The 45,182-nt window shown below is 53.3% G+C and carries 43 protein-coding genes, 2 tRNA genes and 2 pseudogenes; 18 read left to right on the top strand and 29 right to left on the bottom strand.

Annotation, left to right across the window (positions count from 1 at the left end):
* Positions 1-120: 120 nt before the first annotated feature.
* Both ACTHSL_RS06335 and ACTHSL_RS06330 read left to right on the top strand, forming a co-directional pair.
* Positions 121-402, top strand: coding sequence for a hypothetical protein (locus ACTHSL_RS06335; RefSeq protein ID WP_440380765.1), 282 nt, complete (start codon positions 121-123; stop codon positions 400-402).
* Between the two features lie 33 nt (positions 403-435).
* The gene (locus ACTHSL_RS06330) at positions 436-615 is read left to right on the top strand and encodes a hypothetical protein (RefSeq protein ID WP_440380764.1); all 180 of its coding nucleotides are present in this window, start codon (positions 436-438) and stop codon (positions 613-615) included.
* Positions 616-773: 158 nt separating this feature from the next.
* Here ACTHSL_RS06330 and rpsJ read toward each other — a convergent pair whose 3' ends face one another.
* The 24 genes from rpsJ to ACTHSL_RS06210 all read right to left on the bottom strand — a co-directional run bounded on the left by rpsJ (position 774) and on the right by ACTHSL_RS06210 (position 25,245).
* Positions 774-1,085 (bottom strand): 30S ribosomal protein S10, encoded by a 312-nt coding sequence (rpsJ, locus tag ACTHSL_RS06325; RefSeq protein WP_002642322.1) that lies wholly within the window; start codon positions 1,083-1,085, stop codon positions 774-776.
* A gap of 17 nt (positions 1,086-1,102) precedes the next feature.
* The gene (tuf, locus tag ACTHSL_RS06320) at positions 1,103-2,287 is read right to left on the bottom strand and encodes an elongation factor Tu (protein WP_041961236.1); all 1,185 of its coding nucleotides are present in this window, start codon (positions 2,285-2,287) and stop codon (positions 1,103-1,105) included.
* A gap of 88 nt (positions 2,288-2,375) precedes the next feature.
* Complete coding sequence (gene fusA, locus ACTHSL_RS06315; protein ID WP_440380763.1) at positions 2,376-4,481, bottom strand: elongation factor G; 2,106 nt, start codon at positions 4,479-4,481, stop codon at positions 2,376-2,378.
* An 18-nt stretch (positions 4,482-4,499) separates the two neighbouring features.
* Entirely contained in the window at positions 4,500-4,970 is a 471-nt protein-coding gene (rpsG, locus tag ACTHSL_RS06310; RefSeq protein ID WP_003745196.1) for a 30S ribosomal protein S7, read from the bottom strand.
* A 117-nt stretch (positions 4,971-5,087) separates the two neighbouring features.
* Positions 5,088-5,459 carry a 30S ribosomal protein S12 gene (gene rpsL, locus ACTHSL_RS06305; RefSeq protein ID WP_002218431.1) on the bottom strand — a complete coding sequence of 124 codons (372 nt, stop codon included), beginning with the start codon at positions 5,457-5,459 and terminating at the stop codon, positions 5,088-5,090.
* Between the two features lie 197 nt (positions 5,460-5,656).
* Positions 5,657-6,904, bottom strand: coding sequence for a cell division protein FtsZ (ftsZ, locus tag ACTHSL_RS06300; protein ID WP_440380762.1), 1,248 nt, complete (start codon positions 6,902-6,904; stop codon positions 5,657-5,659).
* 125 nt (positions 6,905-7,029) lie between these two features.
* Entirely contained in the window at positions 7,030-8,277 is a 1,248-nt protein-coding gene (ftsA, locus tag ACTHSL_RS06295; RefSeq protein ID WP_440380761.1) for a cell division protein FtsA, read from the bottom strand.
* 24 nt (positions 8,278-8,301) lie between these two features.
* Entirely contained in the window at positions 8,302-9,051 is a 750-nt protein-coding gene (locus tag ACTHSL_RS06290) for a cell division protein FtsQ/DivIB (protein ID WP_440380760.1), read from the bottom strand.
* Positions 9,041-9,952 (bottom strand): D-alanine--D-alanine ligase, encoded by a 912-nt coding sequence (locus ACTHSL_RS06285; protein ID WP_440380759.1) that lies wholly within the window; start codon positions 9,950-9,952, stop codon positions 9,041-9,043. Before ACTHSL_RS06285 ends, ACTHSL_RS06290 begins: the two co-directional genes overlap by 11 nt.
* Positions 9,953-10,073: 121 nt before the next feature.
* Positions 10,074-11,486: a UDP-N-acetylmuramate--L-alanine ligase gene (murC, locus tag ACTHSL_RS06280; protein ID WP_440380767.1), complete on the bottom strand. Its 1,413-nt coding sequence runs from the start codon at positions 11,484-11,486 to the stop codon at positions 10,074-10,076.
* A 239-nt stretch (positions 11,487-11,725) separates the two neighbouring features.
* Positions 11,726-12,799 carry an undecaprenyldiphospho-muramoylpentapeptide beta-N-acetylglucosaminyltransferase gene (gene murG, locus ACTHSL_RS06275; protein WP_440380758.1) on the bottom strand — a complete coding sequence of 358 codons (1,074 nt, stop codon included), beginning with the start codon at positions 12,797-12,799 and terminating at the stop codon, positions 11,726-11,728.
* Between the two features lie 3 nt (positions 12,800-12,802).
* On the bottom strand, positions 12,803-13,969 hold the full coding sequence (gene ftsW / locus ACTHSL_RS06270; RefSeq protein ID WP_440380757.1) for a putative lipid II flippase FtsW: 1,167 nt from the start codon (positions 13,967-13,969) through the stop codon (positions 12,803-12,805).
* 28 nt (positions 13,970-13,997) lie between these two features.
* On the bottom strand, positions 13,998-15,335 hold the full coding sequence (gene murD, locus ACTHSL_RS06265; protein ID WP_440380756.1) for a UDP-N-acetylmuramoyl-L-alanine--D-glutamate ligase: 1,338 nt from the start codon (positions 15,333-15,335) through the stop codon (positions 13,998-14,000).
* A gap of 211 nt (positions 15,336-15,546) precedes the next feature.
* Positions 15,547-16,026: a group II truncated hemoglobin gene (locus ACTHSL_RS06260; RefSeq protein WP_440380755.1), complete on the bottom strand. Its 480-nt coding sequence runs from the start codon at positions 16,024-16,026 to the stop codon at positions 15,547-15,549.
* Between the two features lie 30 nt (positions 16,027-16,056).
* On the bottom strand, positions 16,057-17,139 hold the full coding sequence (gene mraY / locus ACTHSL_RS06255) for a phospho-N-acetylmuramoyl-pentapeptide-transferase (RefSeq protein ID WP_440380754.1): 1,083 nt from the start codon (positions 17,137-17,139) through the stop codon (positions 16,057-16,059).
* A 91-nt stretch (positions 17,140-17,230) separates the two neighbouring features.
* On the bottom strand, positions 17,231-17,656 hold the full coding sequence (locus tag ACTHSL_RS06250) for a DUF2127 domain-containing protein (RefSeq protein WP_107992952.1): 426 nt from the start codon (positions 17,654-17,656) through the stop codon (positions 17,231-17,233).
* Between the two features lie 14 nt (positions 17,657-17,670).
* On the bottom strand, positions 17,671-17,835 hold the full coding sequence (locus ACTHSL_RS06245; RefSeq protein WP_440380753.1) for a hypothetical protein: 165 nt from the start codon (positions 17,833-17,835) through the stop codon (positions 17,671-17,673).
* Between the two features lie 2 nt (positions 17,836-17,837).
* Entirely contained in the window at positions 17,838-19,205 is a 1,368-nt protein-coding gene (locus ACTHSL_RS06240; protein ID WP_440380752.1) for a UDP-N-acetylmuramoyl-tripeptide--D-alanyl-D-alanine ligase, read from the bottom strand.
* A 216-nt stretch (positions 19,206-19,421) separates the two neighbouring features.
* Complete coding sequence (locus tag ACTHSL_RS06235; RefSeq protein ID WP_440380766.1) at positions 19,422-19,943, bottom strand: M23 family metallopeptidase; 522 nt, start codon at positions 19,941-19,943, stop codon at positions 19,422-19,424.
* A 77-nt stretch (positions 19,944-20,020) separates the two neighbouring features.
* The gene (locus ACTHSL_RS06230) at positions 20,021-21,499 is read right to left on the bottom strand and encodes a UDP-N-acetylmuramoyl-L-alanyl-D-glutamate--2,6-diaminopimelate ligase (protein ID WP_440380751.1); all 1,479 of its coding nucleotides are present in this window, start codon (positions 21,497-21,499) and stop codon (positions 20,021-20,023) included.
* A gap of 30 nt (positions 21,500-21,529) precedes the next feature.
* Complete coding sequence (locus ACTHSL_RS06225) at positions 21,530-23,527, bottom strand: peptidoglycan D,D-transpeptidase FtsI family protein (RefSeq protein WP_440380750.1); 1,998 nt, start codon at positions 23,525-23,527, stop codon at positions 21,530-21,532.
* Positions 23,528-23,548: 21 nt separating this feature from the next.
* Positions 23,549-23,809: a cell division protein FtsL gene (gene ftsL / locus ACTHSL_RS06220; RefSeq protein ID WP_440380749.1), complete on the bottom strand. Its 261-nt coding sequence runs from the start codon at positions 23,807-23,809 to the stop codon at positions 23,549-23,551.
* Positions 23,810-23,824: 15 nt separating this feature from the next.
* A complete protein-coding gene (gene rsmH, locus ACTHSL_RS06215) occupies positions 23,825-24,793 on the bottom strand; it encodes a 16S rRNA (cytosine(1402)-N(4))-methyltransferase RsmH (RefSeq protein WP_440380748.1) in 969 nt (322 codons plus the stop codon).
* Positions 24,790-25,245 (bottom strand): division/cell wall cluster transcriptional repressor MraZ, encoded by a 456-nt coding sequence (locus ACTHSL_RS06210; RefSeq protein WP_003774032.1) that lies wholly within the window; start codon positions 25,243-25,245, stop codon positions 24,790-24,792. Before ACTHSL_RS06210 ends, rsmH begins: the two co-directional genes overlap by 4 nt.
* A gap of 321 nt (positions 25,246-25,566) precedes the next feature.
* Here ACTHSL_RS06210 and ACTHSL_RS06205 point away from each other — a divergent pair, with 321 nt between their 5' ends.
* The 5 genes and pseudogenes from ACTHSL_RS06205 to ACTHSL_RS06185 all read left to right on the top strand — a co-directional run.
* On the top strand, positions 25,567-26,721 hold the full coding sequence (locus ACTHSL_RS06205; protein ID WP_440380747.1) for a class I SAM-dependent methyltransferase: 1,155 nt from the start codon (positions 25,567-25,569) through the stop codon (positions 26,719-26,721).
* A gap of 97 nt (positions 26,722-26,818) precedes the next feature.
* Positions 26,819-26,895: transfer RNA gene (locus ACTHSL_RS06200), tRNA-Met, on the top strand.
* 6 nt (positions 26,896-26,901) lie between these two features.
* Positions 26,902-26,977, top strand: a tRNA-Ala gene (locus tag ACTHSL_RS06195).
* 137 nt (positions 26,978-27,114) lie between these two features.
* Positions 27,115-27,951 (top strand): alpha/beta hydrolase, encoded by an 837-nt coding sequence (locus ACTHSL_RS06190; protein ID WP_440380746.1) that lies wholly within the window; start codon positions 27,115-27,117, stop codon positions 27,949-27,951.
* Positions 27,952-28,198: 247 nt separating this feature from the next.
* Positions 28,199-28,600 (top strand): annotated as a pseudogene (locus tag ACTHSL_RS06185) (integrase core domain-containing protein); the annotation flags it as partial.
* 172 nt (positions 28,601-28,772) lie between these two features.
* Here the strand turns inward: ACTHSL_RS06185 and folB are convergent.
* Entirely contained in the window at positions 28,773-29,129 is a 357-nt protein-coding gene (gene folB / locus ACTHSL_RS06180) for a dihydroneopterin aldolase (RefSeq protein ID WP_107918990.1), read from the bottom strand.
* A 60-nt stretch (positions 29,130-29,189) separates the two neighbouring features.
* Here folB and plsY point away from each other — a divergent pair, with 60 nt between their 5' ends.
* From plsY to ACTHSL_RS06160, 4 genes are all read left to right on the top strand, one after another.
* Positions 29,190-29,795 carry a glycerol-3-phosphate 1-O-acyltransferase PlsY gene (plsY, locus tag ACTHSL_RS06175; protein ID WP_074895350.1) on the top strand — a complete coding sequence of 202 codons (606 nt, stop codon included), beginning with the start codon at positions 29,190-29,192 and terminating at the stop codon, positions 29,793-29,795.
* A 91-nt stretch (positions 29,796-29,886) separates the two neighbouring features.
* Positions 29,887-31,371, top strand: coding sequence for a patatin-like phospholipase family protein (locus ACTHSL_RS06170; RefSeq protein WP_440380745.1), 1,485 nt, complete (start codon positions 29,887-29,889; stop codon positions 31,369-31,371).
* A gap of 125 nt (positions 31,372-31,496) precedes the next feature.
* Positions 31,497-32,015, top strand: coding sequence for a thioredoxin domain-containing protein (locus tag ACTHSL_RS06165; RefSeq protein ID WP_440380744.1), 519 nt, complete (start codon positions 31,497-31,499; stop codon positions 32,013-32,015).
* 38 nt (positions 32,016-32,053) lie between these two features.
* Positions 32,054-32,482 carry an EamA family transporter gene (locus tag ACTHSL_RS06160; protein WP_107971235.1) on the top strand — a complete coding sequence of 143 codons (429 nt, stop codon included), beginning with the start codon at positions 32,054-32,056 and terminating at the stop codon, positions 32,480-32,482.
* A 79-nt stretch (positions 32,483-32,561) separates the two neighbouring features.
* Here the strand turns inward: ACTHSL_RS06160 and ACTHSL_RS06155 are convergent, their stop codons facing one another.
* Entirely contained in the window at positions 32,562-33,785 is a 1,224-nt protein-coding gene (locus ACTHSL_RS06155) for an aspartate kinase (protein ID WP_440380743.1), read from the bottom strand.
* Positions 33,786-34,016: 231 nt separating this feature from the next.
* On the opposite strand from ACTHSL_RS06155, the gene ACTHSL_RS06150 reads away from it, so the two are divergent.
* Together ACTHSL_RS06150 and ACTHSL_RS06145 are read left to right on the top strand one after the other, a co-directional pair.
* A complete protein-coding gene (locus ACTHSL_RS06150) occupies positions 34,017-34,709 on the top strand; it encodes a hypothetical protein (protein WP_440380742.1) in 693 nt (230 codons plus the stop codon).
* Positions 34,710-34,879: 170 nt separating this feature from the next.
* Positions 34,880-35,533: a hypothetical protein gene (locus tag ACTHSL_RS06145; protein ID WP_440380741.1), complete on the top strand. Its 654-nt coding sequence runs from the start codon at positions 34,880-34,882 to the stop codon at positions 35,531-35,533.
* Between the two features lie 226 nt (positions 35,534-35,759).
* On the opposite strand, the gene ACTHSL_RS06140 is transcribed toward ACTHSL_RS06145, so the two are convergent.
* Positions 35,760-36,458 carry a thiol:disulfide interchange protein DsbA/DsbL gene (locus ACTHSL_RS06140; RefSeq protein ID WP_440380740.1) on the bottom strand — a complete coding sequence of 233 codons (699 nt, stop codon included), beginning with the start codon at positions 36,456-36,458 and terminating at the stop codon, positions 35,760-35,762.
* A gap of 27 nt (positions 36,459-36,485) precedes the next feature.
* On the bottom strand, positions 36,486-37,253 hold the full coding sequence (locus ACTHSL_RS06135) for an SPOR domain-containing protein (RefSeq protein ID WP_440380739.1): 768 nt from the start codon (positions 37,251-37,253) through the stop codon (positions 36,486-36,488).
* 230 nt (positions 37,254-37,483) lie between these two features.
* On the opposite strand from ACTHSL_RS06135, the gene ACTHSL_RS06130 reads away from it, so the two are divergent.
* Positions 37,484-38,986 (top strand): YifB family Mg chelatase-like AAA ATPase, encoded by a 1,503-nt coding sequence (locus tag ACTHSL_RS06130; protein ID WP_214037836.1) that lies wholly within the window; start codon positions 37,484-37,486, stop codon positions 38,984-38,986.
* Positions 38,987-39,153: 167 nt separating this feature from the next.
* Here the strand turns inward: ACTHSL_RS06130 and ACTHSL_RS06125 are convergent, their stop codons facing one another.
* On the bottom strand, positions 39,154-39,729 hold the full coding sequence (locus ACTHSL_RS06125; RefSeq protein WP_440380738.1) for a TetR/AcrR family transcriptional regulator: 576 nt from the start codon (positions 39,727-39,729) through the stop codon (positions 39,154-39,156).
* Between the two features lie 174 nt (positions 39,730-39,903).
* On the opposite strand from ACTHSL_RS06125, the gene ACTHSL_RS06120 reads away from it, so the two are divergent.
* The 4 genes and pseudogenes from ACTHSL_RS06120 to ACTHSL_RS06105 all read left to right on the top strand — a co-directional run.
* Positions 39,904-40,887, top strand: a complete 984-nt coding sequence (locus tag ACTHSL_RS06120) for an HlyD family secretion protein (protein ID WP_440380737.1) — start codon at positions 39,904-39,906, stop codon at positions 40,885-40,887.
* A gap of 9 nt (positions 40,888-40,896) precedes the next feature.
* Positions 40,897-43,719, top strand: coding sequence for a ribosome-associated ATPase/putative transporter RbbA (gene rbbA, locus ACTHSL_RS06115; RefSeq protein WP_440380736.1), 2,823 nt, complete (start codon positions 40,897-40,899; stop codon positions 43,717-43,719).
* A gap of 1 nt (position 43,720) precedes the next feature.
* Positions 43,721-44,842, top strand: a complete 1,122-nt coding sequence (locus ACTHSL_RS06110) for an ABC transporter permease (protein ID WP_440380735.1) — start codon at positions 43,721-43,723, stop codon at positions 44,840-44,842.
* 100 nt (positions 44,843-44,942) lie between these two features.
* Positions 44,943-45,182 (top strand): annotated as a pseudogene (locus ACTHSL_RS06105) (hypothetical protein); the annotation flags it as partial.

The raw sequence follows: 45,182 nt of genomic DNA, 5'->3' as shown, positions 1-45,182 counted from the left end.
AATTAGGGGCGAAAACGGCCGAAAACCTGTGTTTGGGTTTCGGCTGTCGGGGGAAGGGCTTTTTGCAAAGGTCTCGGGCAGGAATATGAGTGCTACTCCGCCAGCATCCGCGACAAGGGCGTGCGCCGCAAAGTGATGCCGCTGCCGTCGGCCAAGTGGGACTTAATCCCGCTGCTCTCCACCCCGGAGGCACACGAGCAGCTGCAGCGGGTATGGACGGCCACCGAAGGGCAGGGCTACGACCTAATGGGCGCATTGGGTATCGCTTTCGGGCTGCAGCACAACCGCCGCCGCTGGTTTTGCTCCGAGTGGTGCGCCACTGCGTTGAGGTTACCTGAAAGCTGGCGCTGGTCGCCCAACGACCTCGCCGCCATCGTGTCCGTCCTAAAAAGAGAGGCATGAAAAAAACCGCCACATGGGCGGGGAACACGAAAGATGAGACGGCGACGCGGCAGGTGCGGTAACACCCGCCGCGAGCTGCCCGCCTATTTCGACCTCGTGGCCGAACTGCATCTGCCCGGATGGGAGCGTTTTGCAGGCAGTCAAACCCTGACAGTGATCAGCAACATTAACCGCAATTCGAGCTACGACGACCACTTAATTTATAAGTTCTAACAGTAAGCGGCATACTACTTTTAAAGGCATAAGATAATCCCCGTTTAATAGACCATTAAACGGGGATAAATTTATGCAAAAGCTGATACAATTTCCTATGCTGCGGCGGTGCAAAAGCTGCCACCAATTCGGGCAAAAGCTGCCGCCGCCTTACATATTTATTGAACTTTAATTTCTACATCAACACCGGCGGGCAAGTCCAGTTTCATCAGTGCGTCGGTAGTTTTATCAGTCCAGTCCACGATGTCCATCAGGCGCAAGTGGGTGCGGATTTCCAATTGTTCACGAGAAGTTTTGTTCACGTGTGGAGAACGCAAAATGTTGAAACGCTCGATTTTAGTCGGCAACGGAATTGGACCTTTTACAACGGCACCGGTACGTTTCGCAGTTTCAACGATTTCTTGAGCAGAACGGTCAATCAGGCTGTAATCATAAGCTTTCAGGCGGATACGGATTTTTTGGTTTGCCATTTATCGATATCCTTCAATTAAGCGATAACAGAAGAAACCACACCCGCACCTACGGTACGACCACCTTCGCGAATCGCAAAGCGCAGACCTTCTTCCATAGCGATCGGTGCAATCAGTTCTACAGTGATGGCTACATTCTCACCAGGCATAACCATTTCTACACCTTCTTCCAAAGTAACCGCACCAGTTACGTCGGTAGTACGGAAGTAGAATTGTGGGCGGTAGTTAGCGAAGAACGGAGTATGACGGCCACCCTCTTCTTTGCTCAACACGTACACTTCTGCTTTGAATTTGGTGTGCGGAGTGATGGTACCCGGTTTAGCCAATACTTGACCGCGTTCCACTTCTTCACGTTTGGTACCGCGCAGCAATACGCCTACGTTGTCACCTGCCTGACCTTCGTCCAGCAGTTTACGGAACATCTCAACACCGGTACAAGTGGTTTTTTGGGTTTCTTTCAGACCTACGATTTCGATCTCGTCACCAACGTGGATGACACCGCGCTCTACACGACCGGTTACTACTGTACCACGACCGGAGATAGAGAATACGTCTTCGATAGGCAACAAGAACGGCTTGTCCACGGCACGCTCAGGAGTCGGGATGTAGCTGTCCAATGCGGCAGCCAGTTCGAAGATTTTTTCTTCGTAAGCTGCGTCGCCTTCCAAGGCTTTCAGTGCAGAACCTTGTACGATCGGGCAGTCGTCGCCAGGGAAATCGTAGCTTGACAGCAAGTCACGGATTTCCATTTCAACCAGTTCCAACAGCTCGGCATCGTCAACCATGTCGCATTTGTTCATGAACACGATGATGTAAGGTACGCCTACTTGACGAGCCAACAGGATGTGTTCGCGGGTTTGCGGCATAGGACCGTCGGCAGCGGAACATACCAGGATTGCGCCGTCCATTTGTGCAGCACCGGTAATCATGTTTTTAACGTAGTCGGCATGACCCGGGCAGTCTACGTGTGCGTAGTGGCGGGTTTCGGTTTCGTATTCTACGTGTGAGGTATTGATGGTAATACCGCGGGCTTTTTCTTCGGGAGCGTTGTCGATTTGGTCGTAAGCTTTTGCAGCACCGCCGAATTTTTTAGCCAAAATAGTAGTCAAAGCAGCAGTCAGGGTGGTTTTACCATGGTCAACGTGACCGATGGTGCCAACGTTTACATGCGGTTTGCTACGTTCAAATTTTTCCTTAGCCATGAGCTAATTCCTTTACATTAAAGATCGATTAAAGAACAGAGGTCGTCTGAAAAATCATTTCAGCCTTTCAGACGACCTATTTGCCTGATTAGCCTTTACGGGCTTCAGTTACAGCAGCAGCTACGTGGGCAGGAGCTTCAGAATATTTCTTGAACTCCATAGAGTAAGTAGCGCGGCCTTGGGTTGCAGAACGCAGGTCGGTAGAATAACCAAACATTTCTGCCAGAGGTACTTCGGCACGGACTTTTTTACCTCCGATACCGTCATCATCCATACCTAATACGACGCCGCGACGACGGTTCAAGTCGCCCATTACGTCACCCATGTATTCTTCAGGGGTTTCCACTTCAACTGCCATGATTGGCTCAAGCAAAGCAGGATTGGCTTTACGCATACCTTCTTTGAAGGCTTGGGAAGCAGCCAATTCGAAGGCCAGTTGAGAGGAGTCGACGTCGTGTGAAGAACCGAAGATCAAACGTACGCGTACATCAACTACTGGGTAGCCTGCAACGATACCGTTAGGCAGGGTATCACGGATACCTTTATCGACAGACGGAATGAATTCGCGAGGAATCACACCACCTTTAATTTCGTCGATAAATTCGTAGCCTGCACCACCCGGTTCCATAGGTTCCATTTTGATCACAACGTGACCGTATTGACCTTTACCACCAGATTGTTTGGCGTGTTTGTATTCGGCTTCGACTTCTTTGCGGATGGTTTCGCGGTAAGCCACTTGAGGTGCACCGATATTTGCTTCCACGCCGAATTCGCGTTTCATACGGTCAACAATAATTTCCAAGTGCAGCTCACCCATACCGGAAATAATGGTTTGACCGGATTCTTCGTCCGTACGAACACGGAAAGAAGGGTCTTCTTTAGCCAGACGGTTCAGGGCGATACCCATTTTCTCTTGGTCGGCTTTGGTTTTCGGCTCAACGGCAATATGGATTACCGGCTCAGGGAATTCCATGCGTTCCAAGATAATCGGTGCATTTTCTGCACACAAGGTTTCACCAGTAGTAACGTCTTTCAGACCGATAGCGGCTGCGATATCGCCAGCACGTACTTCTTCAATTTCAGTACGGTCCGCAGCAGTCATTTGTACCAAACGGCCGATACGTTCACGAGTACCTTTTACAGAGTTCAATACGGTATCACCGGATTTCACTACACCAGAGTAAACGCGGATGAAAGTCAGCTGACCAACATATTTGTCGTTCAACATTTTGAACGCCAATGCAGAGAATTTCTCTTCATCGCTGGCTTGACGGCTGTCGGCTTCTTCAGTGTTAGGGTTAACACCTTGAACCGGAGGAATATCGGTAGGAGCTGGCAGCAACTCTACAACTGCGTCCAACATACGTTGAACACCTTTGTTTTTAAATGCAGAACCACACAACATAGGTTGGATTTCGCCTGCCAGAGTACGTTGGCGCAAACCGCCTACGATTTCTTCCTCAGTCAGCTCGTCGCCGCCCAAGTATTTATCCATCAATTCTTCGCTAGCTTCTGCTGCGGCTTCAATCATGTTTTGACGCCATTCTTCAGCAGTTTCAATCAACTCAGCAGGAATATCGCCATAGGTAAAGGTTGTACCTTTGTCAGCTTCGTTCCAGATGATAGATTTCATTTTCAGCAGGTCAACAACGCCACTGAAGCTGTCTTCTGCACCAACCGGGATTACGATAGGTACAGGGTTTGCGCGCAAACGGGTTTTCATTTGCTCGACAACGCGGAAGAAGTTGGCACCTTGACGGTCCATTTTATTTACAAACGCCAAGCGTGGTACTTGGTATTTGTTGGCTTGACGCCATACGGTTTCAGATTGTGGCTGAACACCGCCCACCGCACAGTAAACCATTACCGCACCATCCAATACACGCATAGAACGCTCTACCTCTACGGTAAAGTCAACGTGTCCCGGGGTGTCGATGATGTTAAAACGGTGTTCGGGAAATTGTTTCGCCATACCGGACCAGTAGGAAGTTACGGCAGCAGAGGTAATGGTAATACCACGCTCTTGCTCTTGTTCCATGTAGTCGGTAGTAGCCGCGCCATCATGTACCTCGCCCAATTTGTGGGTCAAACCGGTATAGAACAAAATACGTTCTGTAGTAGTGGTTTTACCCGCGTCGATATGAGCGGAAATACCGATGTTGCGGTACAGGCTGATCGGGGTCTTACGAGCCATTTTATTAGCCTTTCAAAATTAGAAACGGAAGTGAGAGAATGCTTTGTTGGCTTCAGCCATGCGGTGTACTTCTTCACGTTTTTTCAACGCACCACCGCGACCTTCGGACGCATCAATCAATTCACCTGCCAAACGCAGGTCCATGGATTTCTCACCACGTTTGCGGGCCGCATCGCGAACCCAGCGCATTGCAAGAGCCAGACGGCGTGAAGGACGAACCTCAACAGGAACTTGGTAGTTTGCACCACCTACACGGCGGCTTTTCACTTCCACGATAGGTTTGGCGTTTGCAATGGCTTCGTTGAATACTTCGATTGCTGCTTTGCCGGTTTTTTTCTCGATTTGCTCCAACGCACCGTAAACGATACGTTCGGCAACAGATTTTTTACCGTCAATCATCAATACGTTCATGAATTTAGTCAGCTCGACGCTGCCGAATTTAGGATCAGGCAGCACATCGCGCTTGGGGACTTCTCTACGTCTTGGCATTTTAATTTCCTTTAATCTATTCAGTCGGGTCAATTCCCATGAATACCCAAAAGAGCATTCACTTACTCGGCCGTTGTTCAACTTAGGCGGCCGACGTGCCTATTTAAGTCCCTGTAATTATTTAGGACGCTTAGCACCGTATTTAGAACGGGCTTGTTTACGGTCTTTAACACCTGCAGTATCCAAGGAACCGCGTACAGTGTGGTAACGTACACCCGGCAAGTCTTTTACACGACCGCCGCGAATCAGCACGACGCTGTGCTCTTGCAGATTGTGGCCTTCACCGCCGATGTATGAAATCACTTCAAAACCGTTGGTCAGGCGAACTTTACATACTTTACGCAATGCAGAGTTAGGTTTTTTAGGAGTAGTCGTGTATACACGGGTGCACACGCCGCGTTTTTGCGGGCAGGCTTCCAGTGCAGGCACTTTGTTTACGTACACAGGCTTTTGACGGCCTTTGCGTACCAATTGGTTGATAGTTGGCATATTTTCTCGTCCTGTTGAGTTAAATACTTGCCGACACCATGTCGGCAAGAGTGGAATTATATTATCCTGGGCAATCTTCAGTCAAGAAATCAACACTTAAACCGCATCTTTGGGTAGGATATTGACTAAATTTGATAACACAAAGGCCGTCTGAATTTCAGACGGCCTTACAATAACTTTTTAATCAATAAAAAATCTTAAGATACTTCGTCAATGCTTCCTCTTTGACGGCGCAATACTGCAGGAATTTCCAAATCATCCAACACTCTCTGATCAGAAAAGTCGGGAGCCGCCAAATTCATATTTCTAACATCTCGACCAGACGTAATCACACCAGCGATATTAGAAAAATCACCCTCTTCCGACATTTTCGCACTTACTGTGCCATACCCATCTCCGGACACATGACCACGAACACGACCTGATTGAATTTCTCTACCACTATACGATGTCGTTGCAGATGCGGCATAGTGATTATTCTCCTTCAACCCTGTTGCAATAATGGTTATGCGGATCGCATCCTCAGGCATATTTTCATCTTCTGCCGTACCATATTTCCGCTCAGAGTCAGGATGCGCATAATCATCTATGACGCGCATAATCTCGCGATACTCAGACATCTTCAAGCAACCCGGAGCAGTAGTAATATTGACCAAAACGCCGCGTGCGCCGTCCAAACTTACATTATCAAGCAGCGGACTGGAAATAGCTTCTTCGGTAGCCAAACGTGCACGATCCACCCCTTGCGATGAGCCTGAACCCATCATAGCCATACCGGTAATACTCATAACGTTTTTAACGTCGGCAAAATCCAAGTTGATAAAGCCAGGGCGAGTTACCACTTCAGAAATACCTGCCACAGCAGCATGCAATACATTATCAGCCGCGCGAAACGCCTCACGTACCGTAACATCCTCACCCAAAGCCGTCATAAGTCTATCATTGGGAATCACAATTAAAGAATCCACCTGACTCTTCAAATGTTCAATTCCTTGCTGAGCGATATGGATGCGCTTACCTTCATGCTCAAAAGGACGTGTAACGACTGCCACAGTCAAAATACCCATCTCTTTGGCAATTTCAGCAACAACCGGAGCAGCACCTGTACCAGTACCGCCACCCATACCTGTTGTAATAAACAGCATATTGGCACCGCGAACCGCTTCGGTAATGGCCTCCCTTTCCTCCAAGGCAGCTTCCCGCCCAACTTCCGGATTGGCTCCCGCTCCTAACCCTTTGGTCAGATTGGTACCCAACTGTATGCGTTTGGGCGCATCACTCTTACCCAAAGCCTGGGCATCAGTATTCGCACTGATAAACTCTACCCCTTGGATAGTGTTTTTAATCATATTGTTGATGGCATTACATCCACCACCGCCAATACCGATCACTTTAATTACTGCAGGGCTTGCAGCTGAATCTACTACGTCGTAAACCAAATCCATTAAAACTACTCCTTCGTGCCCTGCATGGGACAATACAACTTTGACAAAATGCAGCGAATTATATAAGAAGCTACCGAATCTTAGCAAAAACCTTCAATAACTTTTACTCATATCCATATGGGCACTTAAAAACTATTCACCAACCAGTCTTTCAGTTTCCCCCAAAACCCGTCTTTATGTTCATGATATACAGCTCCCGTTTCAGCAATTTGATTGCCTTCAGTATCACCACGGGCAGCATATAGCAGACCTATTACTGTGGCATTTCGAGGATTGCGGACTCTTTCCGATACACCAGGCATTTCCGGCGGAACGCCGATTCTGGCAGGCAGGCCGAAAATATCTTCGGCCAAATCAACGATACCGTTCAACATAGACGCACCGCCCGTCAATACGATTCCTGATGTCAGCATATCTTCGAAGAAACCGCTTCTATGTAATTCATTACGGGTTAATTCCAAAATTTCTTCCACTCGCGGACCGATTACGCTGGCCAGCACTTTGCGTGAAATCTGTCTCGGTTGACGCTCCCCTACGCTTGGCACTTCAACCATCTCGTCCATATCTTCATCCGGCAAATCAGGATGAGCCGCACCGTGATGGATTTTAATATATTCGGCCGCTGCATAAGGCGTACGCAAAGCCTGAGCCAAGTCGCTGGTAATCAAATCGCCGGCAACGGGTATCACTGCGGTATGACGGATGGCACCATTGGTATAAACCGCGATATCGGTCGTACCTCCACCGATGTCAATAACACAGACACCCAAATCTTTTTCATCATCGGTTAATACAGCCTGCCCGCTAGCCAAAGGCTGCAACATAATTTGATCCATCTGCAAACCGCAGCGGGTAATACATTTTTGAATATTCTGCAATGCGGTAACCGCGCCGGTAATAATGTGGACACGGGTATCCAACCGCACACCGCTCATCCCGATCGGTTCGCGCACACCGGGCTGGTTATCGATAATATATTCCTGAACCACAGTGTGCAGAATGCTGTGATCCGGCGGAATATTGACTGCTTTCGCCGTTTCGATGGCGCGGTCGATATCGGCCTGACTGACTTCGCCGTCTTTAATTTTAACCACACCCTGGGAATTAAGGCTTCGGATATGGTTGCCCGCAATTCCCGTAGTCACACTGCCAACCTTGCAATCAGCCATCAATTCGGCCTCGCTGACCGCGTGTTTGATGGCCTGTGCGGTTGCATCGATATTCGTTACCATCCCCGCCTTCAAACCGCGTGAAGGTGCCTGCCCAATACCGACGATATGGATTTCATTGTCTTCCTGCACTTCGCCGATTAGGGCGATCACTTTGGAGGTGCCGATATCCAAGGCACTGATGTAGTGTTTACCTTTAACCATAATCTTCCAGTCTTTTTAAATTTTTCAATTGTTTTCAGACGGCCTCTCCAAGCCGCCCCGATTATCTGTTTGTTGTTCTTTCAAGCGGACGGCAAAACCGTCCTTATAGCGCATATCGACATAATGAAGACCATCTGCCTGAGGTTTAAGCAATGCTGGCCAAACGCGGACAAAACGCTTCAGCCGTTCGACAACCTTGTCGCGCCCCAATTTTACCGTGATGCCGTTGGATAACACGATTTCCCATGCCGAACGGGGCGTGTAGGCCAAAGTGGCGACGGACAGCTTTTCTTTTGCTAGCTCACGTTTGAACATGGAGAAACGCTCCACCATAACCTTTCCCGCACCATCCTGCCCTTTGAATTGCGGCAAAACCACTTCCTCATCCAGCCGGCCCGCAAAAACATTGCCCTCGCTGTCTACCAAACCACCATCCTCCCAATACGCGACAGGTACGCGCTCACTCAATCGGATCTCCACCGTATCAGGCAGACGGCGGCGGACTTCGGCTTTGGCTATCCACGGCATTGCGGCAAACGCAGCCTGAGCACCGTTCAAATCGGCTTTAAAGACATTACCCCGTATATAGCGCGCGGCAATGTTCTGCAATTCTTCCCCATCGGTATATTGCAAATCTCCGTTGATATTAACCTGCTTGACGGGGAAATATGACGAATGATACAGCCATACGCCTGCCGAACCAAGCAGCATGACGAACACCACCACATAAAGCCACCTGCAGGCACGGCGCATGGCTTGGGCATTATTCCACATAAGCCGTTTTCAGAATCTCGACGCACAACTGTGCGAAATCCAAACCCTGCTGCGCTGCAGCTTTGGGCACTAGGCTGTGGGAGGTCATGCCCGGCAGCGTATTGGCTTCCAATAAATACAAACGGCCCGACTCGTCTTTCAGAAAATCAATCCGCCCCCAACCCCTGCCGCCGATGGCGTGAAATGCACGGACGGTCAAATCGCGCATCAGGCGTTCGTCTTCCTCGCCCAAATCAGACGGGCAGAGATAAACCGTATCATCGCGGTCGTACTTGGCCTCTTTGTCGTAAAACTCCGTGGCAGGAATAATCCGCACGCTGGGTAGGGCGCGGCCGTTCAATATGCCGCAGGTGTATTCGCCGCCGCCGATAAAGGCTTCGGCAATAATCTCACCGCGAAACTGCTTCAGTTCGTGATATACCTCTTTCAGACGGCCTGCTTCTTTTACTTTCACCACGCCGACACTGCTGCCCTCATTTGCAGGCTTGACGAACATCGGCAATCCGAGCTGCCGTTCTACTGCGTCGAAATCACTGTCGTCGCGCAACACGGCATAATCCGGCACAGGCAAACCCAAACCTTTCCACAGCAGCTTGCTGCGGTATTTGTCCATACCGATGGAAGAAGCCAGCACGCCGCAACCGGTGTAGCGGATACCGAGTGCCTCCAATGCACCCTGCACCGTGCCGTCTTCGCCAAACACGCCATGCAGAATATTAAACGCACAATCAAAACCCTGTGTTTTCAATTCACCCAACGGCGTTTCTTTCGGGTCGAACGCATGGGCATCCACACCTTTGCTGCGCAATGCCTCCAATACTGCCTGCCCGCTGGCGAGGGAAACCTCGCGCTCGCTGGAAAAACCGCCCATCAATACGGCCACTTTACCAAAATCCTGCATAACTTCCTTCTTCATCCTGCAAAGGACGTCTGAAAAACCAACCGGTTTCAGACGGCATCTTGATTGACACATTTTTCAGACGGCCTCAGCCTGCATCCGGCCGGCCGCCGTTTCTCACATTTTATTTATCGTTCTGCCGGGACAATTCCACCAAAGCGGCAGGCACTTTATTGATGCTGCCCGCACCCATATTCAGCAGCACGTCGCCGTCGCGCAAGACATCCAGCAACATGGCGGGCAATTCGTTCACGTCGGCGCAATAAAGCGGATCGACCTTCCCGTAGGCGCGGACGTTACGCGCCAACGCACGGCTGTCCTGCGGCAGCGGGTCTTCCCCTGCCGCATAAACATCGGTCAGCACCAACACATCAACCGTGTTCAACACCTTGCTGAAATCATCAAACAAATCCCGAGTGCGGGTATAGCGGTGCGGCTGGAAAGCCAGCACCAGGCGTTTGCCCGGATAAGCGCCTCGCGCAGCCGACAAAGTAGCCGCCATTTCCACCGGATGATGGCCGTAATCGTCCACCACCAAAGCCTTGCCGCCCTGAGGCAGCCCGATTTCGCCATAACTCTGGAAACGGCGGCCGACACCGGCAAATCCTTCCAAACCGCGGCGGACGGCTTCTTCATCAACACCGCACTCCAAGGCCACGCCGATGGCGGCCAGTGCATTCAACACATTATGGCGGCCGGGCAGATTGAGGACAACGTCGAACGTACGCGGCTCATGGCCTTTCAACCGCGCATGGACGGTAAACTTCATTTGCGCGCCGATACTTTCCACATCTGTGGCATAAATGTCGGCACTGTCGTCCAGCCCGTAAGTCGCATGGGGTTTGCTGATTCTCGGCAGGATGGCGCGGACATGCTCGCTGTCGATACACAAAAATGCTTTACCGTAGAATGGCATACGGTGAATAAAATCCACGAAGGCCTGATGAAGTTTTTCAACGCTGTGGCCGTAAGTGTCCATATGGTCTTCGTCGATATTGGTTACTACCGACATCAAAGGTGTGAGGTATAGGAACGATGCGTCGGATTCGTCGGCCTCGGCAACGATGTAGCTGCCTTTGCCTAAACGGGCATTGGTGCCCGCTGCAGTGAGTTTGCCGCCGATCACGAAAGTGGGGTCCAGCCCTGCGGCGGCCAAAATGGAGGCGGTCAGGCTGGTGGTGGTGGTTTTACCGTGCGTGCCCGCGATGGCGATGCCGTCCTTGAAACGCATCATCTCCGCCAACATCAGCGCACGGGGAATGACGGGAATCTGCTGCGCCACCGCCGCCGTTACTTCGGGATTGTCTTTTTTCACTGCAGTGGAAGTAACCACCACGTCCGCACCCTGAACGTGTTCGGCCGTATGACCGGGGTAAACCTGTACGCCCAGCGAGGCCAAATGACGGGTTACCGCGCTTTGCGCCTGATCCGAACCGGAAACGGTATAGCCTTGATTGTGCAGCACTTCGGCAATGCCGCACATACCCGAACCGCCGATGCCGACAAAATGGATGTGTTTGACTCTGTTTTTCATGATGGTGTTCCAAATAATTTTTGACGGCGAATCGGATTGGAAGCCGGTTCAAAGGAAGCAGTGCCGCAGCGGCTTAACGTCGATTCACCCTATTTTTCAGACGGCCTGAAAATGTTTGCGCGCAGGCGTTTCCGCCCAAGCCTGCAAGCGCGGCAAAAGGAAGGGATTGTAAGGTTTTTACCCGCCTGATGTCATGTTGTTTAAAGTAAAAACAGGTTTGCATACCAATGTGCGGGATATTTTCAGACGGCCTTTGCTGCCGACATAGCCGCTTCGGCCACCCGTCCGGCACTGCCGGGCATGGCCAGTGTTCGTGCGTTTTCCCCCCATTCGAGGCATTTTTCACGGTTAAGCCCGCCAATGATTTCCGCCAGCTTTTCCGCAGTCAGCTGGGCTTGCGGTAGCAGCAGGCCTGCTTCGGCCTGCACCATAAAGCGCGCATTGGCGGTTTGGTGGTCGTCCACGGCATAAGGGTACGGCACCAGCAGCGCGCCCACGCCTGCAGCCGTCAGTTCGGCAATCGTCAGCGCACCTGCGCGGCAGACCACCAAATCGGCATCTCGATAGGCCGAAACCATATCGTCGATAAATTCGCAGCACTCCGCCCCTACGCCGTGTTCGCGGTAGGCCGTCTGAAGCGCGTCCAATTTGCCGCGCCCGGATTGGTGGCGCACATCCGGGCGTATTTCGGCCGGCAATGCGGCCAATGCCGCCGGCACGGTTTCATTCAATACCTGCGCCCCCAAGCTGCCGCCGACCACCAGAATTTTCAGACGGCCTTCACGCCCGGCAAAGCGTTCGGCGGGTGCAGGCAGATTCGCAATATCGGCGCGGACGGGATTGCCGACCAATCCGTCTGCCGCTCCGAAAGCCTGCGGGAAGGCATACAGCACACGGCGGGCGATTTTCGCCAACATCCGGTTCGACAGCCCGGCCACGGCGTTTTGTTCATGAATCACAACCGGCACACCGCACAATTTCGCCGCCACACCGCCGGGGAAAGTAACAAAACCGCCGAAGCCGATGACGCAGGCGACCCGGTGTTTCCTGATAATCCGCTGTGCTTCGCGGATGGTTTTGAAAAGTGTAAACGGCAGCGTCAGTTTGCGCTTGATGCCGTTGCCGCGCACACCTTTAATCGCCAGTTTCTCCAGCAAGATGTCGTGCTGAGGCACAATCCGCTCTTCCATCGAACCTTCGCTGCCCAGCCAAATCACATGCTGCCCCGCCGCCTTTAAGGCTTCAGCCACCGCCAAAGCGGGGAAAATATGGCCGCCTGTGCCTCCGGCCATCAGCATAAAGGTTTTACCGCCCATTCTTTATCCTTCCACTTTATAACCGCGCATTTTACGGCGGTTTTCATAATCCACGCGCAGCAACAAGGCCATGCTGACCAGCATCACCACCGCCGCCGAACCGCCATAGGAAACCAAAGGCAGTGTCAGCCCCTTGGTCGGCAGCAGGCCGATGTTCACGCCGATATGGAAAAAACTCTGCACACCCAGCCACAATGCGATGCCATAAGCGACGAACGAACTGAAAAACAACTCCAAATCGCGCGCCTGTTTGCCGATGGAAAATGCCCGCCACACCAGCCAGCCGTAGCAAAAGACGAGCATGCACATACCGAAAAAACCCCATTCCTCGCTGATAACGGCAAAGATAAAGTCAGTGTGCGCTTCCGATTCGGTCAGATAAAACCGCTTGTCGAGGCTGGCCCCCAACCCCGTACCGAACCACTGGCCGCGCGCGGACGCCATCAGGGAATGGGTTAATTGGTACCCCGTGCCGTGCGGGTCTTGAAATGGCTCGAGAAAGGAAACCACACGCGCCATGCGGTAGGGTTCAATCAATACAGCCCCAATGATTACAGCCGTACCTATAACAACCGCCACCGAAAACCATTTTTTCGGCAAATCGGCTAAAAACAACAAACCCAAACCAATCAGCGAGGCCACCACCATCGCACCCAAATCCGGCTCGGCTAAGATCAAAGCCAAACCGATACCGATGGCAACACTCGGAAAAACCATACTTTTCAGATTTTTCAATACTTCGGCGCGTCGATTAAAAAATGCGGCCAAATAAAGGATGATTGCCAACTTGTAGGTTTCGCTCGGCTGATAACTGAACAAACCCAAGTCTATCCACCGTTTTGCCCCGTTAATCTCTCGACCGACAATCAAAACCAGCAACAGCATGAAAATATTGGACAACAGCAACCACAGCGATGCCTTGCGCCAAACCGACATTTTGACGCAGAAAGCCAATACGGCGAACACCAGTCCCCCGGCAACAAACTGCGCCTGTTTTTCCACTACCTGCCACTGATTGCCGCCGTTGTAGCCCGCCCAGGCGACGGATGCCGAATACACCATCAAAAGGCCGAACGACACCAACAGCACCAGCATCCACAATAGGGATTGGTCAAACTTATGGCCGTTTTTCAATACTTTGCGGTCAAGTAATTTGGATTCGCTAATCATCGTTGTCCTAATATTTTTTCAGACGGCCTCATAAAGCCTTAAACGCCTCGATAAACACTTCCGAACGGTGTGCATAGCCTTTGAACATATCGAAGCTCGCGCAGGCGGGGCTGAGCAGCACGATATCGCCCGCTTCGGCTTGGGCGTATGCCGTCTGAACCGCTTCTTCCAAAGTGGCGCAGTCGGTCATATCCAGATCGCAGCCGTCCAAATCTCGGCGGATTTGCGGCGCATCGACACCGATCAGGAACACGCCTTTTGCCTTGCCGACAAGCGCGTCTCGCAGGGGCGTGAAGTCCTGCCCTTTGCCCATGCCGCCCAAAATCACGAAGAGCGGATTTTGCAAACCGGCAATCGCGGCGGCGGTCGCACCGACGTTCGTACCTTTGCTGTCGTCGATGAATACCACGCCGTTTTTCTCGCCGATTTTTTCCACGCGGTGCGGCAGGCCTTGGAAGGTTTTGACGTGTTCGAGCAATGCTTCGCGCGGCAAACCGACGGCTTCGCACAAGGCAACGGCAGCCATGACGTTGGCGGCGTTGTGCAAGCCTTGCAACGGAATGTCTTGCGTGGCAATCAAATCTTCATTGCCTTGTTTCAGACGACCCGTCTCGCGTTCCAACCAAAAATCGGCTTCGTGTTCCAACGAAAACCATTTCACCTCGCGCCCGGCGCGCTTCATGGCGCGGCAGAACACGTCGTCTGAATTCAAAACCTGCACGCCATCGCCACGGAAAATCTTGGCTTTGGTATGCGCGTAGTCGAGCAAATCGTCGTAGCGGTCGAGATGGTCTTCGGAAATGTTCAGCACCGTCGCCGCAGTCGGGCGCAGGCTTTCGGTGTTTTCCAGTTGGAAGCTGGAAAGCTCCAACACCCACACGTCCGCCTTTTTGCCTTCGCGCTGCAATTCCGCCTCCAAAACCGGCGTACCGATATTGCCCGCGATAACGGTATCCAGCCCGCACTTAATGCAGAGATAGCCGACCAGGCTCGTTACCGTGGTTTTGCCATTGCTGCCGGTAATCGCAATCACCTTGTCGCCGCGGCGGTTCACAATATCCGTCAGTAATTCGATGTCGCCCAACACGCGCCCGCCGTTTTGCTTGAACGCCTCGATATCCGGCTGCCGCTCGCTGATGCCGGGACTGAGCGCCAGAATATCGAAACCGTTATCCAGCGCATCTTTCAGACGACCCGTGTAAAACACCAGCCCGTCAAACATCTTACCGATTTGCGACACGCGCTCCGGTTTCAGCTCCGCATCATAAGCGGCAACCTCCGCGCCGTTTTTGCGCAGGTAGGCAATCATGGAAATACCCGTGCCGCCGAGTCCGGCGACGAGGATTTTTTTGTTTTCAAACGTCATTCTGGTTTTATCCTAAATTTTCAGACGGCCTTTAGGCGGAAATTTAACACCCTGCCTGATTCAATTCTCGATACTTGCGGCAACCATCTTGCAATCCGTGGCTGCAAGCCTTTTCGTACCATTCTGTGGCAATAGTTTTAACGGACACTATGCCCGTAGTTATATATCGAACCTAAATTATATTGAGTTTTTGCAGACCCTTCAGACAGCCTCAAGCTGCGAAATAACGGCCTACGCCGTAGCCGGCCAATACTGCCTGCAATTCGGGAATTCGGATAACGGGATCGGCCGCCATCGGCGGCATGGGCGGATCCACGCCTTCTTCATTTTGATTGCGGCACCAGTCTGCTATGGCAAAAATCTGTATCAAAACCGGCTCGGCAAGTTCTTTATCGATTTCCAATTCGCTCATGGCTTGGGCGAAACAGGCAACCCATTCGTTGCGTACCTGCATATTGACGGCAAAGGGCATGTGGCGTGCGCGAAGCTGGGGATGTCCGTATTTTTCGACAAAAAGCTGCGGCCCGCCGAGCCAGCCGCTGAAAAATTCATACAGTTTTTCCCGAATCAGCGTCATATCTTCGCCGTGCATGTTGCGCAAAGCGCGGTATTGCGGCTCCAGCTCCATCAGGTCGTAGAAACGGTCGGTCAGTGTGCGGACACCGTCCGCACCGCCAAAGGCTTGGTACATGGTTTTCTCCCTTCAGACCGTCTGAAAATGTTAGCGGATTTTTAACGAAGACAATCCGATTAACACCAATACGATGGTAATAATCCAAAAGCGGACGACGACTTGGGTTTCTTTCCAGCCTTTTTGTTCGTAGTGGTGGTGGATGGGTGCCATCAGGAAGATGCGTTTTTTGGTTTTCTTGTACCAGCCGACCTGAAGCATGACGGACACGGCTTCGACGACGAACAGGCCGCCCATAATCACTAAAACAAACTCTTGGCGGACGATGACGGCAACGGTACCGAGTGCCGCACCCAATGCCAGTGCACCGACGTCGCCCATGAAAACTTGCGCGGGATAGGCGTTGAACCACAAAAATCCAAGACACGCGCCGCACATGGCGGTACAGAAAATCACGACTTCGTTCGCGCCTGCGACATAAGGCAGCTGCAGGTATTGGGCGAATTGCGAGTGGCCGCTGACGTAGGCGAAGATGGCAAGGCCGGCGGCAACGAGGACGACGGGGAAGGCGGCCAGGCCGTCAAGGCCGTCGGTGAGGTTCACGGCGTTGGAAGTGCCGACGATGGTCAGATAGCTCAACACCATAAAGCCGACCACGCCCAGCGGCAGGGCGACCTGCTTGAAGAAAGGGACGATCAGGATATTGTTGGTCGAATTTTCGGCAAGGAAAAACAGGGTCAGTCCGGCAATGACGGCCACACTCGACTGCCACACCATTTTGAATTTGGCGGACACGCCGTTGGGGTCTTTATAGACCACTTTGCGCCAGTCGTCGTAAAAACCGAGCGCGCCGGTGGCGAGCAATACGCCCAAGAGAATCCAGATATACGGGTTCGCCCAGTTGCCCCACAACAGCGTGGACACGGCGATGGCGGTCAGAATCAGCGAACCGCCCATGGTCGGCGTGCCGTTTTTGATAAGGTGGGTTTGCGGCCCGTCGGTACGGACAGCCTGGCCGACTTTGAGTTCGGTCAGTTTGCGTATGGTCCACGGGCCGAACAATAATGAAAACGCCAACGCGGTCAGCGCGGCCATCACGGCGCGGAATGTGGTGTATTGAAACAGGTTCAGCGCGGACAAAGAGCCACTGAAACGGGCAAACCATAAAAACATCTGTAACTTCCTAGATTTATTGTGTGTTAAACATCAAATTTCAAAATATATCTTTTTCAGACGGCCTACCATTGATGAGGCCGTCTGAAAATCAATCCGTCCCCTCACGGGTGCGGAAATAATCCTTGGGCAGCAGGAAAAACAGACTGAAGCAAACCACGGCACAGGTGGCGACATCCAGCCAAGACAGCCCGCCCAACCACGGGAAGGCCAAATATTTTACCGTATTGACAGCGACATACAGCATACAGCAAATCAAACACAACCAACGCGCCCAATTTTTGCCGCGCCACAACCCGACTGCCGTTACCACCATCATCAAGGACAACACAAACGGTTGGAAGGCCATCACCAGCCACCAGCCTATGCCGCTTGCGGCCTCCACGGCCTCGCGGTCAAACGCTTCGACAGCATGCCACACCGCCATTACCGCCCCCGCCGACCATAAAACCGCCACCGTCATCATCATCCAAACGATAAACTGCAACAGCAAAGGCCGCTTTGCTTCCTGCTTCATTTTCAGACGGCCTCTTACCGTTCCAGCACGCAAATCGGATAATTTCCCGGATTCTTGCCGCCGCCCAAGTCCAGACAGAGGTCTTCATAAAGATACGCCTGCGTCCGCATTCCGGCATAAAACGTGCCAATCAGCGCAGCAATCAGCAATAAGGCTTTAAAAAAACGGCGGCTTTTCATTTTCAGACGGCCTCTTTATCCGTCAATGCCTCGACGACTTCTTCCATCTTCATAAAGCGCGAACCTTTCACCAATACGGTGGCGCGTTCGGGCAAATCGTGGCTCAACACTTGAATCAGCGGGTCTTTGGCGGCAAACCACAAACCGTCCGCGCCAAACGTTTCCGCCGCTTCAACGCTGTTGTCGCCGACAAAATAAGCCACTTCGATGCCTTGGTCGCGGGCGTACGCGCCGACTTCGGCGTGCATGGCGGCGGCTTCGTCCTCGCCCAGTTCGCCCATATCGCCCATCACAAAAATGCGCGGCGCAGGCATACGCGCCAACACGTCAATCGCAGCTTTCATGCTGTCGGGGTTCGCGTTGTAGGTATCGTCAATCAGGGTCGCGCCTTTGATGCCAGCTTTGACGTTCAGACGACCTTTGATATTGCTGAAGCCTTTCAAACCTTCCGCCACATCGTTCAAACTCAAACCAGCCGCCAAAGCCAACGCGGCGGCAGCGGCGGCGTTGTGAACATTGTGGCGGCCGGGAACGGGCAGCACCACGGCTGCGCGCTCGTTGCCGCACACCAAATCAAATTCGCACGACAAAGGTTTCAACACGATATTTTCCGCGTGAACATCGCCGCTATCGACGCCGAAAGTCCGCTGCTGATGACTTTGGGAGGCCGTCTGAAACACGGCGGCATGTTCATCTTCGCACGGAATCAAAGCCAATCCGTCTTCGCCCAAGCCTTGATAAATCTCGCTTTTCGCTTTGGCAATATCGTTCGTGCCGTCAAAACCGCAGCCGACATGGGCGCGCAAAGCATTGTTGACTAAAGCGGCATCGGGTTTGGCAATTTGCGTCAAAACCGCCAGTTCGCCAAAATGGTTCATGCCCATTTCAATGACGGCATAGCGGTGTTTTTCGTTTAATTTCAACAAAGTCAGCGGAAGGCCGATATGGTTGTTGAAGTTGCCCGCCGTCGCCAAAACGGCATCATCGCCGAAACAGCGGCGCAATACCGCAGCCAGCATCTCCTTCACCGTCGTCTTGCCGCCCGAGCCGGTAATGCCGAACACAAACGGGTTCACATTATCGCGCCACGCCTTCGCCAGCATTTGCAACGCGGCAAGCGTGTCATCGACTTTCAACGCGCCGTCCAAAGCAGCGCAATCTTCGCGCGAAACCACAACCGCCGCCGCACCCGCAGCCAATACGTCTTCAACAAAATCATGCGCGTCAAACCGCTCGCCTGCCAAAGCAAAAAACACATCGCCCGCACGGATGTCGCGGCTGTCGGTTACGATGCGCGAAACGGGTTTATTTTCAGACGGCGTCGGAAGGTTGAGGGTTTGGCAGATGAAGTTTAGGTCTAGTGGTTTCATGGTTTCTTTCGTTTGTTTTTTTCAGACGGCCTGAGACCTTTGCAAAAATAGTCTGTTAACGAAATTTGACGCATAAAAATGTGCTAAAAAATTTTCAATCGACTAAAACCTTTCTGATACTGAGAAAAAAGTGGAAGAAATCAGGGAGGTTCCTCATTTTGAAAATGGTGTTGAGCATAAAATTTTAATAACTTATGTTATTGCAAAGGTCTCGGCCTATCTGTTCTGATCAATCAACGGATACGGATTCACTGCACCGCCTGCCAGATACACGCCGTAATGCAAATGGGCGGGCGTGGTTTTGGCGTTGCCGGTTTTGCCGACATAGCCGATGACCTGTCCTTCTTTCACACGTTCATACAGGCGGACGCTGGCGAATTTGTTGAGGTGGGCATAATAGTGCCATGCGCCCGGCCCTTGGATACCGATGACTTTGCCACCCAATCGGTTGCGCCCGATTTTGGTTACGATACCGGGCGTCGTACTGCGTATCGGCGTGTTTTTCTTAGCGAAAATATCCACACCTTCGTGTCTGCGCCCCTGACTGCGCGCAGCGCCCCAAGTATCGTCAAAACGCTTGCCTTTAACAGGATTGAGCAGGCTTTGCGCCGCCGGCGGCTCTTTCGCCCTCAGTTCGGCAATTTCGGCGTTCGGACGTGGCAGTTGTTTGGTAGTACAGCCTGCAAATAAAATCATGGCTGCACTGATTAAAAGGGTTTTTGTCGGCATTTTCAGCATCAAATCGGTCTCCTTGTTTTTCAGACGGCCTCTTGAAACGATAATCAGAGGCCGTCTGAAAACTTTGGTACCCGTTGTTATATTCGCTCTGCCAACGCTTTCTCTGCAACTTCAAAATCAGAAAAATGATGTTTTACACCCTGCATATCCTGATAGTTTTCATGTCCTTTGCCGGCAATCAGGATAATGTCGTTTGCGGTGGCGCGTTCGACTGCGTAACGGATGGCAGCGGCGCGGTCGGCTTCGACACATTCGGGCGTGGGAACGGCGGGCAGGATGTCGTTGATGATATCTTGCGGATTTTCCAAACGCGGGTTGTCGCTGGTGACGACAACTTTATCCGCGCCCTGTACGGCTGCTGCACCCATCAGCGGACGTTTGCCGCGATCGCGGTTGCCGCCGCAGCCGAATACGCACCACAAAGCCGCACCCTGCGGTTTGATTTCCTGCAAGGTGGAGAGTGCTTTTTCCAATGCGTCGGGCGTGTGGGCGTAATCGACAACGACCAAGGGCTTGCCGCTGTTCATGATGCAGTCCATGCGGCCTGAGGCGGGACGGATTTTTGCCAGCACATCCAATACTTTATCCAGCGGATAACCGTTGGCACAAAGCAAGGCTATGCAGGCGGCGAGGTTTTGCGCGTTGAACCGTCCGAGCAGGCGTGTGCGGCAGCGGCCTTCGCCCCACGGGGTTTGGAATACGGCTTCCATGCCGCCTGAAGAAGCGATGAAATGAACAATGCGGATGTCAGCGTGTTCGCTGAAGCCGTAGCCGTAAACGGCCAAATCAGGACAGTCTTTTTTCAGACGACCTGCGAGTTCTGCGCCATATTCGTCATCTACGTTGATGACGGCGTGTTTCAAGCCTTGCCAGTAAAACAGGCGCGACTTGATGGCGCCATAGGCTTCCATCGTGCCGTGGTAGTCGAGGTGGTCTCGGGTGAGGTTGGTGAAGATTGCGCTGCGGAATGGCACGCCGTTGACGCGCGATTGGTCAAGGCCGTGGCTGGAGACTTCCATCGCGGCGGCTGTCGCGCCTTGTTGACGGAAACGGTAGAGCAGGGTTTGGACATCGACGGGGGCGGGGGTGGTATGCGTGGTTTCTTCCAATGCGTCCCAAAAGCCGTTGCCGACCGTGCCGATAATGGCGGTTTTTTCGCCCAACAAATCGGCGGCTTGCGCCAGCCATTGTGTGATGGAGGTTTTGCCGTTGGTGCCGGTTACGCCCCAGACTTTGAGGTCGTCTGAAACGTTGCCGTAAACTTGTGCCGCCAACATGCCGGCACGGTGTTTCAAATCTTTGATGCCTTGATTGGGGACTTTCCATTCGGGATTCCACGCAAATTTGCCGTCGTCGTCCCAAAAAACAAAAGCCGCACCGTTGACAATGGCTGCGGGGATATAACTGCGGCCGTCCGTATATTCGCCCTGACAGGCAACGAAAATATCACCTTGTTTAATTTGACGGCTGTCTGAATGCAACAAACGCCCTGCTGCGTTTGCACACAGCAGAGGCGGAAAGTTGGTTTCAGCTAAAGGGGTTAACTTGCTGAACATAAATTAAAAATTCCTGATTGGCAGTTAGAGTTACTTCGCAGCTAGGTCAACGGCTTTGACAGCGTTGGTCGGATGTACGCCCAAGATATTCAGCGTACCCGCCATGATGCCTTTAAATGCCGGGCCTGCCACCACGCCGCCGTAATAACCGTTTGCCCGCGGTTCGTCGATGGCTACTGCAACAATCACACGCGGATTTTCTGCCGGCGCAAAACCGATAAAGGTGCCGATGTGTTTGTCTTTGGCATAACGGCCATTCAGGACTTTTTGCGCAGTACCGGTTTTGGCTGCAACATTAAAGCCTTCCACCGCGCCATTTTGCCCAGTACCGCCTTTTTCCGTTACAGATACCATGATTTGGCGCATGGCTTTGGCTGTTTCCGGTTTCAGAATCCGTTCGCCGGCAGGTACGCTGTCTTGTTTTTCAAGAGAAACAGGCATCAGCTTGCCATCGGCGGTAAAAATCGTATACGCCCTAGCCAATTGCAGCAGACTCAGCTGCATGCCGTAACCGAACGACATGGTTGCCTGCTCGAATTTGCCCCATTTCTTCCAATCGCGCAGCGCACCCGTACTCTCGCCGGGGAAGCGGATGTCGGATTTTTTACCGAATCCGATGCTGCGGTAGTAACTGTGCATCTCTTCCGGACTGTACATCAAAGAGATTTTGCTGGTACCTACGTTGGAAGACTTCTGCATGATACCGCGCACGTCTAGCGACGGATAAAGGTGCGTGTCGCGCACCGGATGGCCGCCTACGTTGTACGGACGGGTATCGAAATGCGAACGCGTGCTGATTTTTCCGTCGTCCAATGCTTTGGCAATCGGAAACGGTTTCAAAACCGAACCGAATTCGTACATATCGGTTACGGCGCGGTTGCGCCTGTGGTCGCTGTCGGCTTCGGCCGGTTCGTTCGGGTCGTAAGACGGGCCGTTAACCAATGCCAAAATCTCGCCCGTACGCGCATCCAATACTACCGCACTGCCGGATTTTGCCTGATGGTAGGCTACTGCTTTGGTCAATTCGTCGTAAGCCAAAGTTTGGATACGTTGGTCGAGTGCCAAAACGATGTCGCTGCCGTTTTCAGACTGCCTGTTGTTTTCGGAATCGATGTTTTCGACGATTTGGCCTTTATTGTCGCGCAAAACATTGCTTTGGCCGTCTTTGCCGTGCAGTTCTTTTTCACGGGACAACTCCAAACCTTCCTGCCCCTGGCCGTCGATATTGGTAAAACCGATGATTTGTGCGAACAGGCTGCCCATCGGATAGTGCCGCTGCGGCTCTTTTTGGAAAGCCAGCCCTTTAATGCCCATATCGGCAATCTGCTTGGCCAATTCGGGCTTCATCTGCCGTTTTAAAAAGACGAAATCGATTTTCTTGCCCATGTCCTCTTTCAGGACAGACACACTTTTCTTATCGAGCTTAGACTGGATGGCAGGGTTCAATACATCGGCCAACTGCTGCAACTTCTCATCGGAAGGCAAGTTTTCCAGTTCAGACGGCTTAACGTACAGTTCGTAAGTTCCCGAATCGCCTTTCGCTTTGCCTTTACGGAATTTCAAACCCTCGATTCCCAAGGCCTGGACGGCTTGGATGGTATTTTCGTTCAGACGGCGTGCAATAATCGAAACGGTGCTTTTGCGGTCTAAGCGTTCGCGGATGATTTCAGACGGCAAATCGATTAAACCCGACAATTCCTCTATCTGTTCGTCGGTCAAATTAGCCTCTGAAGGAATGGCGTACAGCGACTCGGCCGGCGCACTCAGGGCCAGCGTGGCACCGTTTCGGTCGCTGATGACACCGCGTGAGGCCGGCAGTTTGAGCGTACGGACAAAGCGTTTATTGCCCTCTTCGGTCAAAAATTCGTGATTTGAGGTTTGCAGATATAAGCCGCGCCCGATCAATGCCAAAAAACCGATACCGAGCGCACCCAGGACGAAAACAATCCGCCCGTTGCTGGTAACCGGTTTTTTGCCTACAGCCTGCTTGGGTAACATCTTCGGCTTATATTCGTTTTTAATCAACATGTAACTACTTCCGACTGCTTTTTATTCTATTTCGATAACTTTGGTATCCGCCGCGCTCGGCTGTACCAATTTTCCTTTTTCGGCCGCCTTCCGAATCAGCTGGTGATTGGACAACTCGGCCTGTTTTAATTGCAGGCGCGAATACTCCTGCTCCAATTCTCTCTGCTGCTTTTCTGCCGCACTCAGTTCCGCATGCCGCTGGCGTGCCAAATTTTGCTGGGTAACCACGGCAAAGCCGGAACCAACCGCCACCATCAACAAAATAATATTAATATAATTCATTTAAAAATCTGTTTTTCAGACGGCCTGGCCGTCCTCCGAAAATATACCGTCAGTCCGCTCTGCAATACGCAACACTGCCGAACGCGCACGCGGATTTGCAGCCACCTCATCCTCCGAGACCTTGATTGCCTTGCCTATGCTTTTCAACGGCGGCTGCGGCAAATCGGCCTCGCGCACGGCAGCCCATTTCGGTAACGGCGCATGTGTGGAATAGCGTTTGACAAACTGTTTGACAATCCTGTCTTCCAACGAATGGAAGGCGATCACCGCCAATCTGCCGCCGCTTTTCAGACGGCCTGCCGCCTGAGGCAGCACCGCCGCTATTTCTTCAAGCTCACGGTTGATGAAAATCCGAACGGCTTGGAACGTCCGCGTCGCCGGGTCTTGACTGCGCTCGCGAGTACGGACGTTTTGCGCCGCAATCTGCGCCAGCTTGCCGGTTGTATCGATGGGGCTGTCTGCCCGCTGTGCAACAATGGCACGCGCAATCTGGCGACTAAACCGCTCTTCACCATAATTTTTGATTACCTCGTGAATTTCATCCTCATCCGCAGACATCAACCATTCGGAGGCGGACATCCCCCTCGTTGTGTCCATACGCATATCCAAAGGCGCATCGAAGCGGAAACTGAAACCGCGCGAACCGTCGTCTATTTGCGGCGAGGAAATACCCAAATCAAACAAGGCACCGTCGATTTGGTCGATACCCAACCCATCTAAGGCCGTCTGAAAAGAGGAAAAACCGTCGTGTACCACGCTGACCCTGCCATCCCGATCCGCCAATTCGTGCGCAACGGCAATCGCCTGCGGGTCTTTATCGAAAACGACCAAGCGGCCCTTTTCTCCCAATCTGGACAAAATCAGGCGCGAATGACCGCCACGACCGAACGTGCCATCCACATATACGCCGTCTGAAACGACATTCAAACCGTTCACCGCTTCATGAAGCAGGACGGTAACATGTTGGAATTCCTGACTGCTCATAACTGAAATCCGGCCTGGCCCAATTCGGATGCCAACTCTTCGGGATCGATATCCAATGCGGCCTCGTCTTTGAGATGGTATTTCTCCCTATCCCACAATTCGAGGCGGTTCATACGGCCGGTAAGGGAAACCTCTTTATCCAGCCGAACCTTGCGCCGCAAACCGGCCGGCAGGAGAATACGGCCTGCCGCATCCATTTCCAGAACTTCGGCATTGTTCAACAACAAATCGCGCCAAGCCGACAGCACGGGATTGCCTGCCGCATTGACCGCCATCAGCCTGGCCGCCTCCTGCTCCCACACACTTTCCGGATACAGCAGCAAACGTTCGCGGTTTTCCAGAGTTGCCACCAAGGCAGGCGTATACCGGCGCAACAACAGATCGCGGAATTTGGCCGGAACAGCCAAACGCCCCTTACTGTCGATGTTTAAATCATGAATGCCGCCGAACATAGATAAATACGCCTAAACTCCGTTTTCAGGGAAATTTGACACACTTTGCACCACTTTCCCCCACATAATCCGAAACTATAAAAAAAAACCGGCACGCGGTCAAACCGGTTTGCCGGAAAATAAAAGGAGTAACAGACACTTAAAAACCAAAATTCAAGACAAGTATGCATATATCGTCTGCTCGAGGCATTACATTACCAACCTTCTCACTATAAAATACACAGACTTAACATTACTAATCCCGCTCCCTGCATCCTCATAGGCCGTATACTTGCTTACTCAACCATTCCAAATGTCATTTTATTTTTACACAACTTAACTATGAACACCCTTCATTTGCCCACTCCAAACCCTCAAGCCAAACAGTCCTCCGAAAAACTAGAGCAAATAATCTATAACGAAATCAAAACCTCATGCGGCTGGCTGCCTTTTTCCCGATTCATGGAACTGGCCCTATACGCCCCTCGCTACGGCTATTACACCGGCGGCGCACACAAGATAGGCGCGGAAGGCGACTTCGTTACCGCACCCGTCATCAGCCCACTGTTCGGACAAGCCCTCGCCCAGCAAATCGACTTTCTTCTGCCGCAAACTGCGGGCATTGTTTACGAATTTGGTGCAGGAACGGGAGAATTAGCCGCCACCCTGCTGAACAGCCTGTCAAACGACAATCTGAAAACGTATTGCATCATCGAACTTTCCGCCGAGCTGGCCGAACGGCAACTCGCACACATTAAACAAACCGCCCCGGAAGCAGCACACAAAGTCCGCCACCTGTCCGTCCTTCCCGACTCTTTCGACGGCATCATTATCGGCAACGAAGTATTGGATGCCATGCCATGCGAACTGGTTCGACGCAGCGAAGGCCGATTCCTGCAAATCGGCGTCGGGATAGAAAATGGAGGGTTTTCCCTCATTCCGCACACCCTGAGCGACACATCCCTCATAGATGCCGCACATAGCTATTTTCCCGACACCGAACCCTACACCAGCGAACTGCATCCGGCACAGTATGCCTTTATACGCACATTGGCCGACAAACTGCAACGCGGTGCCGTCATCATGATTGATTACGGCTTCGACGCTGCCGAGTACTACCATCCGCAACGGCATATGGGCACATTGATCGGCCACTACCGCCACCACACCGTCCACGACCCCTTCTTCAATATCGGCCTGACCGACCTGACCGCGCACGTCAACTTTACCGACATCGCCCAAGCCGGAACCGATGGCGGCCTGGATTTGATAGGCTACACCACACAGGCCGATTTCCTACTGAATTTGGGCATCACCGAACTGATTCCGCCCGACATCGCCCACGACTCGCCCGCCTATATTCAGACGGCCTCCGCCCTGCACAAACTGCTGATGCCGCACGAAATGGGCGAATTATTCAAAGTCATCGCGTTCGGCAGAAACATAAGCATAGACTGGCAAGGCTTTGCGCGCGGCGACATTTGTCACAAGCTGTAAATACTTTTTTAACCGTAAAATCATATGGAAAGAAAAAAACTTCGACAGACCTGTTGCCAGTTCCTGCAAAATCCGTATAATCGCGGCTTCACTTCACGGCGAATTAGCTCAGTCGGTTAGAGCAGAGGAATCATAATCCTTGTGTCCGGGGTTCGAGTCCCTGATTCGCCACCAAATTCCGGGGGTATAGCTCAGTTGGTAGAGCGCTTGCATGGCATGCAAGAGGTCAGCGGTTCGATCCCGCTTACCTCCACCATATTTTCAGACGGCCTAATCAACTAGATTAGGCCGTTTTATTTTACCGATACTTTGCACCAATCCGCGTACAACGAATAAACGCATTTTCAAAACCAAGCTCAACCCACAACCATCAGGCCGTCTGAAAGAACTTCCATGCGCCCGAACCGCAAACTCCCCCTCCTCTTCGCCCTCCTACTCGGCTGTTCGCTGTTCGGCCTGTCGTCCTGCGCCCAGCAAGCGTTTTATTATCCCGACCACGCCGACTACGGCACACCAGCCCAAGCCGGATTGCAACATGAAGACATATTCTTTCAAAGCGAAGACGGCACCCGCCTGCACGGCTGGTTCATCCCGGCACAAAACGCCGGCGGCCTGATACCGGCGCGTGCCACCATCATCCACTTCCACGGCAACGCCCAAAACCTTTCCGCCCACAAAAAAGCCGTACAATGGCTGCCCGCATACGGTTACAACGTCTTCCTGTTCGACTATCGGGGCTACGGGCTTTCGGAAGGCCGGCCGAATCAGGCCGGACTGTTTGCCGACAGCAATGCCGCCTTGAATTATGTCCGCAGCCGTCCGGATGTGGACAAAAACCGCCTGCTCGTCTTCGGCCAAAGCTTGGGCGGCACCAATGCGATTGCGGCAGTCGGCGCAGGCAACCATGCCGGCATACGCGCCGTCGCCATAGAATCGACCTTCTCATCTTACTCCGATATTGCCAACGACAAATTCAGCGGCAGCGGCCTGCTGGTTCGCAACACTTACAGCTCCCGCCGCTTCATCGGCCGAATCAGCCCGATTCCCCTGCTGCTGATTCACGGAACCGCCGACCAAGTAATTCCGGACAAACACTCCCAAACACTGTTCGACTTGGCCGGCGAACCGAAACAGCTGGTACTCATCCCCAACGGCACACACCTCGGCCTGCAAGGCAAATCGGGATACGAACAGCTGCTGTTAAATTTCTTCAACTGGCACAGCGAATAATTTTGAGGCCGTCTGAAAACCAGTTTTTGACAGTTTGATTTACTCTCATGTATTTTATAGTTTGATATTTCTGATTAATTTATCTGTAGAAACCAGTAGCATTGTTTACAGTATTTCTAGAAGAATATTGAAACATGAACATGTACAAAAACACCTGCCTACCCCGCACCACCGCCAAGCCATTTGGTCGGACTATACATAGAGTAAGGGAAATGTCACCTCCCTAGCACACCGCTACCAAGTCAGCAGCACCGCCAAGTTTCTGACCGAACACCTGATTGCTCCCTGCCCTTACCTGATTGAGTGCGTTTACTCCGACAACGGTACGGAATACAAAGGCTCGGCCAACCATGCTTTCGGTGTGGCCTATTATGAGAACGGGATTGGTCAAAAGCTTACCCGGGTTGCCTGTCCGCAGACCAACAGCAAGGCGGAGCGAGTTATCCGTACCCTAATGAAGATGTGGCATGAGAAACAATCGTTTGACAGTCCGGAGCATCGGCAAAAGGAACTGTGCCCCTTGGTTAATTTCTATAATACGGTGAAGCCACACCGCAGTTTGAACAGCAATATGCCGTTTAAGGTCTTGCAGGCTTCATTCTCAATCTGTGGTGTAAACAACGCGATGATTTCCTACATTTTTATCTAAACGATGTTTGGATGGCAGGTTCGGCCTGGGTTCTATTATTATGGACAGGGTTGGGATGGTTCGTATTTCTGCTGTCATCGAGGTGTTTCCTGTTTCCAAATGGTTTGAAAGATAAAGGAAGGCCGTCTGAAAATTTGTTTTCAGACGGCCTTCTGTTATTTGTGCGGGTATTTTAGTCGGCAGGCTGTCCCCGTTCGATTTCCACGCCTACTTCGCGCACGTCGGGCAGGATGCCGGGTTTGACCAGCCGTACTTTCACCCAGGCTGCGGAAAAGTCGTTCAGGATCAGTGAGGCAATGTGTTCGGCCAGGGTTTCGAGCAGATGGAAGCGGCGGGTTTCTAGGTTGTTGCGGACGGCTTCGCAGACTTCTCCGTAGTGGACGGTGCTGCCGATGTCGTCATCGTCGGCGCGGCGCGGGGGAAGGCCGATGTCGAGGTCGATCAGCAGGGTTTGCGGTTGTTTGCGTTCCCATTCGTAAACGCCGATCAGGGTGTCTGCTTTGAGGCCGTGTAGGAAGATTTTGTCCATTTTCGCGTAGCTCCGTTTTCGGATAGAATGCGCCACATTCTAAAACAAGATGGATTGATGATGTCTGATTTTTTGGTGGTGGCTGCGGCTTATTTGATTGGTTCGCTGTCGTTTGCGGTGATTGTGTCGAAGTGTTACGGGATGGCCGATCCGCGTACTTACGGTTCGGGAAACCCGGGGGCGACCAATGTGTTGAGGAGCGGAAGGAAAAAGGCGGCGGTGCTGACTTTGTTGGGCGATGCGTTGAAAGGTTTGTTTGCCGTGCTGCTGGCCAAGGGTTTGCAGGGTGTTTTGGGTTTGAGCGATACGGCGGTGGGGCTGACTGCGCTGGCGGCTTTGGTCGGGCATATGTGGCCGTTGTTTTTCGGCTTTAAGGGCGGCAAGGGTGTGGCGACGGCTTTGGGTGTGTTGCTGGCTTTGTCGTGGCCGACGGCTTTGGTGTGTGCCTTGGTGTGGCTGGTGATGGCGTTCGGTTTCAAGGTTTCGTCACTGGCGGCTTTGGTGGCAACTGTAATCAGTGTGCCGGCGGCGTGGTTTTTTATGCCGCACGGGTCGTGGGTGGCGGTAACGGCGGCGGTGGCGGTGTTGGTGTTGTTCCGCCATAAGCAGAATATCCTGAAATTATTGCAGGGTCGGGAAAGTAAAATCGGCGATAAGGCGCAGTGATGCACGCTTGCGTTTTGACTTCGTTGAAACTTTGCATTCAGACGGCCTGAGCGGGTAAGAGGCCGTCTGAAAGGATGGGGAGGATGTGTTTATGGCGGGATGTTTTTTCGGCCGTCTGAAAAAGGCGGTGTTGCTGGCGGCTTTGTTCGGTTTGTCGGCCTGTGCCAAATTTCAATATCAGCCGGTGGCGACCATTGATAAGGTGGACCGTTCGCAAGGTTACCGTTTCGATGCCGAGGCGGGCAAACCCCAAGACGACGATATGCTGGTGGTGCTGATGTTCTCCGGCGGCGGTACGCGCGCGGCGGCTTTGGGCTACGGTGTGCTGGAAGAGCTGGACAAGCAGAAAATTTACAGCGGCGGACGGGAGAAAAGCCTGTTGGAAGCGGTGGATTTGGTATACGGCGTGTCGGGTGGTTCGGTGTTGGCGGCTTATTTTTCGCTGCACGGCAAGGAAACGATTCCGTCGTTCGAACGCCGTTTTTTGAAGCAGAATTTCCAGCGGCAGGTATCGAAACAGGTTTTTTCGTTGGCGAATGTGCCGCGCCTGACATCGCCCGAGTTCGGCCGGGGCGACCTGTTGCAGGAGCAGTTTGAGAGCACCCTGTTTAAAAACGCCACTTTCGGTGATTTGGCCTCGCGCCGCAAAGGGCCGTTTGCGGTGATTACCGCCACGGATATGTCGTTGGGCAACCGTTTCGAGTTCACGCAGGAATATTTCGATATGATGTGTTTGAACCTTTCGGATTTGAAAATCGCCCGTGCCGTGGCCGCTTCCAGTGCCGTGCCGCTGGTGTTCGCACCGCTGACGTTGAACAACAACGGCGGCAATTGCGGCTACCGCCTGCCGGAAAAAATCAGCCGTGCGGTGGTGGATAATTTTTCCGCCGACAAGTTGCAGCTGCAAACCCGTTTGGAAATGTTGGGGCAGGGCGTGGCAGCTTATCAGAACAGCAAAGAGCGGCCGTACATCCACTTGCTCGACGGCGGTTTGACCGACAACCTCGGCCTGCGCAGCCTGCTCGATATGTCCGAACTTTACGGCGATTCGCTCGGCGAACAGATACGGGCAAACCGGGCGCGGCATATCGTCATCATCAATGTGAACGCGCAAAACAATCCGGTTAACGATATCGACCGCTCGGCCAATGTGCCCGGCCTGCGTGCGGTTACCAATGCCGTCATCGACATCCCCATCGACCGTTTTTCGCAAGAAACGCTGCGCCGTTTCCGCATGTTGGTGGACCAATGGAACGAAGAGGCCAAAAACAGCGGAAACGCCAACCATGCGAATATGTATTTCGTCAGCCTCAACCTGCGCGACCTGCCCGAATCCGGCCTGCGCAACAGTGTGCTGAATATTCCGACCAGTTTTTATCTGCCCGCAAACGAGGTAAACGATTTGAAGGAGGCAGGCCGTGTATTGCTCAGCCGTTCCGAGGAATACCGCCGCCTGCTGAAAGACCTTTCCTTGCCGCCTCCCGAGGTCAAACCCGTTCCCGAACCCGCACCTAAGCACGACGGGAAGGCCGAAACGGAAAAAGTGCCGGAAACTGCCGCACCGGCTGCCGAATAGGCAAACCAAGCATGAGGCCGTCTGAACGTTTTCAGACGGCCTCATCGTCAAAATCAAACCCTGCGATTGTCGGCAGGAGGCACTGGGATTAAAATAGGTTTTCCAAGCAACGAAAGGAGAACGACATGAAAAAATCGCTGAAAACCATCGCTTTAACCACTGCCGTTTTTGCTTTGGCTGCCTGCGGGAGCAACGGCAAATGGCAGGCGCAACTCAACGAAGCGCAGGTTGCCGCCAAGCTGGCGGCGGAAAACACCAAAAACTATCAGGATACTTACAGCGACATTTATTTCCACCTCGGCAGTCTGACTCCGGCAGATTTCGAGCGGCGTGTGGCGGCAGGCGAGACCCTCTATGTCTACATCGGCCGGCCGAGCTGCGGCGACTGCGCCGCTTTTGAACCATTGTTCAAACGCTATATCGCCCAACACAAATTGGACGGCAAGATTTGGTTCGTCAATGTCCACCACCTGCGCGGGCAGAAGGACGAGTGGGCGGCGTTCAAGCAGCGTTACAACCTTTCAGGCACGCCCGTGTTGGCCAAATACGCCAAAGGCAGGCAGCAGAATAAATTGGACTTTGAAGACAACGGCGGCATCAGTGCGGAAGATTTGCAAAAATGGCTGAAAACGAACGGCTTGTAAGCTGTTTGCGATAGAGGCCGTCTGAAAGAGGCAGTTTGATGGAACATACTTGGTTTTATTGGGCACTGGCATCGGCTTTTTTTGCCGCGCTGACGGCAATTTTTGCCAAGGCGGGTTTGCAGGGCATCGATTCCGATTTCGCCACCTTTATCCGCACGCTGGTCATCATTGCGGCGTTGGCGGCTTTTTTGAGCTATGCGGGCAAATGGCAGGGCGTGGGCGACTTTAGTGCGAAAAACTGGACGTTTCTGATTTTGTCGGGCTTGGCGACGGGCGCATCATGGCTGGCCTATTTCAAAGCCTTGCAGATGGGCGAAGCGTCAAAAGTGGCACCGGTGGATAAGTTCAGCATCGTTTTGGTGGCTTTGTTTGCCGTGGTGTTTCTGAAGGAAAGGCCGTCTTCTCAGGAATGGTTGGGTATCGCGCTGATTGCAGGCGGGGTACTGACCTTGGCCTTAAAGCGTTAGCGGTCAAAAAACTCTTGGGATGAGGACAAAGGCCGTCTGAAAATGGTTTTTCAGACGGCCTTTTGATTGATTTGGCGGTTTAAGCCTGATCCAAACCGAAGGCTTTGTGCAATACGCGGGTAGCCAGTTCCATGTATTTTTCGTCAATCAATACGGAAACTTTGATTTCGGAAGTGGAAATCATCTGGATGTTGATGCCTTCTTCGGCCAGTGAGCGGAACATGGTTGCCGCCACGCCGGAATGCGAGCGCATACCCACGCCGACGATGGACACTTTGCAAACGGTGTCGTCGCCGTTTACTTCGGCAGCACCCAAGCTTTCTTTCAGGCCGTTCATCAAATCCAACGTTTGTCTGTAGTCGCCGCGCGGCACGGTGAATGAGAAGTCTGTGGTGCCTTCCGCGCCGACATTTTGGATAATCATGTCCACTTCGATGTTGGCATCGGCAATCGCGCCCAAGATTTGATAGGCGATGCCCGGTTTGTCGGATACGCCGCGCACGTTGATGCGGGCTTGGTTTTTATCGAATGCGATGCCTTTTACAACGGCTTTTTCCATATTCTCATCCTCTTCAAAGGTAATCAGGGTGCCTTCGCCGCCTTCCTGCAGGCTGCTCAAGACGCGCAGGCGGACTTGGTATTTTCCGGCGAATTCCACCGAACGGATTTGTAAGACTTTCGAGCCGAGGCTGGCCAGCTCCAGCATTTCTTCAAACGAAATGGTGCTCATGCGGCGCGCTTCGGGGACGACGCGGGGGTCGGTGGTGTACACGCCGTCCACATCGGTATAAATTTGGCATTCGTCGGCTTTCAGCGCGGCGGCCAGGGCGACGGCGGAAGTATCGGAACCGCCGCGACCCAATGTGGAAATGTCTCCGTCGGCGGTAATGCCTTGGAAACCGGCGACAATCACTATTTTGCCTGCTTTGAGGTCGGCATGGATTTTATCGCCGTCGATATGGTCGATGCGGGCTTTGGTGTGCGCGTTGTCGGTTTGAACGGCGACCTGCCATCCGGTATAGCTTTTTGCATCCACACCGATGTCTTTCAACGCCATGGCCAAAAGGCCGATGGTTACCTGTTCGCCGGTGGCCAGCACCACATCCATTTCGCGCGGGTCGGGGAATTCCTGCATCTCATGCGCCAGTGCCACCAAGCGGTTGGTTTCGCCGCTCATGGCCGATACCACGACCACTACGTCGTGGCCTTCGGCGCGGGTTTGGGCGACACGTTTGGCCACATTCTTGATGCGCTCGGCGGAGCCTACCGAAGTGCCGCCGTATTTCTGTACGATTAACGCCATTTTTCGTGCTTTCTGTTTGAACAAACCAAAAGGCGGCATTATCACGGCTTTTTACGGCCTAGACAAGATTTTTGCTTTGATTTTGTTATTGTTTTTTGGATTTCCGTGCAAACCTTTGAATATATTTCCGTTTCATTGCCTATAATTTTTCCGTCGGGCGTGCAGGATTTGCAAACGGTAGTCAGGCCGCTACAATGCGGCTTTTCCCACATTGAACAAATGGAGTTCGAGATGAAGAAAACCGCCTTGGCTGCAACCTTGCTGCTGGCCTGCGCCACTGTATTCGCCAAACCTTATCCGAAGTATGACGTGGTTAAAAGCGTATTGCACGATCAGGGTTTCGACGGTGATGCGGCAGATAAAATCCGTGAAGATTTGGCCGACCATGCGGGGGAGTATCCGCCTAAATTCGATAATGAGGCCGACAGGAAGCGTGCCGAAAAAGATGCGGTTACATTGGCCCGCCTTTACAGCGGCCTGATTGAACAAAAAATTGTGACAGAAAAACAGCCTGAGCGATACCGTTCCGTGTTGCACAGCATCGCGCGGTTAAGTTGGATTGCTCACAATCTGGATGTGCCCGGCGCCGCCGCCAAGGCCGACCAACATTATCGGATGCTGCTGGCCGCGTTGCCTCAGAAACAGCGTGCGGGCATACAGGGCGAATATGGCGGTTTCCTTGCCTCGGTAGGTCAAACGGATGCAGCCGTCAAGATGCTGAATGAAGCGGTACAGGGCGGTAGCGACCGTTCCCGTCTTCCTTTAGGTATGGCTTTACTATCTCAAGGGAAAAAGGCGGAATCCCTGAAACAATTGCGCGCTTATGCGAAGAAATATCCTCAGGACGAACGTGCTGCCAAATTTATCGACGCAGTGGAAAACGGCAGGTTTGAAGTGAAACGCACGGAGATGCAGAAACGCTGATGTGTGCAATTTAAAGGCCGTCTGAAAACAGGGAATGCGGTTTGCCGCCGCTGTTTTTTTCAGACGGCCTTTGCGTAGAGCGGGCATGGCATGGCTGTGTCATGCTTGTTATTTCAATTTTCAGATGTAGTGAAAACAAGTAAACCTGTTGTCAGTATAAGGAGTTTATAGTGAAGGATGTTTTTCATAACGTTACACAAAAGATTTTAAATTTAAATTTTTATATCTTTATTGCTGCAATTGTGCTTAATTTTTTAATATTTACTAGAGTAATAAATTTTAATTTTAATTATCTTTTAAAAAATGAATTGATTGTTTTTCTTGTAAACAATTCTTCATTTTCAAGAATAACCAGTGACTCCTTACAGTTTACTCTTTTAATCAGTTTGTTTTTATTTATTATTAATGTATTTTTAAGTATCTTTCTAGCTTTGTATTATTTAAGCAATAAGGAAAATTCATTTTTTAATAAAATTAAAAATGATAATGAAATTTTATATATACTTGGTTTCACGGCAATATATCCTATTAGGTTTCATAAATTAATAGATCAGAAATCTATTCTTTTTAAAGTAGCATCGTTGCTTTTTTATATTTTGACACTTTTTGCTGCTTTAGAGTGGTTTATTTGGTTTGGCGTTCCGTTTGTACCATTTTGGCTATTCAAGCTTATTTCAAATTATCAATTTTTCTTATTCTTATGGAACATTTTCTTGGTTATAGCGATAGACTTTGTCTGTCCAAGCATGATAGGACTATCAATTGTTCTTATTTATTCAATTTTTAGGCCAACAAGTGATGGGGCATGCGTGGAACAGAAGTGATAATAAAAAAGCTTTCATTGAAGGTTTGTCATGGCTCGGAGAGGCAGCGGGAGTAATTGCTGTGTTGCAGTTGATCCCTTGTTTGGAGGCGTGGCTAGCATAGATTGGTGATGGAATGGGTTATCGGCTGCTTTTTGATGATTGCCGCCGAATGATTGGATATGAAACAGGCCGTTTGAAAATGTTTTCAGACGGCCTGTTTGTATGGAAAAGCAAGAAAAGCGGTTTATTTGTTGGCCGCTTTGGCGATGGCGGCGCCGGTGTTGCCGATGGCGGCTTTGGCTGCCGGCGCTTTCATGCCGCGTTCTTGGCGTACTTTGGCAATCATTTCGTCCACTTTGTTCATAGAGACGTTCCAATCATTGCCCGCAAAACGCATCATGTATTTGCCGCCGACAATTACGGTAGGCGTCCCTTCTATATTCATTTCGACGGTCAGGTCGGCCATTTGTTTGGCTTGCGCCTGGTTGCCGAAAGAATCGTAGGCGGCAATCAGTTTTGCGCCGTCGAAAGAAGTTTGCGCCGCCGCCCATTTTTTGAAGGTGGCACTGTCGGCCAAGTTGATTTTTTCTTCGTAGAAGGCGCGGAATATCGGCAGATTGGCCTGATATTTCATGTTGCTGCTGTTTACGGCAGCCGCTACGCGCGCCAAGCCGATCATTTCAGGTTGCCAAACGACGTGCAGCGGGCGCAGATAGGTATCGGAAGCCCATTTCTTGCTGTGTTTCTGCATGACGGGTTCGAGGTGGTAGCAGTGGACGCAGAAATAGCCGAAGAATTCGGTTACTTCGATTTTGCCGCTTTGGAGTTGGGGTAAGGGTTTGCTGAGGACGGTGTAGTCCTTGCCTTCAACTAATTCGGCTTGTGCAGAAGCGGCGAAGGCTAAGGCCAGTACGCCGGCCAACAGGGTATGTTTTGTTTTCACGATGGTGTTTCCTTGGTAAAACGGGGGTTATCGGGCAGGACGGACGAAGCTGTCTATCCCGTTGTTTTGCAGTTTGCCGCGGGCATCGGCCGCTTGGGCTTTGTCCAGCGGGGCGGTTTGGACGCGGTACATGGTTTTGCCTTGTACGGAAGCTTCGGCAATTTCGGCCTGAACGCCTGCCGCAGCCAATTTGGCGCGCTGGGTTTCGGCTTTGTCGCGGCTGCCGTATGCGCCTGCCTGGACGATGACGGATTGGCTGCCGCCTTTACCGCTTTCGGACGGGGCGGGTTTTCCTGCCTGTCCGCTCAGTGCTGCCTGTGCTTTGCGGCGTTCGGCTTCGCGTTGTCTTTTACCCGCCTGGCCGTTCAATATTTGCTCGGGGGTAAGTTTGTCGTTTTTGTCTTTATCCGCCTGTTTGCGGTTGTCGACTTTGTGTTTGCGTTCCGTTGGCGGCGGGGGCGCGGGTTTGTCTTCCGGTTTTTCCGGTTCGTCGACCTGGGTTTGTTTCGGCTCTTCGGGCGGATTGACGGTTTCGGGCGGTTCGGCCGGCTCAATCGGTTCGATTTTTTCTTGGGACGCGGGCTCCTGCTGCGGCGGTGCGGCAGGCGGCGGTGCGGGTTGTTTCGGTGTCAGGACTTCGGGAGGGGGAAGTTCTTTTTCGACAATCGGGTCTTTGAAGTCGCGTTTGCGGTTATTTTCCAGCACGTAAACCAGGCCGCCGATAATCAGTGTGGCCAGGAGGAGGCCGATAATGAAGCCGGTAAAGCCTTTGCCGTATGGTTTCTCTGTTTTCATAAACTACCTTTTTGTTGATGTACGGGCCGTCTGAAAACGGCGGGACGTATTCTAGCAAATATTCAGACGGCCTGTATCCGTCATTTTTCCCAGTTGCGGAAACTTTACCGTAGCGGGATGCAGGCTTGCCCGCCGTGCCGGTTCGGTTTCGCGTTTTGTATCGGTTTCTTATTGATTTCTCTATAATCCCGCCATGTGCGCCGCGTTTGCGGATTTCAGGATGTGGATTTATGACTTTTTCCCTTGTAAACAGCCGGGCTTTGTACGGCATGGACGCGCCTTTGGTGGAGGTGGAAACCCATTTGGCCAACGGTTTGCCCGCATTCAATATCGTCGGCCTGCCGGATACCGAGGTAAAGGAAAGCCGCGACCGTGTGCGGGCGGCGATTATTCAGAGCGGGTTTGATTTTCCGGCCAAAAAAATCACCGTCAATCTGGCCCCGGCCGATTTGCCCAAAGAGTCGGGCCGTTTCGATTTGCCGATAGCGGTCGGTATTTTGGCGGCTTCGGGTCAGGTGGCGGCGGACAAGTTGGACGGATACGAATTTGCCGGCGAATTGGCGTTGTCCGGCATGCTCAGGCCGGTGCGCGGTGCGTTGGCTATGGCTTGGCAGGGAATGAGGGCGGGGCGCGCCTTCGTATTGCCGGCGGAAAATGCGGCGCAGGCGGCGGCTTTGAAGGGTGTCGGCGCGTTCGGGGCCGTATCGTTGGGACAGGTGGCCGCGCATTTGAACGGTATCGAAATGCTGCCTCCTGCCGAGTCTGCGGTGTCTTTGAGGCCGTCTGAAAATGCCGCACAACCCGATTTGGCCGATGTCAAAGGGCAGCATACGGCACGGATGGCATTGGAAATCGCGGCGGCCGGCGGCCATAGCCTTTTGATGACGGGACCGCCGGGAACGGGCAAGTCGATGCTGGCGCAGCGGCTGCCCGGCATTATGCCGCCCTTGGATGATGAAGAGTTGGTGGCAGTGTGGGCCTTACAGTCGCTGTTGTCCCAACAGGGCGAAGGACAATCGGCCAAGAGGCCGTTTAGAAGCCCCCATCACAGCGCGAGTACGGTGGCTTTGGTGGGCGGTGGTAACAGCAATAATCTTCGACCTGGCGAAATCTCATTGGCGCATAAGGGAATTTTGTTTCTCGATGAGCTGCCGGAGTTTGACCGCAAGGTGTTGGAGGCGTTGCGCGAACCTTTGGAAACTGGGGAAATCCATATTTCGCGTGCGGCGCGGCAGGCGGTGTTTCCGGCTGAATTTCAATTGGTGGCGGCGATGAACCCCTGTCCGTGCGGCTATCTCGGCCATCCGACCAAGCCCTGCCGTTGTACGCCCGACAGTATTTCGCGGTATCGCGGGAAAATTTCCGGACCCTTGCTGGATAGGATTGATTTGATTGTGGAAATACCTGTATTGTCGGCTGCCGAACTGTCGGATATGAAGCCCGGCGAGAGCAGTGCCGATGTTTTGCGGAGGGTGTTGCAGGCGCGGGACAGACAGCAGGCGAGGCAGGGGAAGCCCAACAGCAAATTGCTGCCGACGGATTTGGACAAGCCTGATTTAATCAGCCCGGAAGCGAAGGCGGTGTTGGCGGGTATGCTGGAAAAACTGTCGCTTTCCGCGCGCAGTTTCCACCGTATTTTGCGCGTTGCGCGTACGCTTGCCGATTTGGCCGGCGATGAAACCGTACTGCCTGCCCATGTTTATCGGGCGGTGGCATTTAGGCGGGCGTTTTAAGGCTAATAGTAATATACGATGTAGAAATCAGTAGCAACTGTATTTTTCACCCCGTCGGGCAAAAATACAGTTGCTACACCCCGCAAATGAGCAGGCTACCTGAAATTTTCAGGTAGCCTTTGTCATTATGGCGGGTTCTAGCATCCAACCCAGTATTTCGTTCCGCCTCACGGCAGCAGCAGTTGGCTCATTTCCGTCCAGGCTTGGCGGACTTCGGGTAGGCGCAGCGGCAGGTCGCGGCTGAAGAAGTAGTTCATGCTGCCGAGAATGAGGGTGGCGAGCATGTCGGCCTGGTAGTCCCAATCTTTGCCGGGGGCGGCGTTGGGCAGGGTGTGGGCGAAGCGGAGGAATTGCTGTTTAATCAGCTTGTGCATATCGCGGTAGAGGTGGTGGCGGCGGGTGTCCACTTTCCACAGGGCGAGGATGAGGCGGCGGTGGCTGTGTATCCAGTCGGAGGCTTCAGGCATCATGTTGAGGAACACATCAAAGCTGCCTGCTTGGAAACGGGTGATAATGTATCGGCCGTATTCGGCTTTGAAGTCGGCAATCATCTTGCCGGTTAGGTCGCTTTTGCCGGAGTAGTATTTGTAGAAGGTGGAACGGTTTATCGGGGCGCGTTCGAGGATATCTTGCACGGCGATTTGGGCGAAGGGTTTTTCGTGCAGCAAATCCACAAAGGCTTCGCGGATGGCGCGGTGGGTTTTGATGATGCGGGGGTCGGTATAGCTTTCGCTTTCGCTCATGTTGGCGCTTTCGTTTGGGGTTTCGGCTGGGGCATTTTGCGGTTTTCCGTATGCTTAAGCAACTTTTTTGCCGGTTTTGTATGCTTAGCGGTACGCGGAATTGTTTTTTAACGGTATGCAGCCACACGCTGCGGCCTTACACTTAAACCATTCTTACTTGCGAGGTATTCTTGAATGAAACATCTGCCCAAACGCCTGCTTCTCCTGCTGCCGCTGGCTGCTGCCGTCGGCATCGGCTTTTTTGCGTTCCGCCAATATTCTGCGCCCGACCCGCTGGCGGGCATCGCACATGCTAACGGGCGGCTGGAGTTTGCCCGCATGGATGTGGCCAGCCTGTATGCCGGGCGGGTGGAGGAAATAACGGTGAGCGAAGGGCAATTCGTGGAAGTGGGTACGGTGCTGGCGCGGATTTCTTCGCAAACCGCCGAGGCGCAGCTTTCGGAAGCGCAGGCGGGCAAGACGCAATTGGAGCAGACGGTGCGCCGTGCACAGGCGCAAATCGAGGCGCAACGTCAGCAGCTGAGAACTGCGCAGATGGAGGCAGACAACGCCCGCCAGCTGTTCCGCGACAATTTAATCTCGCAGGCCGAACTCAACACCCGATTGGCGCAGCGCGATGCGGCGCGGGCGGCGGTGCAGGCAGCAGAAGCAGCGCGCAACGAAGCCCAGGCCGGTGTGGGGCAGGCGCGGGCGAAAATGGCGCAGGTGTCTTCCGTTATCGGCGATTTGTCGGTGCGCGCACCGCAGGCCGGGCGGGTGGAATACCGGCTGGCCGAGCCGGGCAACGTGCTGCCCGCAGGCGGCAAAGTGGTGAGCCTGTTGAACCTGAACGACGCAAGCATCAGCCTGTTCCTGCCCGCGCCCACGGTAAACCAAATCCCGCTGGGCAGCGAGGCGCGGATTAAGATGGACGGGCTGGATGCGGTGTTTCCCGCCAAAGTTACCTATATCGCCTCAGAGGCGCAGTTCACGCCCAAATTTGTGGAAACCGCCGAAGAGCGCACCAAGCTGATGTTCCGGGTGAAATTGCAGATTCCCGCCGACGTGGCGGCCAAATACCAAGGCTACCTGAAAGGCGGCATGACGGCCACCGGCTTCGTGCGCACCGACGCCAAGCTCGCCTGGCCGGCCGATTTGCAAACCCGCCTGCCGCAGTAGGATGCAGCCATGCCGAACGCCATCGAAATCAGCCAACTCTCGCACGCCTACGGCAAAGTGCAGGCCTTGCGCGGCGTGTCGCTCGCCATCGGGCGCGGCGCCACCGTCGGCTTGATCGGCCCCGACGGCGTGGGCAAATCCACCCTGCTCTCGCTGATTGCCGGCGTGCGCACGCTCCAAAGTGGCGAAGTGCGCGTGCTAGGGCGCAATGTGGCGCACAAGGCCGAACGCGAAGCGCTGCTGCCGCGCATTGCCTTTATGCCGCAGGGCCTGGGCAAAAACCTCTACCCCACGCTTTCCGTGTATGAAAACATCGATTTCCACGCCCGCCTGTTCGGCCTGAACAAACACCAGCGCAAGCAGCACATCGAGCGCCTGATGCTCTCCACCGGCCTGGCGCCCTTTGCCGGCCGCGCCGCCGGCAAGCTCTCCGGCGGCATGAAGCAGAAACTCAGCCTGTGCTGCGCCCTGGTGCACAATCCCGACCTGCTGATTCTGGACGAACCCACCACCGGCGTCGATCCGCTTTCCCGCCGCCAATTCTGGATGTTGGTGCGCGAATTGCGCGCCGAAAACCCCGGCATGACCGTGCTGGTGGCCACCGCCTACATCGACGAAGCCGAACAGTTCGAGCAGCTGCTGGCCATGGACGACGGCCGAATCCTCGCCCACGGCCGCACGCAGGAAATCCTCGCGCAAAGCGGCTGCGCCACGCTGGAGCAGGCCTATATCAAAATGCTGCCCGAAGGCAAGCAAACCCATTGGGACGACTCCCAACTGCCGCCCTTCATCCCCGACGATTCCCTGCCGCCCGCGATGGAGGCGCACAACCTCAGCAAACGCTTCGGCAACTTCACGGCGGTAAACCACGTGAGCTTCCGCATCCGCCAAGGCGAAATTTTCGGCTTCCTCGGCTCCAACGGCTGCGGCAAAAGCACCACCATGAAAATGCTCACCGGCCTCTTGGACGCCAGCGAAGGCGAGGCCACGCTCTTGGGCGAGCCGATAGACGCAGGCAGCACCGCCGTGCGCCAGCGCGTGGGCTATATGTCGCAGGCGTTTTCGTTGTATGAAGAACTGAGCGTGCGGCAAAACCTGGTGCTGCACGCAAGGCTGTACCGGCTGGGCGAAAAGAGCAACGCCGCCATCGAAGCCGTGTTGCAACAATTCGAGCTGGCCGACCTGGCCGACGCCACCCCCGCCGCCCTGCCCTTGGGTGTGCGCCAGCGCCTGCAGCTGGCCGCCGCCTGCCTGCACCGCCCGCAGGTGCTGATTTTGGACGAGCCCACCTCCGGCGTCGACCCCGCCGCGCGCGATATGTTTTGGCAATACCTGTTCCGCATGGCGAGGGAAGAGCGCGTAACCATTTTCGTGTCCACCCACTTCATGAACGAAGCCGCCCGCTGCGACCGCATCTCGCTGATGCACCGCGGCCGCGTGCTGGCCGTGGGCGAACCGGAAGAACTGCGCCGCCGCCAACACGCCGATACGCTGGAAGAATCGTTTATCCGCTATTTGGAGCAAGACGAAGCCGCCGAGGCGGCGGAAAGGCTACCTGAAACCGAAAGGCTACCTGAAACCGAAAGGCCGCCTGAAACCCAAAGGCCGTCTGAAACCCAAAGGCCGTCTGAAACCCAAAAGCCGTCTGAAACCCAAAAGCCGTCTGAAAACCAAAGGCCGCCTGAAACCCATGCCGCCCCATCCGGCCTGCTCTATTGGCTTTCCGCCGTATTCACCTTCGCCCGCCGTGAAGGCAAAGAGCTACTGCGCGACCGCATCCGCCTGATGTTTGCCCTGTTGGGCCCCTTGGTGTATCTGATTTCAGGTAGCCTCGGCGTATCGTTTGACGTAAACGAAATGGACTTCGCCGTGCTCGACCAAGACCAAAGCCACTACAGCCGCGAGCTAACGCAGGAGTTCGACGGCTCGTCCTACTTCCGCCAACGGGCCAGCCTCGCCACCCGTAACGACATCAACGCCGTGCTCACTAATGGCAGCGCGCGCATGGTGATTGAAATCCCGCCCGACTTCGGCAAAGACCTCACTCTCGGCCGCCGCCCGCAGCTGGCTTTCTATTTCGACGGCTCGTGGCCGTTTGTGGGCGAAAACCTCCACGGCTATGCCCAAGGCATCCTCAACCGCTATATGGCCGAGCTCTACCGTGAACGCGGTATCCGCATCAACACCGGCGGCAGCCTGCAAACCCGCTTCATCTACAACCCCACCTTCAAGAGCATCAACGCACTCGCACCGAGCTTCTTAATGCTTTCACTGATGATGATTCCCGCCATGCTTACCGCCCTATCCGTGGTGCGCGAGAAAGAAATCGGCTCCATCACCAATCTCTACAGTTCGCCCGCTTCCTCCTTCCAATATCTTTTGGGCAAGCAGCTGCCCTATGTGCTGCTCTCGTTCTTGAGCTATCTGGTGCTGCTCGGCGTGGTGGTGTTCGGGCTGGGCGTGCCGCTGAAAGGTTCGTTTATCGCGCTCACGGCAGGCGTGCTGTGCTTCGTGTTCGCCTCCACCGGCTTCGGGCTGTTGGTGTCCACCTTTGTGCGCACACAAGTGGCAGCCATTTTCGCAACAGCCATTCTGTCGCTGATTCCGGCGCTGGATTATTCCGGTATGCTTTATCCGACCGCCGCCTTGAGCGGTGCCGGTAAGTGGATCGGTATTCTCAGCCCCCCAAGCTGGTTTCAAACCATCAGCCTGGGTACTATCACCAAAGGCTTAGGCTGGCGCGATGTGGATACACTGTGCGGCACGCTCTTGCTATTTTTCGTTGTCTATTGGCTCGCCGCCGGACTGCTGCTGAAGAAACAGGAGAAATGAAATGCGACAATGGATCAGCAATGTTTGGCATCTGGGCGGCAAGGAAGTCCGCAGCTTCTTCACCGATTATGCGTTGTTTGCACTATTGGTGTTTATGTTCAGCTTTTCCGTGTACTCCGTATCACAAAACGCGACCACCGAAGTGAAAGACGCCGCGCTGGCCGTATACGACCAAGACCGCAGTGCGCTTACCTACCGCATCCGCGATGCCATGATCGCCCCGCAGTTCAAACAGGTGGACGACATCGACGGCAACCGCATCGACCGCGCCATGGATTTGGGCGAATACAGCTTCGTGCTGGTTATCCCGCCCAACTACACCGCCGACCTCCTGGCCGGCAAACGCCCCGAGCTGCAATTATTGGTGGACGCCACCGCCATGTCGCAGGCCGGCGTGGGCTCGGTGTATATCAGCCAAATCGTGCACCGCGAAACGGCGGCCTATTTGGGACAACACGGCAACGAAGCACCCTTCGAGCCGGTGGTGAACGCACTCTTCAACGACAATCTGCGCAGCGAATGGTTTATGCCGCTCAACCAACTGGTGGGCAATGCCGGCCTGCTCACTATCCTACTGGTGGGCGCGGCCGTGATCCGCGAACGCGAACACGGCACGATTGAACACTTATTGGTGATGCCGGTGGACGCAAACGAAATCGTGATGGCCAAAATCTTGGCCAACGGACTGATTATCCTGGTTTCCTCCGTGCTCTCGCTGCTATTGGTGATGCACCACGCCGTGGGCGTGCCGATTAACGGCTCACTGACGCTGTTCGTGTTCTGCGAGGCCGTGTATCTGTTTGCCATGGCCGGGCTCGGCGTGCTGCTCGCCACCCAGGCGCCCACCATGCCGCAATTCAGCCTGCTGAGCATCATCGTGTATGTCTCAGCATTCCTGCTCTCCGGCAGCAACTCCCCCATCGAAAACCTGCCGGCTGCCGCGCGTGCCATTTCCGAACTCTCACCCATGACCCAGTTTGGCGCCATTTCCAAAGACATCATCTTCCGGGGCGCCGGCTGGAGCGTAATCCGCCACCGCGTAGCCATCACCGCCGTGTCCGGCATCCTCTTCACCGCCCTCGCCGTCATCCGCTTCCGCCGGATGCTGGCGCAGCAGAATTAAAAAAGGCTACCTGAAAAAGTATGCTTTACTTTTCAGGTAGCCTAAATGCCTGAGAGGGTTATATGCAATCATTACTTCATGTTTTAAGAAAGGATACGTTATGGTCTCAAGACAGCAATATTACTTAGATACAGGAACAGATATTCTTACAACAGGAGCAGATATTACACGCTTTGTAATTAGAGAAATGACAAAAGAAGGTATAACTCAGTTTCGTCCTAGAGAAGTTACTAATCGAATAAAAAATATTCCCAACTTAAATAGAGACCTTTGCAAAAAGCCCTTCCCCCGACAGCCGAAACCCAAACACAGGTTTTCGGCCGTTTTCGCCCCTAATTGC

Source organism: Neisseria sp. P0008.S010, from assembly GCF_051962715.1.
In the GTDB taxonomy this organism is placed as follows: domain Bacteria; phylum Pseudomonadota; class Gammaproteobacteria; order Burkholderiales; family Neisseriaceae; genus Neisseria; species Neisseria elongata.
Note: the sequence above shows the minus strand (reverse complement) of the source record. Positions and strands in the feature narration are given on the sequence as shown.

What these genes read in the sequence shown, in the direction of transcription:
- ACTHSL_RS06330 (WP_440380764.1), top strand. Translation starts at nt 436, where the DNA reads ATGAGACGGCGACGCGGCAGGTGCGGTAACACCCGCCGCGAGCTGCCC.
- rpsJ (WP_002642322.1), bottom strand. Translation starts at nt 1,085, where the DNA reads ATGGCAAACCAAAAAATCCGTATCCGCCTGAAAGCTTATGATTACAGC.
- tuf (WP_041961236.1), bottom strand. Translation starts at nt 2,287, where the DNA reads ATGGCTAAGGAAAAATTTGAACGTAGCAAACCGCATGTAAACGTTGGC.
- fusA (WP_440380763.1), bottom strand. Translation starts at nt 4,481, where the DNA reads ATGGCTCGTAAGACCCCGATCAGCCTGTACCGCAACATCGGTATTTCC.
- rpsG (WP_003745196.1), bottom strand. Translation starts at nt 4,970, where the DNA reads ATGCCAAGACGTAGAGAAGTCCCCAAGCGCGATGTGCTGCCTGATCCT.
- rpsL (WP_002218431.1), bottom strand. Translation starts at nt 5,459, where the DNA reads ATGCCAACTATCAACCAATTGGTACGCAAAGGCCGTCAAAAGCCTGTG.
- ftsZ (WP_440380762.1), bottom strand. Translation starts at nt 6,904, where the DNA reads ATGGATTTGGTTTACGACGTAGTAGATTCAGCTGCAAGCCCTGCAGTA.
- ftsA (WP_440380761.1), bottom strand. Translation starts at nt 8,277, where the DNA reads ATGGTTAAAGGTAAACACTACATCAGTGCCTTGGATATCGGCACCTCC.
- ACTHSL_RS06290 (WP_440380760.1), bottom strand. Translation starts at nt 9,051, where the DNA reads ATGTGGAATAATGCCCAAGCCATGCGCCGTGCCTGCAGGTGGCTTTAT.
- ACTHSL_RS06285 (WP_440380759.1), bottom strand. Translation starts at nt 9,952, where the DNA reads ATGCAGGATTTTGGTAAAGTGGCCGTATTGATGGGCGGTTTTTCCAGC.
- murG (WP_440380758.1), bottom strand. Translation starts at nt 12,799, where the DNA reads ATGGGCGGTAAAACCTTTATGCTGATGGCCGGAGGCACAGGCGGCCAT.
- ftsW (WP_440380757.1), bottom strand. Translation starts at nt 13,969, where the DNA reads ATGATTAGCGAATCCAAATTACTTGACCGCAAAGTATTGAAAAACGGC.
- murD (WP_440380756.1), bottom strand. Translation starts at nt 15,335, where the DNA reads ATGACGTTTGAAAACAAAAAAATCCTCGTCGCCGGACTCGGCGGCACG.
- ACTHSL_RS06260 (WP_440380755.1), bottom strand. Translation starts at nt 16,026, where the DNA reads ATGTACCAAGCCTTTGGCGGTGCGGACGGTGTCCGCACACTGACCGAC.
- mraY (WP_440380754.1), bottom strand. Translation starts at nt 17,139, where the DNA reads ATGTTTTTATGGTTTGCCCGTTTCAGTGGCTCTTTGTCCGCGCTGAAC.
- ACTHSL_RS06250 (WP_107992952.1), bottom strand. Translation starts at nt 17,656, where the DNA reads ATGAAGCAGGAAGCAAAGCGGCCTTTGCTGTTGCAGTTTATCGTTTGG.
- ACTHSL_RS06245 (WP_440380753.1), bottom strand. Translation starts at nt 17,835, where the DNA reads ATGAAAAGCCGCCGTTTTTTTAAAGCCTTATTGCTGATTGCTGCGCTG.
- ACTHSL_RS06240 (WP_440380752.1), bottom strand. Translation starts at nt 19,205, where the DNA reads ATGAAACCACTAGACCTAAACTTCATCTGCCAAACCCTCAACCTTCCG.
- ACTHSL_RS06235 (WP_440380766.1), bottom strand. Translation starts at nt 19,943, where the DNA reads ATGCTGAAAATGCCGACAAAAACCCTTTTAATCAGTGCAGCCATGATT.
- ACTHSL_RS06230 (WP_440380751.1), bottom strand. Translation starts at nt 21,499, where the DNA reads ATGTTCAGCAAGTTAACCCCTTTAGCTGAAACCAACTTTCCGCCTCTG.
- ACTHSL_RS06225 (WP_440380750.1), bottom strand. Translation starts at nt 23,527, where the DNA reads ATGTTGATTAAAAACGAATATAAGCCGAAGATGTTACCCAAGCAGGCT.
- ftsL (WP_440380749.1), bottom strand. Translation starts at nt 23,809, where the DNA reads ATGAATTATATTAATATTATTTTGTTGATGGTGGCGGTTGGTTCCGGC.
- rsmH (WP_440380748.1), bottom strand. Translation starts at nt 24,793, where the DNA reads ATGAGCAGTCAGGAATTCCAACATGTTACCGTCCTGCTTCATGAAGCG.
- ACTHSL_RS06210 (WP_003774032.1), bottom strand. Translation starts at nt 25,245, where the DNA reads ATGTTCGGCGGCATTCATGATTTAAACATCGACAGTAAGGGGCGTTTG.
- ACTHSL_RS06205 (WP_440380747.1), top strand. Translation starts at nt 25,567, where the DNA reads ATGAACACCCTTCATTTGCCCACTCCAAACCCTCAAGCCAAACAGTCC.
- ACTHSL_RS06190 (WP_440380746.1), top strand. Translation starts at nt 27,115, where the DNA reads ATGCGCCCGAACCGCAAACTCCCCCTCCTCTTCGCCCTCCTACTCGGC.
- folB (WP_107918990.1), bottom strand. Translation starts at nt 29,129, where the DNA reads ATGGACAAAATCTTCCTACACGGCCTCAAAGCAGACACCCTGATCGGC.
- plsY (WP_074895350.1), top strand. Translation starts at nt 29,190, where the DNA reads ATGTCTGATTTTTTGGTGGTGGCTGCGGCTTATTTGATTGGTTCGCTG.
- ACTHSL_RS06170 (WP_440380745.1), top strand. Translation starts at nt 29,887, where the DNA reads ATGGCGGGATGTTTTTTCGGCCGTCTGAAAAAGGCGGTGTTGCTGGCG.
- ACTHSL_RS06165 (WP_440380744.1), top strand. Translation starts at nt 31,497, where the DNA reads ATGAAAAAATCGCTGAAAACCATCGCTTTAACCACTGCCGTTTTTGCT.
- ACTHSL_RS06160 (WP_107971235.1), top strand. Translation starts at nt 32,054, where the DNA reads ATGGAACATACTTGGTTTTATTGGGCACTGGCATCGGCTTTTTTTGCC.
- ACTHSL_RS06155 (WP_440380743.1), bottom strand. Translation starts at nt 33,785, where the DNA reads ATGGCGTTAATCGTACAGAAATACGGCGGCACTTCGGTAGGCTCCGCC.
- ACTHSL_RS06150 (WP_440380742.1), top strand. Translation starts at nt 34,017, where the DNA reads ATGAAGAAAACCGCCTTGGCTGCAACCTTGCTGCTGGCCTGCGCCACT.
- ACTHSL_RS06135 (WP_440380739.1), bottom strand. Translation starts at nt 37,253, where the DNA reads ATGAAAACAGAGAAACCATACGGCAAAGGCTTTACCGGCTTCATTATC.
- ACTHSL_RS06130 (WP_214037836.1), top strand. Translation starts at nt 37,484, where the DNA reads ATGACTTTTTCCCTTGTAAACAGCCGGGCTTTGTACGGCATGGACGCG.
- ACTHSL_RS06125 (WP_440380738.1), bottom strand. Translation starts at nt 39,729, where the DNA reads ATGAGCGAAAGCGAAAGCTATACCGACCCCCGCATCATCAAAACCCAC.
- ACTHSL_RS06120 (WP_440380737.1), top strand. Translation starts at nt 39,904, where the DNA reads ATGAAACATCTGCCCAAACGCCTGCTTCTCCTGCTGCCGCTGGCTGCT.
- rbbA (WP_440380736.1), top strand. Translation starts at nt 40,897, where the DNA reads ATGCCGAACGCCATCGAAATCAGCCAACTCTCGCACGCCTACGGCAAA.
- ACTHSL_RS06110 (WP_440380735.1), top strand. Translation starts at nt 43,721, where the DNA reads ATGCGACAATGGATCAGCAATGTTTGGCATCTGGGCGGCAAGGAAGTC.